Raw genomic sequence first — 55,624 nt, 5'->3', positions numbered from 1 at the left:
CACCTCAGCCTCGGCACGCATCGAGGACAACGAGGCCATGCGTGAGGCCGGAGACGGGGACGCGGACGCCGCCCAGCCGTTGCAGCACGAGGTCGTCGGCATCACGATCGACGGCATCCTGCGGGAGCGACTGGCGGCGTTGGACCGAGCAGACGCCCGACTCGCCGCTGGAACGTACGGGTTCTCGGTGCAGAGCGGGGTCGCGATTCCCGACGCGCGTCTTGTGGCCGACCCCGCGGCAGAGCTCACCGTCGAGGAGTCCGCTCGGACCCGACGCGGCCACTGACGACGATCGCAGACGAGCACGCGTCCTGCTCGCGCCACCGACGCGGAGCGCTGGGACATGGCAAGGTCGGCCCGAGCGCGCCGGCACCGGACGGCCGCGACCCGCGTCCGTCCACACCACGTCCTCGGCCGTGGCACGCGGCTCGTCCTTCGTGAGGTCGAAGTGCTGGCTCCACGCGGCATTGGATGCGGTCGCTTCATCTGGTGCCGGCCCAGCCACCTGCCGGAGGCGGATCTCGGCACCCAGCGACCCCGCCGCGTCGGCCACCCGGTGTGCCATGGTGTGCAGCGCGCCGGTGGCTGAGTAGTAGAGCACCGAAAGTCTCGTCGGCCTCACCGGCCACGGCCCTTTGGAGCAGGTGGGGCCGGATGGGCCGGGCATCGCGGCCCTCCGGTGCTGGAGTCGATCGTCACATGACCGACCGATAAGAACTCGGCTGCGGCGGTCACCAGCAGTCGAGCAGCCACTGACCCGTTTGCGCGCAGCCCTGCACCAACGCCATCAAGGTGGTGCCCCCGGTGCATGGCCCGCGACCCGCGGTGACCACGCCCTCGCAGGCTGCACAGCCAAGAAGGTGAACCATGCCCGATCCGCTCGAACGAAGCACCGATGCCACCGCACCCATCGAGATACTCGACAACCCGGTCAACCAGCAGTACGAGGCCGTTCGCTCCGGCACGGTCATCGGCCTGCTGTCCTACAGGTGGACCTCCGTCGGCCACGTCGAGCTCGAGCACACGTACGTCACGCCCCGACTACGCGGACACGACGTCGGGGCGCTGCTCGTGGAGCACGCGATCGGCATCGTCCGGTCCAGAGGCGCGCGTCTTGCGCCGACGTGCTCCTACGTGTCGGAGTACATCCAGAGGCACCCCGAGCACGCCGAGCTGCTCGCGCCCCCCGTCCCGCGACGGCACCGTACCGGCCAAGCGCGTCTCGACGCTGCCGGACCGGAGGCGTTCGTGCACGACCGGCACGAGGACCCGCACGACGTCCGCCTCGAGCTGTTGCAGATCCGGACGCCGCGGATCGTGCTGCGCGCCTGGGACCTCGATGACACCGACGTCGCCTACGACCTGTTCGCGCACCCGTCCGTGACCCGGTGGATGCATCCAGTCGTGCCGCAGATCGCCAGCCCGGACGCGGCACGCCGGCTGCTGGACCGCTGGATCGTCGAGTCCAACCGCGCCCCGGTGCCGCAGGGCCGATGGGCCATCGAACGACAGGACACCGGCAAGGTCATCGGCAGCGCCCACCTGACGACGCCGACCAGTGGGCCGCCCCTGCTGACGTTGTGGTGGCACGTCGCGCCGGAGGCGGCACGGCAGGGGTTTGCGTCCGAGGCCGCCCACGCAGTGGCCCACCACGCGTTCAGCGTCGAGGCCATCGACCGCCTCTACGCGCTCATCGACCCGGCCAACGACCGGGCGATCGGGACCGCCATTCACATCGGTATGAGACCCGACGGCTCGACCAGTGAGTACTACGGGATGACCCTGAACCGGTACCGCCTGGACCGGCCCGACCTGGAGGAACCCCAAGAACGACGCAGCCTCTCCTTGACGGACTAGCGGCGTTCCCGCACGCCGGACGTGAGACCTTCGGCCACTGCCGAGGGCACCGTCACACCGAGACCGCCGGGGCACGGCTTCCCTGTGGCCGTGCCCCGGTGCAGTGCCGGCCACTGTGAGAGGTCGCGCAGTGAAAGACCCTTGCCCACGAAGACATCTCGCCGCCGTTGGCACCGGGTACGGGCGAACACTGGGCGGCTTGGGGTGCAGAGATGGGGCGCGGCGAATGTGAGGTTCGTTCATGAGCGGGGGAGGGACCCTGATGCGCGCGACTCGGTGACGGCACCAACCCGGGGCCGGCGTCCCGCCCTGGGTGACGTGACCCAGTGGATGGCACGTGAAGGGCTCCCATCGGCCGGCTCGTTCCTGCGGACCGAGTCGGGCAGTGCCGGTGTCCTGGCGCTCGCCATCGTCGCGGCCGTGCGCTGGGCCAACGCCGGCTCGAGCTACGCCACCGTCTGGGTCACGCACGTATCGGTGCTCGTCGGTGAGCACGGTGTGACCCTCACCCTGCGCGAGTGGGTCAGCAGCGGCCTCATGGCGGTCCTCCTCATGGTCGTCGGTCTGGAGACGCGCCGCGAGTTCGACCTGGGGGAGCTGCGAGACCGTCGCCGGCTTGAGTGTTCGGTGCCACGCAGATCTCACAGCCGCCCAGCGGTGTGGACCCACCCTCCGGCAGATGCCGCACCTCGCGCTCACCCAGCGGATCGAGCAGTGCGCGCGCACGCCGACAGGGCAGCAACCCGTCCACCCGCCGCCGCTAAGAGACGTCGCGTGAACAGCACTGAGACCTGAGCGCGGCCATGCCGAGAACCATGGTCGCGTCCCCCCGGACAAAGTCCGATGACGGCTGCACCCGACCCCGGAGACACACGTAAAGGAGCTCAGACACCGCAATGATCGACTTCTGCGAGATCGACGGACGAGTCATCCGCACCCCGAAGGTGGTGCTGCGTCCGTGGGCCGGCCGGGACGTGACCGAGGCATTGAGCATCTACGGCAGCTGTGCCGTGGCGCACTGGCTCGAACCCGAGATGTCACTCGTGCCCGACACCGGAACCATGGCCGGCATCCTGGACCGCTGGATCAGCGAGAACGAGCACGCGGTGCCACCGGTTGGTCGGTGGGCGATAGCGCTAGCGGGGACCTGCGCGGGTCGAGAGGTCGTAGGTGGGGCCGCGCTGCTGCCGTTCGGGCCTGGCGGCGAGGACCTGCAGATCGCATGGCAGCTGCAGCCGACATGGTGGGGGAAGGGGTTGGCCACCGAGGCGGGTCACGCGCTGGCTCACTATGCGTTCGCCAACGGGGCCGCGGAGATCTTCGCGGTGGTCCGTCCCCACAACCGGCGCGCCGCGGCCTTGGCGGGACGGGTCGGGATGGAGTGGGTCGGGGAGACCGACAAGTACTACGACCGGGAGCTGTCGGTCTACCGGCTGCTGCACGCCGACCTGGACCTTCCCGTCGGAGGAGTGCGGATCGACCGACCGGACGGCACCGCCCAGTCGGAGTAGCGCCCCGCATCACTGGGACGCCTGCTTGGTGGTGGCGTCCAAGAGCGCATCGGTCAGGACGACGGAACCCCGTACATGAAGCCTCGTTGGGTGAGCTGACGCCGCAGGTTCCGCCGAGCATGGAACATCAGCTGGTAGACGGCGTTTCGGTTCGAGCCGAGCTGTGCTGCCAGCTGCTCGATCGTTGCCCCGTGCACCACAAGGCCCACGAACACCGCTCGTTGCCGAGCGGTCAGGGCGGTCGTCATCGCTGACACCACGGCCTGTTTGAGCTCGAACGCCTCAACGTCGGCGTCTGGGCCATGAGGCCCCAAGGGCGTGATGCGGTCCCAGTCCTCGCCGACCAGCAGGTGAGGGCCGGTGCGGCGGTGGTGCTGGCGGATCTTCACTCGAACCTCGAAGGTGACGAAGCTACGGGCCCAGGTCGTGAACTTGCTCTCGCCACGGAAGTCACGGATTCGTCTGATGACCGAGACCAACGCGTCCGCAGCGGACTGATGGGCCAGGTCATCACGCTCGGGGCCGGAAAGGCGCGATGTGCTCGACCGGTGGGCCAGCTCGCTGCGAGCGGCGCGCAACAGGTACGCGTACAAGGCGTCGGCTGCCGCTTCGCGGGCCGGCCCTGGGCCGGTCAACGCGCTGGTCCAGCGTGAGTTCTCCTCGGCACGCCCGGGTTCGTCATCTGTCGCCGACGGCGCATGGTCCGTATCGCTCGGAGTCGGTTCCCGAGTCTCCTCCAGCGGTGTGCCTGGAGGCTCGTCGGTGACCAGCGACCCCGATGGCCGGCCAGAAAAGGGACTGACAGGTCCACTGAGAGGAGTCTCATTGTCGCGGCGCCGCCGCTCCAGGGGCTCGGCAGTCATGGGCGTGTTCTCCGGAGTTGTTTGTCTCTGAATACATTGGGATGCAAGTGAAGTAGGGTCTTCGACGGCCTTCCCTGCCGGTGGCGGGAGAAATGGTGTACCCGCTCGGCCTGAGGGCTACGAAGTGGACTATCGGGTTCAGTCTAGCCTTTCGTGGATGACGTGGCGAGTCGTGGCCGTCCACGGGCTGGGTCGGCGCGCCGAGGCGGCGAATCGCGGGGCGGGGTGCGGCGCAGCGGTGCCGCGTCACCGGTCGCCCGCGAGGCCGCGGTGACGGGGGGCGCGACGGGCACGGATGCATGAGGGCAAGGCGCACGGAGGCCTCGACGAGACGCAGACGGTGTGCAGGGGAGGCGGCCCGCCGGGGAGGTTCGTCCGCGGCCAGGACTGTCGCGACGCCTGCCCGGCCGGTGAGAAGGCGCGTTGACCCGACTCAGGGCCGTGCGGCGCGCGTGAGTATTGGGTCGGTCGTCCCGCGCAGGCGCCCGGGCCCCCGAGGTCGGGGGCCCGGGGGCCTGCTCAGTCGAGCAGTCCGACCTGGGCGCGTGCTGTCCGGCTGCGCGCCGCCGTTGTGGCGGTCCTCGTGGCAGGGCGGGGTTGGGAGATGAGGCCTACGGCGACGAGGGACAGGACCGCAACTCCGGTCAGGTACGCGGCGACGACGTTGCTCGTCCCGAACTCGGCGTACAGTGCGGTCGCGATGAGGGGAGCGAACGCGCCCCCGGCAACGGCGCCGAGCTGGTAGCCGAGGGAGACTCCGGAGTAGCGGACCTTGCGGCCGAACATCTCCGAGAACAGGGCTGGCGCCGGCCCGTAGGTGAAGCTGAAGAAGACTTGGGCGACGACCAACGCGATGGTCGCCAGGGTCACGCTGCCGGTGTTGATGAGCCAGAACATCGGGAACACCCAGATGCCGAGCGCAACGGCACCGATGGCATATGTCTTGCGTCGGCCGATCCGGTCGGACAGGTGAGCCGCGGCCGGGATCGTGGCGATCGAGACGACCGCCGCGATGATGACCGCCGTGAGAATGGCGCTCTTGGGCAGGCCCAGGCCGGTGGTGAAGTAGGCCAGGACGTACACGGTCAGGACGTAGTAGGCGGCCGCGTTCAGCAGGGTGGCTCCGGCGGCCTGAAGCGTCTCCTTCCAGTGCTCGCGCAGCAGCTCCACCAGCGGCAGCCGGTTCGGCTGGTCCTCCTGCGCAGAGTCCACGCCCTCGAGGCGGGACTGGGCGTAGATACCGACGCCGACCAGAAGAACGCTCAGGAAGAAGGGGATTCGCCATCCCCACTGGAGGAACGCGGCTTCACTGGTGGTCGCGGACAAGGTCACGAAGATGACGTTGGACAGGATGAGGGCCAGGGGGACGCCGATCTGGGCGAAGCTGCCGTAGAAGCCGCGGCGATGCGCTGGCGCGCTCTCGCAGACGATGAGAACCGCGCCGCCCCACTGGCCGCCCAGGGCAAGGCCTTGGATGAGGCGCAGCGCCACGAGGAGGACCGGGGCCAGCGTTCCAGCCGACCCATATGTCGGAAGGAACCCGATCGCCGTGGTCGCGGCGCCCATGAGCATCATGGCGGTCACCAGCGTGGGCTTGCGCCCGAACCGGTCACCGAAGTGACCGAACAGCGCAGCGCCGAAGGGCCGCACGAGGAAGCCGACCGCGAATGTCGACAGTGACAGCAGCAGGCCGGCCGAGCTACTGAACGACGGGAAGAACAGCTTGTTGAGAACCAGCGCGGAGGCGGTGGCGTAGATGAAGAAGTCGTACCACTCGATCGCCGAGCCGGCGACCGCCACGATGACCTTCTTGCGCATGCCGAGGGCTGGGCCCTGAGTCGTGTCTGTTGTCGTTGCCATGGGAGTCCTCGTTCGGATAGTGCTGGAGGTGAGCCGAGCGGCGGCTGCACTTGTGAGTGCCGCCGAGCCGTCGTGTCTTTGTTCAGTCGATCGGTGCGCGCGAGCCACGCCCGATCAAGGCGTGCAGCTGTTCGAGGACCAGGCGCAGGACCTCGGCTGTCGGTGAGTTCAAGCCCTCGCCCTCTTCATGGAGCTGCGTGTGTGCGGTGCCGAGAATGAACTCCGGCTGCCGTACGACCGCGGCGTCGAGCTTGTGGAGAATCTGGCGAAGGCTGAGCTGGGCGCGGACGGTCCCGAGTGGGCTCATGGATGCGCCGAGGATCGCGACCGGCTTGCCCTTCAGCGGTGGTGCGACACCGTCCACGGGACGGGAGAGCCAGTCGAGCGCGTTCTTCAGCACGCCGGGGATCGAGGCGTTGTACTCGGGCGTCGCGATCAGCAGGCCGTCTGCGTCGCGGACCTGGCGCCGAAGGTCGTCGACCTGGCTCGGGGCAGGGGTTTCCTGGTCCTCGTTGAAGTGCGGCAGGCTACCCAGCTGTTCGTACACGTCGACGTGAAGGAGCTCGGGGGCCAGCTTGGCAGCCTCGTCCAAGAGTCTGGTGTTGAAGGAGGCGCGGCGCAGGCTGCCCGAGATGCCGACGATCGTGAACGGCGAGGGCATCCTCACTCACCGCCCGTTCGGGTCGCCCACAGCTCCGGGAACGGCAGCACTGTCAGGGTCGGGGTGAGCCAGGCGACGCCGCTGACGCCGAAGTGTGCGGGCCGCGCGCCGAGGGTGCGGTTGGTCGCGAGGTAGTGCAGGTACCTGTACTCGGCCAAACCTTCGGCCACGCCGATGAGGGCGCGCGCGAAGGCCCGGAAGTCCGACAGGTCAGGGTCGGCAGAGAGGAGCACCGAGGTCCAGAAGCCGACGACGGCCGGCTCGAGGCGTTGCTCGGCGTCGGGCGCCTCGGGTGCGTCCGACGTGTCGGGTGCGTCGGACGTGTCGGCGGTGGGCAGCTCGTGGCCTCGCCGGCGGGCCAGGGCCAAGGCCTCCTCGTACACGCTTGGCGTAGCGAGAGCCTCGCGCAGCTGCGCGTACTGGGCCGGCATGGCGGCCACCTCCTCGGCGAGGCTGGCGTCCTTGAGGCCGAGACGGAACAGCATCTCGCGGTAGGTCCACGACTGCAGGGACGTGGACCTGCCGTGGACTGCGGTCATGCCTTGCTTGATGGCGGCGAAGTCCGCCGGCAGCATCCACTCCAGCGACCGCCAGGTGGCGTTGAGGCCCGCAAAGTGCGAACCAGCGCGCTGCACGGACGACGTCGCCGCAGACAGTGCGTCCCCGCGCAGGTGGTGCGACGCGGCGCCGATGTCGTGCGAGATCAGCGCGAAGTAGAGCTCCTGGACTTGGCACACCACCAGGAAGGAGCGCTCGCCCTCGTCCTGTGTCACCGGAACCTGGAGCGAGTGCAGGGTGTCGGCCTGCAGATAGGTGTTGTAGGCGGTGCCAGACATGGGGTCCTCCACTAGGCGGCGGTGTCTGTGGTCTGTGGACCTATCGTGAGCGCCCTCGTTATGCTCGGCAAATATCAAATCGCATGTGCGGTATTGCTGAACTGGTATGAGGATGAGCCATGAAGAAGCCGAACCTGCTCGACGGGCGGCTCAAGTTCCGCCACCTTCTGTTGGCCGATGCCATCGCCCGACTGGGCACCTTGAGCGCCGCCGCCGAGGAGCTGGGCATCACCCAGCCCGCAGCGACCCGGACGCTTCGCGAGCTCGAGCTGCTCCTGGGCGTGCCGCTGTTCGAGCGCACGTCCCGCGGCCTGTCCTCGACCCCGGTCAGCGAGGCATTCACCATCCACGCGAGGGCGATCATCTCCCAGGTGCGCCAGGCCGAACGGCACGTCCAGGAGCTGCTGGATGCCGACCGGGGCACCGTGGTGGTCGGCGTGCACCTGACGGGCTCGAATGCGTTGGTGCCGCGCGCCGTCGCGAGCTTGAAGGCGCGCCATCCGATGCTCACCGTGGAGCTGTACGAGGCGCTCCCGCAACGCCTGCTCATCGAGCTGGAAGCCGGCCGCCTCGACCTGGTCGTCGGCCGGCTCACCCGACCGACGGACGAACACTTCATCCGGCGACGCCTGCACGACGAGGCGGTCTCTTTGGCCGTGCGCGCCGACCATCCATTGGCGCGGAGGGGGACGTTCCCTGTCTCCGAGCTGTCGAACTACCCCTGGATCATGCCCAGCTCGGAGGCTCGGCTGCGGGGCGAGCTGGAGGTGTTCTTCGGTGAGCAGGGCATCGAGCTGCCCGTGAACCGGGTCGAGACAACCTCCTTCCTGGCCCTGCGGCACCTGCTGCTGACCACGGACTCCATCGCTGCCGTGTCGACCTCGATCCTGAACACGATCGACGGAGCTGTCTCACTGGGCCCCTCGCTCGATCTCGTGAGCCACAGTGTCGGCATCACCCTGTCCGCCTCGCGCCCGCTGACACCGGCTGCGGCGAAGATGATCGAGGTCCTTCAGGAGCTCGTCGACCAGGGTGCGCCCATGACCAAGTAGGTATGCCTTCCGCGTAAACGCGCATTGGCGTGGCATGACCCGGGTCGCGCACGATGATCTCTCCAGCAAAGCCGAAGGCCGCTGTTGGCCTGGCGACGAGGAGTGATTCAGGTGACCACACCCACCAGTACGTTCGTTCCCAACGGGCCTGAGGCACTGGCGTTCAGGCACGCCCTGCGGCACTTTCCCACGGGCGTCAGCATCGTCACCATCAGCGACGGCACCGGCGTCCACGGGATGACGGCCAGCTCGTTCTCACCGGTCTCGCTGGACCCACGACTGTGCGGGGTCAGCGTCAACAAGCCGGGCCGGATGCACGAGCTGCTCATGGCCACCGATGGTTACTACGGGCTGAGCATCCTGAGCAACAAGCAGGGCGCCATCGCAGACTGGTATGCCCGCAGCCCGTGGGCGGTCTCGCCCGACGTGCAGATGGACGTCCAGCACGGTTGCCCCGTCATCCAGGACTGTCTGGCCTGGTTCCTGTGCCGCAAGTGGGGCACCTACGACGGGGGTGACCACTCGATCTTCGTGGGCGAGGTCATCGAGCACGGTTCGAAGGAAGAGGGGGACGTCGCGCCCCTGATCTTCCACCACTCCAAGTACTTCAACCTCGGAGACAACATCCCGCGGGGTGACGCGACCGTCTGTTGACGGGCCTCCCCGGAGGTGCGAAGCAGTGCCCGAAGGCCGCCGGACCGTCCCGGCCGCCTGGGCGAATGTGCGGACCCTTCCCGCGCATCAGGGTGAGTCCGATGCAGTGACCTGTGCCCGGCAGGCCGCACCCTGACCTGCGACCCGCTCCAGCGCCAGCGGTCCCTGCTAGGTCGCATCGCCCCCTCGTGCGGGATCCGCGAGCAGGGAACTGATGTACCGCCATTCGTCGACCTGACGTGCGCGTCTCCTCCTGGAAGCGGTCGTGCGAGCCCCCAGGTCATGGACAGGTGGTCGAGCCGGGCCACGGGCGGGGGTGCCGGCGGTTGGGCCGCAGTCTCGTTCGAGCTTGTGGTCCATCTGCGCAACCTTGGCGGAGGGCGGTGGAACGTTCCGCCGGACCGACGCTCGCCTGCCAGCGAACCCGTTCCGTCGTCACAGCCGGCTCGAGCGCTCGGTAGACCCTGCACGTGATCAGGCATACCAGAAAGCGCATGACTGGACCGCCAAAGAGCATTAGTCAGGCATCGCCTCTGCTTCCTAGCCTGCATCTATGGCTATTCCCAACGGCACGTCCCACCAGATCCGCAACTTCATCGGCGGGCGGTTCGTCGATGGCGTCGCGACCTTCGACAAGTGCAGCCCGGTCGACGGCTCAGTCGTCAGCACCGTGCACGAGGCCGGCCGGCAGCACGTGGACGCCGCTGTTGCCGCGGCCCGAGACGCCCTCGACGCGGGCTGGGCGCAGACCAGTGTGCAGAACCGGGTGGGCATGCTGCGCCGCGTCGCCGACATCATCGAGCGCCGCAGCGAGGACTTCGTCTCCGCTGAGTCGGCCGACACCGGCAAGCCCCTGAGCCTCGTGCGGGAGCTCGACGTCGCCCGCGCCGCCACGAACTTCCGGGCCTTCGCCGACACGGTCGCCGCCGCCGGCCTCGACTCTTACCTGACGGAGCTGTCCGACGGACGCACCGCGTTGAACTACGCCGTGCGCAAACCGCTGGGCGTCGTGGCCATCATCGTTCCCTGGAACCTTCCGCTGCTGCTGCTCACCTGGAAGGTCGCCCCCGCGCTCGCCTGCGGCAACACCGTCGTGGTCAAGCCTTCGGAGGAGACCCCGGCCACCGCGACCCTGCTCGCCGAGGTGATGACGGAAGCCGGCGTCCCGGCCGGGGTGTACAACGTCGTGCACGGCTTCGGGCCCGACTCGGCCGGACAGTTCCTCACCACGCACGCGGACATCGACGGCGTCACCTTCACCGGCGAGTCCTCGACGGGGTCGACGATCATGCGTGCCGTCGCACCCAGCGTGAAGCCCGTCTCGTTCGAGCTCGGTGGCAAGAACGCGGCTGTCGTCTTCGCCGACGCAGACCTCGACAAGGCAGCCGACGGCCTGGCCCGGTCCATCTTCCTCAACACCGGCCAGGTGTGCCTGTGCACCGAGCGGGTCTACGTGCAGCGGCCGATCTTCGAACAGGTCGCGGCCGAGCTGGCCGAGCGGGCCAAGGCGCTGCGACTGGGGCGCCCCGAAGACCCGGACACGACAACCGGTCCGCTGATCTCCCTGGGTCACCGCGAGAAGGTCCTGTCGTACCTGAAGCTGGCCCAGAACGAAGGAGCGAGCGTGCTCGCCGGTGGCGGCGTCCCATCGCTGGGAGGCGACCTGGATGCCGGCGCGTGGATCGAACCGACGCTGTGGACCGGCCTGGACAACAGCCACCGCACCGTACGCGAGGAGGTCTTCGGACCCGTCGCCGCGCTCATCCCGTTCGACACCGAAGTCGAGGCCGTGCGCCTGGCCAACGACACCCGGTACGGGCTGGCCGCGGTGACGTGGACCTCGGACCTGGAACGCGGCCACCGCGTTGCGCAGCAGATGCGGGTCGGGATGTCCTGGGTCAACGCGTGGTACCTGCGTGACCTGCGCAGCCCGTTCGGAGGAGTGGGACTTTCGGGCATCGGGCGCGAAGGCGGCCAGCACTCGCTGCACTTCTACACCGAACCGACGAATGTGTGCGTGCAGCTGTGAGCGCCATCGACACCCTGCACGTGACCGCAGCCCAGCGGGCGGCGGCCGACCGCCTCTGGGACGCCCACACCTCCGGGGAGCCCTGCACGCCTGTCCGGGATCTCATCGGGGACACCGACAACGACAGTGCCTACCTCGTCCAGTCACTCAACATCGGACGCCGACTCAAGGACGGACGCAGCATCGTCGGGCGCAAGATCGGCCTGACATCCGCAGCAGTCCAGACACAGTTCGGTGTCACAACCCCCGACTACGGCTCCCTGCTCGACGACATGGTGTTCGCCGACCGTGAGCGGCTGGACCTGTCCACGTTCCTGCAACCGCGCGTGGAGGCCGAGGTCGCGTTCGTCCTCGGTTCCGACCTGGACGCGCCGACGGCGAACGTCGCCGACGTCCTGCGAGCGACCCAGTTCGTCCTGCCAGCCATCGAGGTCGTCGACTCACGCATCAGCGGATGGGACATCCGCATCACCGACACCATCGCCGACAACGCCTCCAGCGGCGCCGTCGTCCTCGGCACGACCCCGCGAGGCCTCGACGGGCTGAACCTGACCGGCCTCGGCATGACCCTCGAGCACGACGGCGACGTGGTCTCCACCGGTACCGGAGCCGCATGCCTGGGCAGCCCCGTGATCTCGGTGGCGTGGCTCGCCCGGCAGATGGCCCGCAGAGGTCGCTCGTTGCGCGCCGGGGAGATCGTCCTGTCCGGCGCCCTCGGACCCATGGTCGGCGTCGACCACTCCGGCACGTACACCGCGCGCCTCGATGGCCTCGGCGAGGTCCGCGCCACGTTCAGCACCCCCCGCCCCACTCACGAAGGAGACCCGGCATGACCGTCGGAGTAGCCATCATCGGCTCAGGCAACATCGGCACCGACCTCATGTTCAAGGTCAAACGCCTGTCCACCACCTTGCACGTCGAAGCCATGGTCGGGATCGATCCCGAGTCGGACGGGCTCGCGCGAGCCCGGCGCATCGGCGTCGCCACGACTCACCAGGGTGTCGAAGGACTGCTGCGCATGCCGGAGTTCGACCAGGTCGAGCTCGTCTTCGACGCAACCTCCGCGAAAGCACACCTCAACAACGACAAACTCGTTCGCACGCACGGCAAGCTCATGGTCGACCTCACACCCGCGGCCGTCGGTCCTTACGTCATCCCGCCGGTCAACCTCGGACAGCATCTGGGCACCACCAACGTCAACATGGTCACGTGCGGTGGCCAGGCGACCGTCCCGATGGTCGCCGCTGTGGCCCGTATCGCCGACGTGGCCTACGCCGAGATCGTCGCGTCCATCGCGTCCAAGTCCGCGGGCCCGGGCACACGAGCCAACATCGACGAGTTCACCGAGACGACAGCCCGCGCCATCGAAGCGGTCGGGGGAGCGCAGCGGGGCAAGGCCGTCATCATCCTCAACCCGGCCGACCCGCCGCTGGTCATGCGCGACACCGTGTTCTGCCTCGTCGAGGGTCCGGTCGACCAGGCCGCCGTCCGCGCCTCAGTGCACGCCATGGCGGAACAGGTCCGCAGCTACGTCCCGGGTTACCGCCTCAAGCAGGACGTCCAGTTCGACACCGTCGACGAGCCATTCGTCCCCGCGCTGGGGCGCCCCTTCCGCGGCACCAGGGTCTCGGTCTTCCTCGAGGTCGTCGGTGCCGGTCACTACCTGCCGGAGTACGCCGGAAACCTCGACATCATGACCTCGGCCGCCCTGCGCACCGCCGAGCGTCTCGTCTCACAGCGACTGGGAGCCACAGCATGAACACCGCGCAGCCAAACCTGCCCGACACCAGCACATCTCACGCGGGCGGCCCGCGGCTCTACGTCCAGGACGTGACCCTTCGCGACGGGGCGCACGCCCTGGGCCACCAGTACACGCCCGAGCAGGTCCGCACCGTCGCCGCCACCCTCGAGGCGGCCGGAGTCGACGCGATCGAGGTGGCCCACGGCGACGGGCTCGGCGGGTCCAGCGTCACCTACGGGCATGGCGCCGCCACCGACCTGGACTGGATCGCGGCGGCCGCCGACGTCGTCACCCGCGCCACCCTCACCACTTTGATCCTGCCCGGCATCGGGACGATCGAAGACCTCAGAGCGGCTCGTGACCTGGGGGTCAGAAGCGTTCGCGTCGCCACCCACTGCACCGAAGCCGACGTCGCAGCCCAACACATCGCGTGGGCCCGCGAGCACGACATGGACGTCTCCGGGTTCCTCATGATGAGCCACCTCAACGACCCCGCAGGCCTGGCCGAGCAGGCCAGGCTGATGGAGTCCTACGGAGCGCACTGCGTCTACGTCACCGACTCCGCGGGCCGGCTCACCACCCGTGAGGTCGCCCAACGCGTCGAGGCCTTCCGACAGCGGTTGAACCCCGAGACCCAGATCGGCATCCACGCACACGAGAACCTGTCGCTCAGCGTCGCCAACAGCGTGACCGCAGTCGAGCACGGCGCCTACCGAGTCGACGCGTCCCTGGCCGGGCAGGGCGCCGGCGCCGGGAACACCGCACTCGAGGCGTTCATCGCCGTGGCCAACCTCATGGGCTGGCAGCACGGCTGCGACCTCTTCACGCTGCAGGACGCCGCCGACGACATCATCCGACCCCTGCAGACCCGACCGGTGCGCGTCGACCGCGAGACCCTGTCGCTGGGCTACGCCGGCGTGTACTCCAGCTTCCTGCTGCACGCCGAGCGCGCCGCCGCCCGGTACGGACTCGACGCCCGGGACATCCTGCTCGAGCTGGGGCGCCGCAAGATGGTCGGCGGCCAGGAGGACATGATCGTCGACGTCGCCCTGGACCTGCTCAAGGCCGAGTCCACCGAGGCGGTGACGGCATGACCATCGCCGCGCCGGACACGCTGGCCGTCCTGGCAGCGACCCTCGACGACGCCCAGACCTCGGCCACCGCCGTCCAACAGGTGACCACCACGGCACACCTCACCCTCAACGACGCGTACGCCGTCCAGCACCTGCTGGTCGAGCGCAGAACGGCGCGCGGCGACCGGATCTCGGGCGTGAAGCTCGGCTTCACGAGCCGCGCCAAGGCCCAGCAGATGGGCGTCGACGACGTCATCATCGGCTCGATCACCGCCGGAATGCAGGTTCCCGACGGGGGACAGGCAGACCCCGCCCGGTACATCCACCCGCGCATCGAACCAGAGGTCGCCTGGCTGCTCGGCCGCGACGTCGAGGCCGACGACGACTCGCCCGAGACCGGCTCGGCCGTCGACGCGGTCGCGCCGGCACTGGAGATCATCGACTCGCGCTACCGCGACTTCAGGTTCACTCTCGAGGACGTCGTCGCCGACAACACCTCCGCTGCCGGCTACGTCATCGGGCCATGGCAGCAGCTCAGCGCCGCCGGCGACCTCGGCAACCGGGGCGTGGCCCTGGAGGTCGACGGCCAGGTCTCCCAGACCGGGTCGACCGCCGCAATCCTCGGACACCCCTACCGGGCCGTCGCGGCCGCCCGCCGGATGGCCAGGGCGTACGGGTTCACACTGCGAGCCGGCATGGTGCTGATGGCTGGTGCGGCCACCGCGGCCGTACCGCTCCACGCCGGTTCGCACGTCCAGTCGACCGTCACCGGCCTGGGCCGGGTCAGTGTCCGCCTCGGGTCGGCAGGTGCCCGCCATGAATGAGACGACGGCGATCACCGTGACGGGAAGAGCGACTCCGCGCGGACGGTTCCCGCACGTGAAGAAGTCCGGAGACCTCGTGTTCGTCTCGGGAACGAGCAGCCGCCGTCCGGACAACACCATCGAGGGGGCAGCGGCAGACGAGTTCGGAGTGACCTCGCTGGACATCCGCGTCCAGACCCGAGCGGTCATCGAGAACATCCGCGCCGTCCTCGAGGCGGCCGGCGCCACCCTGACCGACCTGGTCCAAGCCACCACCTACCTGGTCAGCATGAACGACTTCGCCGGTTACAACGAGGTCTGGGCCGACTACTTCGACGAGCACGGGCCGACGCGCACCACGGTGGCCGTGCACCAGCTGCCCCACCCGCACCTGCTCATCGAGATCCAGGCGATCGCCCGGGTCGAGGGTGCGACCAACCCCAAGGAGGACTCATGAGCACCATCCCGCCCGTCATCAACTTCCCCGAGTGGCTCAAGGACAACGAGCACCTGCTCAAGCCGCCGGTGAACAACCGGCAGGCGCTGACGCCGATGGACGACTTCATCGTGCAGGTCGTCGGCGGACCCAACCAGCGCACCGACTACCACTTCGACCCGTTCGAGGAGTGGTTCTACCAGGTCAAGGGCAGCATGCACGTGAACCTCATGACCGACGACGGGCCTCGGCGCGTCGACATCCACGAGGGTGACATGTGGATGCTGCCGCGCAACACCTACCACTCGCCCCAACGGCCGGAGCCCGGCTCGATCGGCATCGTCATCGAGCGAATCCGCGACGAAGGGCAGCTGGAGAAGTTCGCCTGGTTCTGCCCGCAATGCAGCACCAAGGTCCATGAAGTCGAGCTCCAGGTGCGCGACATCGTCCAAGACCTGCCGCCGGTGTTCCAGGACTTCTACACCAGCGAGCAGGGGCGCACCTGCCCCAGCTGCGGCACCGTGCATCCCGGCAAGGGATGACACCGGTGAGCACGATCGACGTGCACAGCCACTACGTCCCACGCGGCTGGCCGGACCTGTCCGAGGTCGTCTCACCACGTCGGGACTGGCCTTGGCTGCGCATCGACTCCGAGCGGCAGGCCTGCATCATGCTCGGGGACAAGGAGTTTCGCCCGGTCGGCGAGGACTGCTGGAACGCCGAGGTACGACTGAAAGCCATGGACGCCGACGGCGTCGCGGCCCAAGTGGTCTCGCCCACGCCGGTGTTCTTCTCCTACGACGCCCCAAGCGATGAGGCCACCAAGATCGCCCGCATCTTCAACGACCTCGCCCTCGAGGTCTGTGCCCCGGCCCCACAGCGGCTCCTGCCGTTCGCGCAGGTCCCGTTGCAGGACCCGGACGCCGCATGCGAGGAGGTGGACCGATGCCTCGCGAACGGACACCGGGGGGTCGAGATCGGCAACCACGTCGGCGGCCGGGACCTGGACGACGAAGGAGTCGTGACCTTCCTGCAGCACTGCGCCGACCGAGGAGTCCCCGTCTTCGTCCACCCGTGGGACATGCCGACCTCGCCGCGGCTCGAGCGATGGATGGCTCGATGGATCACCGGCATGCCGGCGGAGACCCACCTGTCGATCATCGCCATGATCCTGGGAGGCGTGTTCGACCGGGTCCCCTCGTCGCTGCGGATCTGCTTTGCCCACGGTGGCGGCTCGTTCGCCTTCTGGCTCGGTCGCCTCGAGAACGCCTGGCGCCGGCGACCCGACCTCATCGCCACGTCACAGCTGCCGCCTTCGCACTACGTCGGGCGCTTCAGCGTCGACTCGGTCGTGTTCGACCCGGCCGCGCTGCGGATGCTGGTCGACACCTTGGGCCCGGGAAGTGTCATGGTCGGCAGCGACTACCCGTACCCGCTGGGGGAGCGTCCCGCCGGCCACGTGGTCCATCACGCCGACTTCCTCGATGAGAGCACCCGGGCCGCCCTGCTCCGCGGCAACGCGGAGCGGTTCCTGGGCCTGGACCCCGGCCAACCAGCCGGTGCCGGCGGGTACGTCAGCCAACGCGCGTGAGCTCGAGATCACGGCGCGGGACGCGGTGGCACCTGGCCGGTGTGGCCCGTGAAGCCGGGGTGACCGGGCCTCACAAGCACCACGTGACCGAATCCACGCACGACGAGACGTGAGACATGTGCCGGAACCTGCACTGCCCATGGGTAGCAGACCCCTGGGCGTGAGGAGCCTCGCTTGGAACCCAAGACCATCGACCGACTCAGCTGGGCCTTGGTCAACGTGCGGCCGAAGCTGAGCAGCGTCACGTCGCCGGACCGGCTTCACGCGTGGGCCGACGCAGCCGTCGAGCTGGTGGCCGCGGGAGCGGTACTGGACGGACCTCGCCCGTGCCCGGAAGGAGGCACCGCCAGTGACCCTGCGGCGCCCAGCTCGGCCGAAGCCTTCGGCCTCCGCTACTGGGAAGAGGCTCTCTCGAAAGCGCTGGCGCGGCTCCAGGCGCATGGCAACCTGCGACCCGAGGCGGACGTCACCGCACTCGGTTCGGCGTTCGCCGCAATGCTGTACGGAGGGCTGCTGCTGAGCCTGACGACGGGCACCGCCGTGCCCCTTCAGGCAGCCCTGGACATGGCTCTTGGACAGATCGGTGCGTTCGGTGCTGGGTGACGACCCGCGGCGGCTCACACCCCCCACGGGCTCGGCGAGGATTCGTGCTGCGGAGTCGCCGCTAGTGGGCGTCGGCCGCTGCCGTCATGGAACGGTGGCGGGAGACGAACGCCTGCACGTCGACCGGACCAAGACGCCCTATCGCTCCGGAGGAGTACACGGCGAGCATGACGGTGCCGTCGGGGCCAAGGACGAACCCCGTGGACTGGAAGAACGTGCCGGCTGGGTCGGTGTAGCACTCGAGTGCCGGCGCGACGTCGCGAACGGACACGTCGCACCCCACGGGGAAGGGAATGCCCAGCTCGGTGACGGTCTGCCGAGCCACAGCCTCCGGGTCGGCGGACAGGGCAACGGTGGTGATGCCCTCGTCGATGAGTGACTGGTGCCGGCCGACGAAGGAGCGCAGCTGTCCCGCGCAGTAGCGACACCACGAGCCGCGGTAGACGAGGACGACGGCGTAGCTGCCCTCGGTGGCTGATGGAAGCCGAATCTCCCCACCGGCGGCGGTGCGCATGGACAGTCGGGGAAAGCGTGAACCGTTGAGCAGCATGTGTGACCTCTCGTTCTGTGCGTGGCGCCGTCGTGGCCCGCGCCCGCGCTCGACGGCGTCGACCGGGCCCTGATCGGCGCATACTGATGTGACCTTGGTGCCACGTGCACGCGAAGCCTTAGGTCATGTGCCCGTCCGCGGGCCGGCACTTGGGTCCGCGCGAGAGATCGGGACCGCCGCACACACGAACCAGTCGCACGACGGCCGCGACGCGACCATGCCGGCTCAGGGCACCAGACGGTGCCCAGACGAGGCCGAAGCACGGGCACTCTCGTGGGCTACGAGTCCCGGTGGCGGCGCGTCGTCGCGACCACTGGGACGACGAAACAGACCACTGATCAAGGAGCTGCAGATGGATGTGACCGTTGTCGACAACGCGTCGATGCATCGGTACGAGGCACGCATCGGGGACGAGGTGGCCGGCTACACCGTGTACCAGAACGCCGCCTCCATCGTCATCATCGAGCACACGGAGGTCGACCCCTCCTACGAAGGTCGGGGGATCGGCAGCATCCTGGTCCAGCAGGCCTTGGATGACATCCGAGCCAAGGGTGAGCGGAAGGTGCTGGCCGTGTGCCCGTTCGTGCGCAGCTGGCTGGGCAAGCACCATGACTACCGGGACCTGGTCTACGGGGCCACTCCCAGCCGCGTCACCGACTGAGCGGACGCTGCGACCACGGCTGGAATTCGTACGGAAGGAGCGACTCGATGAAGGTGGCAGTGATCGGCGCCGGCGGCGTCGGGGGGTACTTCGGCGCGAAGCTGCAGCTGGCTGGCAACGACGTGCAGTTCGTCGCGCGCGGTGCTCATCTTCGCGCGCTGCGCACGGCTGGACTGACGTTGGTGACGCAGGGGTCGACCCGGCATGTTCCGGCCGTGGCCGCTACCGACGACCTGCGCGAGCTGACCGACCCCGAACTGGTCCTGGTGACCGTGAAGTCCTGGGACACCGAGGCGGTGGCAGCCCAGCTCGCCCCAGTGATCTCGCCTGACACCGTGGTGCTCTCGCTGCAGAACGGCGTCCTCGCCCGGAGCGTGCTGTCCCAGCACGTTCCCGAACGACAGCTCATGGGAGGCGCCGCCTACATCTCGGCCTTCATCACCGAGCCTGGAACGATCACCCATCACGGCGCGCTTCAGCGCATCGTGTTCGGCGAGTTCGACGGCACCGACAGCGAGCGGCTGCGCCTCATCCGGTCCACCCTAGCCGGCGCGGGTGTCGACACGGTCGCCTCGAGTGCCATCACCGAGCTGCTCTGGGAGAAGCTCACCTTCCTCGTCGGCCTGTCGGCCACGACCGCGGTCACGAGGGCCCCCATCGGGGTGGTGCGCAGCCACACCGAGTCGCGGGCGCTCCTGCTGGAGCTCATGACCGAGACAACGACCCTGGGTCAGCGCCTCGGGGTGGACCTGCCCAGCTCGCTGCCTGCGGAACGGCTCGAGTTCTGTGACGGTCTCCCGTTCGACATGACCTCGTCGATGGCCAACGACCTGATGGGCGGTCGACGGCTGGAGCTCGACTGGCTCAGTGGGTACGTGAGCCGGCAGTCCGCGCAGGTGTACCTCGACGCGCCGGCCAACCGGGTGATGACAGCTGTGCTGTCACCGTTCAAGGACGGGTCGAGCGCGCCGGGCGTCGGTGACCAGGCGTGAACCCTCGTTGAGCTCGGAGACGAGGGCCCCGCTGGCCGGCTGTTCCGGGTGGTGCAGGTCGAAGGCCGGCCGTTCGGACCGGATGCGGGGCAGTGACGTGAAGTTGTGCCGGGGCGGTGGGCACGAGGTGGCCCACTCGAGGGAGGCGCCGTAGCCCCACGGGTCGTCGGACTCGACGAGCGGCGCCTTCTTCCACGTCCTCCAGACGTTGTACAGGAAGGGGATCATCGAGGCGCCGAGCAGGAAGGACCCGAGGCTCGAGACGATGTTCGCGGCCTGGAAGCCCTCTTCGGGCAGGTAGTCGGCGTAGCGGCGGGCCATGCCCTCGATGCCGAGCCAGTGCTGGATGAGGAAGGTCGTGTGGAAGCCGATGAACAGCGTCCAGAAGTGCAGCTTGCCGAGGCGCTCGTCGAGCATGCGGCCGGTCAGCTTCGGCCACCAGAAGTAGAAGCCCGCGAACATCGCGAACACCACGGTGCCGAAGACGACGTAGTGGATGTGCGCGACGACGAAGTAGCTGTCGGTGATGTGGAAGTCCAGCGCGGGACTGGACATGACGACGCCGGTCAGGCCGCCGAAGAGGAAGGTGACGAGGAAGCCCATCGCCCACAGCATCGGCGTGGCCATGACGACCTTGCCGCCCCACATCGTGCCGATCCAGTTGAAGAACTTCACGCCGGTCGGGACGGCGATGAGCATCGTCATGACCGAGAAGAACGGCAGGAGCACCTGGCCCGTGGCGTACATGTGGTGGGCCCAGACGCTCGTCGACAGGGCGGCGATGGCGATGGTCGCGAAGACGAGGGTCTTGTAGCCGAAGATCGGTTTGCGGGAGAAGACCGGCAGGACCTCGCTGATGATGCCGAAGAACGGCAGCGCGATGATGTAGACCTCGGGGTGGCCGAAGAACCAGAAGAGGTGCTCCCACAGCATCGCGCCACCGTTCGCGGGGTCGAAGATGTGCATCCCGAAGCGCCGGTCACCTCCCAGGGCGAACAGCGCGGCTGCGAGCATCGGGAAGACCAGGATGGCCAGCAGCGAGGTGACCAGCAACGTCCACGTGAAGATCGGCATCCGGAACATCGTCATGCCGGGAGCCCGCAGGCACACGATCGTCGTGATGACGTTGACCGCGCCGAGGATGGTGCCGACACCACCGAGCGCGAGGCCGAAGACCCACAGGTCACCACCGAGCCCCGGGGTGTAGGCGGCATCCGACAGTGGCGCGTAGCTGGTCCAGCCCGCGGCTGCTGGACCACCCGGAGTGAGAAACCCTGCCAGGACGATGACGGCACCGAACAGGTACAGCCAGTACGCGAGCATGTTCAGCCGCGGGAACGCGACATCGGGCGCGCCGATCTGCAGCGGCATCAGGGCGTTGGCGAACCCGGCGAACAGCGGCGTCGCAAAGAGCAACAGCATCACGGTGCCGTGCATCGTGAACAGCTGGTTGAACTCCTGTGGGTTGTCGACGACCTGCAGGCCGGGCGCGAACAGCTCGGCGCGAATCATCAAGGCCAGCACCCCGCCGAACAGGAAGAACACGAACGAGGTGATCAGGTAGAGGTCGCCGATGACCTTGTGGTCGGTGGTGGTCAGCCACCGGACCACGCCAGTGCGCGCGGCCAGTCGCTCAGAGCGCAACGTCGGTGCGGGTACCTGTTGAGGCTTCTGGGTCGTGGTGGAGCTCATCGTGGTCTCTCTGTGGTGCTGCCGGGTCGCCTGTTGACGGGCTCTTGGTTGCGCCCCGCGCTCGCGTCTTAGGGGCGGATGCATGTTGTGCCCATGAGCGCGTTGCCCCGGTCAGTCCGGACGAGAGGACCTGCCGGGTCATAAGATCGAAGGACGTCTCGACACCTGGTTTGACGAGCGCACGTCAGGGCTTGCCCCCGCAGTCGCACCGACCCGGCCCACCTGTCGGCAGGGTCGTGCTTCGAGCGGTCGCTGGTCGTCTTCGCGTGCAGCGCGGCAACCGGACAGAAAGAGGAGACCGATGAAAGCCATCGTGGTGACGGACCAGAGCGCGGGAACGGCCGGGGCGAGGCTCACCGACCACCCCGACCCCTCCCCGGCGATCAACGACGTCGTCGTCGAGGTGCACGCCTCGGGGTACGTCCCGACCGAAGTGGACTGGCCTTCCACGTGGACCACGAGAGCGAGCAAGGACCGTTCGCCCTCGGTCCTCGGTCATGAGGTGGCCGGTGTCGTCACCGCGCTCGGGTACGGCACGACGGGCGTGTCGCTCGGCCAGCGCGTCTTGGGGATCTCCGACTGGCACCGCGACGGAACCCTGGCGGAGTACGTCGCGATCGAGTCGCGCAACCTCGCGCCGCTTCCCGGCGATGTCGACTTCACTGTGGGCGCGAGCCTGCCCATCTCCGGGCTGACGGCCTGGCAGGGCCTCTTCGTTCACGGCCGGTTCGAGGCTGGCCAGAGCGTCCTCGCGCACGGTGCGGCGGGCGCCGTCGGGACCATGGTCAGCCAGCTTGCCCGTGAAGCCGGGGCGTACGTCATCGGCACCGGGCGCGGAGGCGACCGCGCCAAGGCCCTCGACTACGGCGCGCACGAGTTCGTCGACCTCGAGAACGACTCGCTGGAGGACGTCGGGGGTGTCGACCTCGTCTTCGACGTCATCGGTGGCGACATCCAGAAGCGGTCCGCCGCGCTCGTCCGTGCCGGTGGGACGCTGGTGTCCGTCACCGGACCCGTGGAGGCTCGTCCCGCCGAGGGGCTGGCCGTCGACTTCGTCGTCGAGGCAGACCGCGCACAGCTGACGGAGATCGTCCAGCGAGTGCGGGACGGCCGCCTCCGGACGAACATCGGAGACGTCGCATCGCTCGACGACGCCGTCGCGGCCCTCAACCCGACTCGGCGACGCCAGGGCAAGACCGTCATCCGTGTCAGGCCTTGACGTAACTGGACTCAATCGTCCACTTCGGTGATGCTGGGCCCCCTCCGACCCCAGGGCAGATGAGCTCTTCGGCGCGGGGTGAGACGCCTCCAGGCCTGCGACAGCGACACGTCGTCGTTGAACCAGGCTGCTGTACAGACCCGATCTTCGGGACCCACAGGAAGGCTTGACGTGACGCACACCGTCGCTGAGTCCCTGACGCCCGCGCCACGGGCCGCCTCGCTCCGGCTCGGATTCGTCTCAGGCGTGCTGGCGCTCATGTCGGCGTTCGCCGCCGCGGGCTCCACCATCCCGCTGTTCAACATCTACCGGGCCGAGGACGGCTTCACGAACGCCGGCATCTCATTGACCGTTGTCGCCTACTCGGCCGCGACCCTGGGTGCGCTGCTGGTTCTGGGACGCCTGTCGGGCTACGTCGGCCGTCGCCCCGTGGCCATCGCCAGTCTCGGGCTCATCGTCCTTGGCTGCGTGCTGCTGCTGAGCGTCCACGACATCGGAATGCTGGTCGCGGGTCGGCTTCTGATGGGGCTCGGCGGCGGCCTCGCCAGTAGCAGCCTGCCGCCGTACATCGTCGACACGGCGCCGGCCAAGCCGCAGTGGCTGGCCTCCGTCGCCTCCAGCCAGACCATCATGCTCGGGCTGGCGCTCGGCGCGGTCGCCTCTGGTGCCCTGGTGCAGTTCGGCCCGTGGCCACGCGACCTCATCTACGTGGTGGTCATCGTCTTGCTGCTGGTCTCCGCTGCCCTCATCGCCGTCAGCCCCGAGACAGTCACTCGCTGCCCGGGCGCCTGGGCGTCGCTGCGGCCCAGTGTCCGGGTGCCGGCGCGGGTGCGGAGACTCCTGCCCGTCTCAGCCGCGGTCTTTCTCGGCACGTGGGCGACCGGTGCCTTCTACCAGGCCTTCGTACCCGGCCTGGTCCAGGACCAGCTCGGCACGCACAGTCCGCTGATCCTCGGCCTCGTCTTCGCCGCCTACATGGGTCCCAGCGCCTTGGGTTCGCCGCTGGGTGGGCTGTTCGCCCCGGCGACGGCGCAACGGATCGGGATGACGGCCTTCGTCGTCGGGTGGGCCGGTCTCGTGACGTCGACGACTGTCGGAGCGCTGCCGGTGTTCATCGCGGCAACGATCGTCGCGGGTGCCGCGCAAGGCGTCGCGATCAGTTCCGCAGTCCGCGGCCTGATCTACGGCAGCTGCCCGGCTGACCGGGCGCCGATCTTCGCCGTGGTCTATCTGCTCAGCTACAGCGCGGCGACGTTCCCGAGCCTGATCTCCGGCGAGCTGTCCCACACCGTGCCGCTGCCAGAGATCGTGATGGGGTACGGCGTGTTGGCGCTCCTGACTGCACTCATCACCCTCGTGGCGGTTCGCGACCCGCACGACGAAACCGGCTAGCCCGCGTGCGCACTTCGTGAACTCTCCTACGGCCGAAGGGAACCGCGTTGCACTTCACCGGCGACGCCATGGCATGACGTGACGCCTTCTGCTGCGCAAGCCAATGTGAGGGTCTTCGCGCGGAGCCGGTGGCAGGTCCAACCCCCAGGCATCTCAACGAGCGTTGTCGAGGTTCTTCTCGGCGCGGTCGCGGATGCCCTGGAGCATGCGTCGCATCATCGGGTAGTCGGCGAGCTCCATGAGCGCCAACGTGACCGGCGCCAACGGGCGGTGCCACTCGTACAGCGTCCGAAGCCGCGCGACCACCCGTGTCCGCCCCGGCCCGAGCTCCTCCAAGCGCCAGGCGAAGGTGCGGTTCGGGGTGCGCCACAGCAGCCACGACGGCTCAACGAAGCCGTCGACCACGAAGGCAGTCCGCTCGGAGGGGTAGGGCACCATGGGCAGCCACTGACCCACGTGGAGGTCTTGGAGCTGGGGGACCACTTCACGGAGGCTGGGGCGCCCGAAGTTGTCCAGCAGGTCGGCGGCGTACCACCCGGCCCGGCGGTAGCCGACCTGCACGAGCCAGGGCCACACCTGCTCGCGCGCGGCCTCGATGGTGATCGCCCGGGTGGTGCAGTACTGGGCCCGGGGAAGCAGGTCGTCCCCCGGCATGTCCGATGCCACCTCGACCTCGGTTGCTCCCCACGTGAGGTGTCGGCGCCGGTGCGCCGGAGCGGTCAGGATGCGCGGCAGGTCCTCGAGTGCGTCCCTGAGCTGTCCGCGCAGCCCGGCACCGATGCGTGGAGGTTCCCACGAAGCCGGCCCGTCAGGGCCGCCGGAGCCGACGGCGACGACAGGCACGGCCCCGCTCCGGCTCTGCGGGGACACTGCCTTGCCTGCATGCTCCATGACGAAGCCCTCCCGGTCGAGGTGGATGCCTGGTCGGTGCTACGCACCGCGCGGCAACCTCCACCTCCCCGACCACCTGGGGAAGCCGGGTGTGACAACTGGCGACGCTGCCTTCAGACCGTGCCCGGTCCCGGCATGCGGTCAGCCGGGGCCGCAGGCAGGCGCGTCACCCGTTCCCCGGGCCTCCAGACGAGGTGGTAGTCCGTCTGCGCACCCGAGGGGCCGTCCGCCCGCTCGTGCCAGCCCGCCGACTCGCGGCGCGCCAACGCGCACTCCAGCGTCGCTCGGGCCGCGAGCGTCGCTGCCCGAAGATCGAAGGCGACCGCCGCCCCGGCGGCGGGCGCGGGCCCCGGACGCCGGCCGGGGCGCGTCGCCCGCTCCTCAACCTCGAAGACCACTGTCAGCGCAGACAGGAGCCCGTCGCGGTCCCGTCGCGGTCCGGCATGCTCGGTCATGACGGCGCGCACCCGCGAGAGCAGGGCCGGTCCGTCCTGGCTGCCGACCGACCGAGCGGCAGCGTCCACGCCGCGCTCGGCCACCTGCACGGCTGCGCGCTCGGCTGCACGCGACCGCTTCGCGCTGGTGAAGCCGGCGCTGGACACCGCGGCCGAGAGAGCAGCCAGATCGAGCCCTCCACGCTCCGACGCGGTGCCGTGGCCCTCCGGGCAGCGGGCGCCGCCCACGCCTGCTGCCAGCTCTCCTGCCACGAAGAGGCCGGCGACGTCCGTCGCGCCGTCCCGGGAGCGCACGCGCACGCCGCCGAGGGTGCGGCTGGTGGCCGGTGCGACCTCGAACGGGTCCTCGGTGATGTCCCGCGACTGGTGCCGCGAGACGGCGGCCGCAAGCGCGGGGAGCGCCGAACGGACGGTGCTGCTCGGCAGGTGCGAGAGGTCCATCCAGACGCCTCGGTCGGTCGAGCCGCGGCCGTGCCTGATCTCGTCCCAGGCCGCGCAGGCGAGGCGCTGGTGCGGTGCGTGCTCGAGGAGAACCGGCTCGTGGCGGCTCATGAACCGTTCGCCGCGGTTGTTGAGCAGCCGCGCGCCGAGGACCGTTGCGTCATCGGCCACCACGCCCACCACCGTGCCGCCTTCGTCGAGCAGGCCGAACGGGTGGAACTCGACCATCTCAGCGTCCTGCACCGCGGCCCCCGCGCCCACGGCCAGGGCCAACCCGTGGCCGTCGTGGCCCGGCTCGCGCGGCGTCGACCTGCTCCAGACCCGGGAGTGGCCGCCGGTGGCGAGGATGACGGCGTCCGAGCGGACGCGGTAGCGAGAGCCGTCCGCGAGGCTGAAGCCGTACGCGCCGAACACCGCACTGTCGTCGACGAGCAGCGCGGTGACGTGCACGCCCGGCAGCGTGGCGACGCGCAGCCGTCGCGGCTGCTGTGCCGACACCGCATCCATCCGCGTGCCGCCGGGCTCGTCGACCAGAAGCGAGGAGATGCCGCGATCGGACAGACCGACCGCCGCTCGACGTGCAGCGGCCCCGGAACCGATGACCAGCACGGATGTTCTGATCTGGTGCTCGACTGGCACACGGACTCCCGGGTCGTCACTGGGCTACCTGCTGCCCGACCGGGGGAGTGTCCCTGTTGTGACAGGACCGGTAGCCTCGGCGCGTAGACGCCAGATGCAGGAGCCGACCCACGCATGAGCGCCACCCCTCTGCCACGCATCCTCGGACGCCGCCGGGAGCGTCGAGTGCTCGACACCCTCCTGGGCCGGCTGCGCGCAGGGCACTCGAGCGTGCTCGTGCTTCGCGGCGAGGCCGGCGTGGGCAAGTCGCTCCTTCTCGAGCACCTCGTCGCGCAGTCCTCGGGGCTGGCCGTCACACGTACGCAGGGCGTCGAAGCCGACATGGAGATGACCTTCGCGGCACTGCAGCAGGTCTGTGCGCCCTTCTTCGACGAGCTGCCCCGCCTGCCTGTCCCGCAGCGCGATGCCCTGACTGTCGCCTTCGGAATGGCGCTCGGCCCGCCCCCCGACCGCTTCCTCGTCGGGCTGGCCGTGCTCTCCCTGCTGACCCGGGCATCGGAGTCGCGACCGGTCCTCGTCGTGGTCGACGACGCCCACTGGCTCGACCAGAGCTCCCTGAGGACTCTGGAGTTCGTATCTCGGCGGCTGCTCGCCGAGGCGGTCGCGGTCGTCTTCTCGGTGCGGACGCACGAGGGTCGGGACCTGCTCGTCGGGCTGCCCGAGCTGGCCGTGGAGGGCCTGCCCGAGGAGGACGCCGGCCGGCTGCTGGACGGTGCGATCGAGGGACCGTTGGACCCGGCCGTGCGCTCCCGGCTGGTCGCCGAGACGCACGGCAACCCGCTCGCGATCCTGGAGCTGTCCCGTGGCCGTACTGCGGGCGAGCTGTCCTACGGCCTGGACCTCGAGAGCCACGAGGGGCCGTATGCCGGCAGGTCGGCCCCCGACGTGGCCGCAGGACGCTGGTGGGCTCCGACGAGCGCCTCGGCCCGGCACTCGCGGTTGTCCTCGATGGTGACCGAGGACTTCCGGCAACGTGTCGAGGCGCTGCCCGACGACACGCGAACCCTCCTCCTGCTCGCAGCGGCCGAGCCGGTCGGCGACCTGAGGCTGCTGGTCCGGGCGGCCGAGCTGATGGGCGTGCCCGTGGATGCCGGCCCGGCGAAGACCGCCGGGCTGATCAAGTTCGGCAGGCCCGTGCAGTTCCGGCACCCGCTGGCCCGTTCGGCGGCCTATCTCGCCGCTGACCCCTCCGAGCGCCGGCGCGCCCACCGGGCTCTTGCCGATGCGACGGACAGCCGCGACGACCCCGACCGCCGCGCCTGGCACTCCGCCATGGCCGTCGACGGAGTGGACGAGTCGGTGGCTGCCGACCTCGAGGCTGCTGCCGAACGTGCCCGGCAGCGTGGTGGTCTGACAGCCGAGGCGGTCCTGCTGGAGCGTGCTGCCGAGCTCACGCCCGACCCATGGGTGCGTGGCCGCCGCGCCCTCTCGGCGGCCGAGGCGCACTTCTCGGCCGCCTCGGGGGAACGAGCCGGCGAGCTGGCCTCCCTGGCCGACGTCTGTCCGCTCACGCCGCTGGACCGCGCGCGCCTCACTCGCCTGCGGTCGCGAGTCCTCTTCAGCCGCAGCCGCACCGACCAGGCGGTACCGCTCATGCTCGAGGCCGCTTCGGCCTTCTCCGACGCCGGCTCCCCGCTGGCACGGGAGACCTATCTCGAGGCGATCAGTGCCTGCGTCTTCTCGGGTCGGGTCGAAGGGGATACCGGAAGCTCGGGCGGCCGCGGTGGCGGCACGCGGCTCGGGCGCACCGGCGTCCGCGTCCGAGGCCTCCGACCTGCTGCTGGACGGGGTCGTGGCGGTGCTCGTGGACGGTGTGGAGAGCGGCCTGCCCCTCCTCTACCGCTCGCTGGACCCGCTGCTGCACGAGGAGCTTCTCGAGTCGAGAGGCCGTCATGCGCTGGCTGCTGTCGGTGCCTCTCGCCCTCGAGAGCTTCATCCACCATGCCTGGGACCTGCCCGCCTGGGAGGCGCTGTCGTTCCGCGCGGTCCGGCTCGCGCGGGACATCGGCGCCCTCAGCGTCCTGCCCGCCGCGCTCATCTACGCCGCCGGCGTCCACATCCACCGCGGTGACCTCGAGCTCGCCGCCGGCATGATCGAGGAGGCCGACGGCATCACCGCCGCCACCGGCAACGCCCCGCACGCCTACGCGAGCCTGGTGCTCTCTGCCTGGCGAGGCGACGAGGCGCAGGCGACGCGAGCGGTCCAGGCGGCCCAGCAGTCGGCGGTCCAGCGCGGCGAGCGGTCGTTGATCGGTGCCGCCGGGTTCGTGCGCTCGGTGCTCGACAACGGCCTGGGCAGGCACGACGAGGCCCTGGCCGCGGCGCGGGCGGCGGCCGACCGGGACGCCTACAACTTCGTCGGCCTGTCACTGGTGGAGCTGGCCGAGGCCGCCGTCCACCTGGGCGAGACCACCGTGGCGCGCGAGGCGCTCGCCCGGCTGCAGGCTCGAGTGCGCGGCACCGTCGCCGGCTGGGCCGGTGGGGCGCTGGCACGCACCACAGCCCTCGTCGACGGCGGAGCATCTCCCGGGCCGCTCTACCAGCTGGCCATCGAGGAGTTCGCCCGCGACGGGGTCACCGTCGAGGTGGCCCGCACCCACCTGCTCCTCGGCGAGCACCTGCGGCGCCGGTCGCAACGCAAGGCGGCTCGCGAGCACCTGCGTACCGCGTTCGAGATGTTCGAGCAGATGGGCGCCCTCGCCTTCACCGAGCGCGCCCGCCGCGAGCTGCAGGCGACCGGCGAGCACATCAGCGTCAGGACGACCGGACCCGTGCAGACCCTGACGCCGCAGGAGAGCCGCATCGCCGACCTCGCCGCCGCGGGCCTCACCAACCCCCAGATCGGCGCAGAGCTGTTCCTGAGCCCGCACACCGTCGAGTGGCACCTCCGCAACGTCTACACGAAGCTCGACATCGGTTCCCGGCGCGAGCTCCACGGCAGGCTCGCCGCCCGGCGGCCGTCGCCGACGGCCCCCTAGCCAGGCGGGGCCCCGGCCGGCCCGCACCCGTGGGCCCGTAGCCACTGGGCCCGTAGCCACTGGGCCCGATTCCCGTGGCCCCGTGGTGGCGGGAGACCACGCAGTGTCCCCCGGGGTCGGCCACGGGGTTCAGGGGCGCGACGTCCCCACGCCCGGGCGGACGGTGAAGGCACGGCCGAACGGCCGTGCCGCCGCCTGAAGGAGCCGAGCCCATGCCCCCCTCGAGAACCACCCCCGTGCCGCCGGTCCCGACCCTTCCCGTCGAGCCGGACGGGGAAGAGATGGCTCTGGCGCTGCAGGTGTTCCTCGACGAGCGGCCCCGGCTGCTCACGATCGCCCGCCGCGTCACCGGCCACGCCCACACGGCGGAGGACATCGTCCAGGACGCCTGGCTCAGGTGGCAGCGCGCGGACCGGTCGTCCGTGCAGAACCCCGCCGCCTTCCTGACCACCGTCACCACCCACCTGGCGGTCAACCACGTGGTCTCCGCGCCCCGGCGGCGCGAGCGGCCCTGCGAGCTCCCCGGTCGGGAGCCCGGCACGCCCGGCGTCTCGTCCGAGAACCAGGCCCACGAGCTCGTGGAGCGCACCGAAGAGCTCGAGACCGCTCTCGACGCGTTGCTCGCCTCCCTGTCGCCGACGGAGCTGTCCGCATACGTGCTCCGGAAGGGCTTCGACTACTCCTACGAGTCGATCGCGCAGCTGCTGCGCACCAGCGCGCCGAACTGTCGCCAGCTCGTGCGCCGGGCGCAACCACGGATCGGGGCGGCCACGCAGCGCCCCGTGGACCCGGCCGTGCGCCGGCGGCTGACCTCCGGGTTCCTGCACGCGGCACGGACGGGGGAGACCTCGCCCCTGGAGGCCGTGCTACGGGACGTGGTCGGCGCCGCACCGGCTCAGCGGGCACGGGAGCGGGCTGCCTGAACGCCGTATCATGACGGCAGCATGAGCAGCTGCATCTTCGCCGGACATGCACGCGCGCCGTCGCCGGGAACCGGGCACGTGCTCAGCGTGCTGCCGTGGCCCCGTCGGTGAGCGGCCCTTACCGGCGCCAGGGGCGGCTGCTGGGGCGGACGGTGGAGTGCGCGGAGCTCGACCGTCGCCTGACGGGGCTCCGCGCCGGAGGTAGCGGCGCTCTCGTCCTGCAGGGTGAGCCGGGGATCGGCAAGACAGCCCTGCTCGAGCACCTCTCACGGCGGGCCGTCGGGTGTCGTGTGGTCCGCATCGCCGGCAACGAGGCCGAGGCGGAGCTGGCGTTCGCGTCCCTCCATCAGGCCTGCGCACCCTTCCTCGACCGGCTCGACCGGCTCGCGGAGCCGCAGCGGCTCGCCCTCGAGGGCGCGTTCGGGATGCGTGCCGGACCTCCGGCGGAGCGGTTCCTCGTCGGCCTCGCCGTGCTCGCGCTGCTGACCGATGCGGCCCGTGAAGCGCCGCTGCTGTGCCTGGTCGACGATGCCCAGTGGCTCGACCAGGTCTCGAGCCAGACGCTGGCCTTCGTGGCGCGCCGCCTGCGGCTCGAGCGGATCCTCTTCGTGTTCGCCGTGCGAGCGACCACCGGGCCGTACCCGTTCGCCGACCTCCCGCACCTGACGGTCGACCGGCTCGGCGACCACGACTCCCGCGAACTGCTCGCGACGGCCACTCCCGCAGGTCTCGACGAGCGGATCCGCGAGCGCCTCCTCGCCGAGGCGAGGGGCAACCCGCTGGCCCTGACGGAGCTGCCCAAGGTGGTCTCGCTTCCCGGGCTGCTGGAGCGCGACGAGGCGCGGTCGTTCGAGTCGACGGCCACCCAGGTCGAGCAGTCGTTCCTGCTGCGCCTGGAGGCGCTGCGCGAGGACACGCAGCGGTTCGTGACGCTGGCCGCCGTGGAGCCCGTCGGTGACCTGGCCCTCCTCGAACGCGCCGCACGGGCGCTCGGCCTGGAGGTGGACCGCGTGGCCGACGAGGCCCAGGCGACCGAGCTGGTGCACGTGCGGCCGATGGTGCGCTTCCTGCACCCGCTCGTTCGGTCAGCCGCCCTGCGCAAGGCCAGCCCGGAAGAGCGACGCGCCGCCCACCGGGCGCTCGCCGACGCGATCGACCCGCGCGAGGACCTCGACCGCCGCATCTGGCACCTCGCCTACGCCACGTCCGAGCCCGACGAGAGCGTCGCCGCCGACCTCGAGGCGGCTGCCGGGCGCGCCCACGCCCAGGGCGCCGTCGCCGCCGAGGCGGCCCTGCTCGAGCAGGCCGTCCTGCTGACGCCCGACCCGGGACGCCGCAGTCGGCGTGCACTGGCGGCCGCGAGCGCCAAGGCGCAGGCCGGCCAGTACGACACGGCCCTGGAGCTGCTCGACACGGCGCAGCTCCTGGTGCTCGACGAGGACGCGCACGCCATGGCGGAGTCGTCCGCGGCCGGGTGCTCTTCGCGTCCAGGAGCGCGAGCGCAGGCCTGCCCGTGCTCGTCGGCGCGGCCAAGGCCCTCGAGGCACGGATGCCCGACCTGGCCCGTGACACCTATCGCGACGCGCTCTACGCCGGGCTCACTGCGGGGCGGCTGGACGACGACAGCGTGCTGCAGCAGGTGGCGCAAGCGGTTCGCTCGATGCCCGAGCCGACGAGGGCATCGCGTGCCGACGCGTTGCTGCGCGGCCTCGCCACGGTCGTCGCCGACGGCTACGGCGCGGGTGTCGGCTCCCTGCGCCACGCGATCCGCGACTACACGAGGCATCCGGTGGACACGAACGAGGCCATCGCGTGGCTGCCGCTCGCCTGCCGGATGGCCCATGACAGCTTCGAGTTCGACGCATGGTCGACTCTCTCGGAGACCCTCGTCGCCGCGTGCGAACGCTCCGGGGCGCTGTCCGTCATGCCGTCCGCGCTGCTGCTACGCCTGTCCAACCGGGTGTACGCCGGCGAGCTGGGCACCGCCGCCGCGCTCGCCGAGCGTGCCGCCGACATCGGCGACGCCTACGGCGGGGCGTTCTTCGCCGGCTACAGCGCCATGGTGATGACGCCGTGGCTCGGCGACGAGGAGGCCACCCTGCGGGTGCTGCGCTCGGTCACCGGCGACCGGGGGCTCGAGGGAGAGGGCAAGGCCACGTCCGCGACCGCCTGGGCGGCCGCCGTCCTCTACAACGGTCTCGGCCGGTTCGAGGAGGCGTTCGCGGCCGGCAGGGCCGGTATCGCGCACCTTGCCGAGATGGGCCTGTCCACCTGGTCGGTCGTCGAGATGGTGGAGGCGGCCTCGAAGCTCGGCATCCGCGACGACGACGTCCGTGGGGCCGTGGACTACCTGCAGGGCCTGGCCGCCGCGGCGCAGACCGACTGGGCGCTGGGGGCCGCCACTCTCGTCACGGCCCAGGTGACAGGCGCCAGCCGGGCGGAGGCGGTGTTCCGGGAGGCCATCTCGCACGCCGAGCGCACGGGCGTGCACATGCTCACTGCGCGAGCCCACCTGCTCCTCGGCGAGTGGCTGCTCGAGCACGGCTCCCGCACCGAGGGACGGCCCCATCTGCGCAGGGCTCACGACATGCTCTCGCGTTTCGGGGCGCACGGGTACGCCGCTCGGGCTGCCCGGGGGCTCGCCTCCAGCGGCGCCCCGGTCGAGTCGCCACGCAAGGCCAGCGGTGTCCCGCTCACCGGCCAGGAGCAGCAGATCGCCGCGCTCGCCGCCGACGGCCTGACCAACCCCCAGATCGCAGCCGCCGTGCACCTCAGCGCACACACCGTCGAATGGCACCTGCGCAAGATCTTCACCAAGCTCGGCGTGCGATCGCGCCGCGAGATCGCCGGGGCGCTCGGGGCGCTCGGGAGCTCCGGCGTGCCTGGCGAGGCCGACGGCCGGCGCGGGGAGCACCTCCGGGCCGGCCGGCCCCCGGTGGACTAGCCCGGTCGGCGAGGGGCCCGAAGGGACGCTCGCGCACCTCCCGGCCGCTCGGGCCACTGGCCTCACGACCCGTCCACTGTCACAGGTGCGGCACGTGTCCGGTCGACCTCGGAGCGGGGCCTCTGGCCCCGACCGTCACGAGGAAGGAACGACCATGGACGAGCTGGAGAACCTCGAGGTGCAGGTGGACGCGGAGCTGGCGCTCGTCGAGGCAAGTGTGGACCCCGTCGGGGAGGACGAGCCGGAGGCGGCCCCCTACGCGGCCCGTCTGCACTCGCTGCACGCAGCCGTCATCTCGCTCGAGTCCGGTCAGCGACCCACTCCCTGAGCCCCGCGCACCGCAGCCCCGGAGCAAGACCCTGTGTGCCTCCCGCGGTCCCGCGCCTTCGGGCGTGTGGCCCCGCGGGAGGCGCAGCACGTTCGCCGATGCGTCACTGGTCGCTCACGCCGCCGGCCCGGACCGCGCCTCGGCTGGGCCCGCGCCGGCGAGCCAGTCCCTGAACGACGTCCGGCTCTGGCGCCATCGGGGCAGCAGCGCCTCCGAGTCCGGATCCAGGACGGCGTCGAGGTAGCGGGCGTTGCCGTCCGCCACGACGGGGCGGCGGTCGCTGCCCGCTTCGAGGACCTGGCGGGCCAGCTCGTCGAGGAAGTGGATCTCCGGACCCGCGATCTCGAAGGCGCCGTTGATCGGAGCGTCGAGTGCGAGTCGGCACAGCCGCGAGACGACGTCCGTCGCGGCCACCGGCTGGACGCGTACGGGTGGCAGGTGGACCGCGTGCGTCGTCGACGCGCGCTCGACGAGCAGGGGGAGCGTCTCGTGCAGGACCGTCGTCCGCAGGACGCTGTGCGGTGTGGTCGCCGCGAGGACGAGGCGCTCCTGGGCCGCCTTGCTGCGGAAGTACGGGCTGTCGATGCGGTGCGCGCCCAGCGCCGAGAGCATGACGTGGTGGGCCACGCCGAACCGCTGCCCGGCCCACAGGATGTTCGTCGTGCACGTCTCGAAGAAGGCAGCCGTCGGCTCGTCGTCGTACGGCGACCATGACACGTTGGTGACGTCGATGACGACGTCCGCGCCGTTCACCGCCTCGGCGAGTCCCTGCCCGGTGTACGCGTTCACCCCGGTTCGCCGGGTCGCCACGCGCACCTCGGCGCCGTGGTCACGCAGCCGCGCCACGAGCTTGGAGCCGACGAGGCCGGTGCCACCGACCACCACGGCGATCATGACGCGCCCCGGCTCGCAGTGCGGATGTCGCGGCCGCGGCAGCGGTCGCGCCTCGGCTCCGGGCCTTCGACGCCCTGGTGGTGGTGAGCGGCTCCTTCGGCCGGAAGTGCGGGTCCCATCTCTGCTCCTCGAGGTAGTTCGGGTGGCTTCCCGGGTCTCGACCGTGCGAGCGGGCCGGGCGTGACGCCCTTCCTCCGGTGGCTCACCTGTCACGCGGTGGCGACCTCCCCGGTCAGAGGCACGCACGGAGGCAGGTCGAGTCGCAGGTAAGGACGGGACGAACCGGGTTTCACCGGGGCGGCGCAGCCGCCAGTCCGGAAGCAGAGAGCGACTGGTCCCACTCGTCACCCTCCTCTGTCACATCCGCGGGCTCGCCGCGGTCACACCAACGCAGACATCAACATCCAGAGAGGTGAACCCCCATGAAGATCGTCGTCATCGGCGGAACGGGCCTGATCGGCTCGAAGGTCGTGCGGACGCTCGACGAGCACGGGCACGAGGCGGTCGCGGCCTCCCCGCAGACCGGCTGCAACACCATCACCAACGAGGGGGTCGAGGAGGCGCTCGCCGGGGCCGACGTCCTCGTCGACGTGACGAACTCCCCGTCCTTCGCCGACCAGGACGTGCTGGACTTCTTCACGACCTCGACGACCAACCTCGTGGCAGCCGCGCGTGAGGCCGGGATCGGGCACTACGTCGCCCTGTCGGTCGTCGGCTGCGACCGCCTGCCCGAGAGCGGGTACCTGCGAGCGAAGGTGGCCCAGGAGAGGCTCATCGCGGACTCCGGGATCCCGTACTGCATCGTGCGCGCCACGCAGTTCTTCGAGTTCAGCAAGGCGATCGCCGACTCCGCGACGGTCGACGGACAGGTGCACCTGCCGACGGGGGAGTACCAGCCCATGGCCTCCGACGACGTGGCTGCCGCCGTGGTCCGTCAGGTCGAGGCCGAGCCGGTCAAGGGAGTCGTCGAGACCGGTGGGCCCACGAGGTACCGGATGAGCGACTTCATCGCCATGAACCTGAAGCGGCTCGGTGATTCGCGCGTCGTCGTGGGTGACCGCCACGCGCAGTACTTCGGCACCCAGATCGACGACGAGAGCCTCGTGCCCGGGCCCGACGCCGTGCTCGGCGAGATCACCTACGAGCAGTGGGCTGCGTCGAACGCCGGCTGACTCCCTCTCGGCCCGCTCCGACGTCTCGGTCCGCCGTGACGTCGGGGCGGGCTCGTCTCGTTCGGCGACACAGTGATCCGCAAGGAGTGGAGGCAGTCAGGTGACCGTGCAAGCACGCCCGCGGCGTCGACCCATGCAGGCACGGCGCCTGGACGAGGCCCACCGCACCGCCACGCCGCTCGAGCTGCTCTTCGACCTCACGTTCGTGGCGGCGGTGTCGCAGGCCGCAGATCGGCTCGCCCATGCCACCCTCGCGGGGAACGCTGCGAGCGCCGTCGGGCCGTTCCTCATGGTCTTCTTCGCCATCTGGTGGGCGTGGATGAACCTCACGTGGTTCGCCTCGGCCTATGACACCGACGACGTCGCCTACCGCCTTGCCGTCTTCGTCCAGATGGCCGGCGTGCTCGTGCTCGCAGCCGGCGTGGGCGCAGCCTTCGACGGCGACTTCGCGGCCGTCACGGCGGGCTACCTCATCATGCGGCTCAGCCTCTTCAGCCTCTGGGTCCGTGCCGCTCGCCAGCACCCGGCGGGGCGGGGCACCTGCTCCCGGTACGCGGTGGGCATCGCCGTGGCCGAGGTGCTGTGGCTGGCGCGGCTCGCCACTCACGGCGCCGGCGGGACGATGTCGTTCGCGGCGCTGGCAGCCCTCGAGCTCCTCGTGCCCGTCTGGGCCGAGCGACGGGGACCGACGAGCTGGCACCCGCACCACATCGCCGAGCGCTACTCGCTGTTCACCCTGATCCTCCTGGGCGAGAGCATCCTCGCCGGGACGACTGCCGTCGCGGCCGTCGTCGAGCTCGCTTGGAGCTTAGGCCTCGTCGCCGTCTCGGCCGCTAGTCTCGTCCTCGTCGCGGCCCTCTGGTGGCTGCACTTCGCCGTTCCGGCAGGTGCGGGCCTCGAGGCCCGGCGCAGCTGGTCGTTCGTCTGGGGCTACGGCCACTTCTTCACGTTCGCAGCTCTCGCCGCGCTCGGTGCCGGCCTCGAGGTCGTGGTCACCAGCAGCGTGCGTTCGGGCTCGTCGGTCGCCCCCGTCGCACCGCAGCTCGCGGTGGGGTCCGTCGCCCTTCCCGCGGCGGTGTGCCTCGTGGCCGTGCAGCTCCTCCGCGTACCGGACGTCGAGGGACACTCCCGTCGCGGCCTGCGGCGCAGAATGGCTCCCGCCGCGACGGCCACCGTCGCGCTCGCTGTCGCCACAGGCTGCGCAGACCGGCTCGACCCGACCGTCGGGATCGCCGCCGTCGCCACCGTCGTCGCCGCCGTCGCGGTGGCAGACGAGATCACCCGGCTGAAGAGGAAGTACTGACATCGCACACATCATGAGCGCGCAAGGCGGATCCACCCGTCGTCTCGTCATCCAGATGACGGGGCGTCCGTCCGGCGCCGACACTCCGGGGAGCCAGTCATGCCAAAGCAGCCCGACCCCTCGGCCTCGAGATCCACATCGAGACCACCCGTGGACGGTCGCGGCCGTCAGCCGCGATCTGCGGGCGCGACGTACTCGAAGGTCAGACCGGCGGTGGACTGCTCGTCCTCGGTCGGAAGCTGCATGAGCGCCAAGGCCTGCGCCTTGAGTCCGTACATCTCGCCGACAGCCGCACCGAGCAGCGCCGGGCTGCCGTTGAAGGCCCGCTCGAGGTGGCCGAGGAGTGCGCAGTAGGAGACGTTGAAACGCTCTTGCGCGACGCGCACCTCGCTGCCCGGCTCGTGGTCGGCCGTTCGCGGGTTCGGTCGCATCGGCCACACGCCGTCCCAGTCCACGGTCACCGGCTCACCGCTCGGCCCGGACGACGGCGTGTCGCCGCGCTGGAAACGCCGGCCCAGCTTGAGCTCGAGCACCCGAAAGTAGTGCCCGACCTCGTCCCTGTCGGGGTGGAACATGTCGTGGTCCCCGTCCCACACATCGCGGTGATCGGCGCCTTCGCCCTGCTCGACGATCTCGCCGAGCGCCAGGAGTGCTGAGTCGAGTCCGTCGACCGCGATGATGCGGCCCGCCCCGCCGTAGGGAGCTGTCGGCGTCGCCTGCCGAGCCGGGTCGCCGCTGAACACGGCTCCCTCGCCGAGCTCCGCGCACAGGTCGACCAGACCCGCGCGGATCGCCGCGTAGAACTGGCCGATCGTCTCGTAGCCCTCGCTCTCGGGCGCCGCCTCTCGCACCGAGGGCCGCTCGATCCGCAGCAGCAGCTCGATCGCCTGTGGGCCGAACGGGAGGAGCTCCACGTCGAAGGACCGGTCGGCGTGCGGCAGTGTCGTGGGGTAGGCGGGCAGGAGCCGGGGGGAGTCGAGGACCGGACGGCCGCCCACCGCGTTGAGCAGGTTGGCGGCGAGGGTGAGGTGCAGCATCTCCTCGATGACGATGCTCTCGACGACCTCGGCGGCGGCCTTGTTGCGCTGCGGATCCAGCGAGTAGAGGGCGCACAGGTAGGGCGGCAGCGTGGCGTGCTCGAGCTTCGATCGCCCACTGCAGGTGCTCGCGCAGGCTCTCGATGCTGTCGATCCGAGCCGGCGACAGGGGGGCGCGGGATGTCATCTGGTTCATGTTCTCTCCGACCGACCACGAGCCACGAACGTGACGAGTCACCGGCCTCCGACACCCCCGGTCATACGTGGCGACGACGCACGAACCACGAGCAACCATGAACGATCCTCAACGACCCACGCGGACCGAAGAGCGTGGTTGGACTGTCCTCGTGACCGTTGGTCTGCCCAGCTCCGCCGCGCCCAAAGCGAATCGGCCCTGAGTCGGTCGACGGTTGATGGTGTCGCGATCGGTGCGCCACAGCGGCAGACATGGCAGGTGCTTTTGCTGTCAAACGGCGGGGTGCCGGTCTTCAGACGGCCGCGCAGGATGCGGATCCACCGGTTCGCGAGCTGTCGTGGCGCAGCGTGGTGGCTCATGCCGCGGGTGCGGACTCTGCTGGTAGTAGGCCTTGGCGCCGGGTGAGCCTCGCGTCGAAGAGATCGCCCACTGCTGCGCGGCGTCGGCGAGGTGTGTTGCGCGCGTGCCGCGACAGGACGACCTTCTTCCTGCCGGCGGCTTCAGTGATCCGGTCAGGTTGCGCGACCAGCGATAACCCGTCAGCTGCCGCCGAACGACAGCGCCGTCCATGACAGCGACATGAACGTGAGCAGCAGGAGAGCGCCATCAGGAACAGCCAGACCAGCGCGACTCCCGCGGAGACGAGCACCCGGGTCCGCAGTCTCATCGGGACAACCGCGCTCCGCGTCGGGCAAGGTGTCGAGCCAAGAGCCGCTGCCACTGATCACGGCAAGGAGACGAATGATGACGAAGGACCACGTCGATGCTGGGATGACCGCAGAACCGCCGCCGCCCACCCAGGAGGACGTGCTCGGGTACTTCGACAGCCTGTCGAACTGGGGACGGTGGGGCGAGGACGACGAGCTCGGCACGCTGAACCACATCAGCGACGAGGTCCGGCTGGCGGCGGCGCGGGCCGCGCGTCACGGCAGGAGCGTGTCGTGCGGATGGGAGGTGGCCGTCCCGGAAGAGATGGAGCGGTCGACGACGACGTGCCCGTGCTTCGCGGACCTGCCGGGTGCTGAGACGATGTCGCTGCCCGGGTTCCGCAACGACCGGCGCTGGGGCTATTCGAACGAACGGCTCGGCATCCTCTTCCACGGCAACACGATCACCCACCTCGACTCGCCCTGCCACATCTTCTGGGACGGCCTGATGTACAACGGACGACCGCACTCGCTGGTCGACGCCGCGACGGGATCGGCGTGGGCCGCCGTCACGGCCGCCGCGAACGGGATCGTCACGCGGGGTGTCCTGCTGGACATCGCGAAGGTCCGCGAGGTGCCGTGGCTGGAACCGGGTGAGGGAGTGTTTCCGGACGATCTCGAGAGGGCCGAGCGTCGCCAGGGTGTGCGCGTGCGACCCGGCGATGCGGTCCTCCTGCGAACCGGTTACGGCCGCCTCCGGCACGAGGCGGGAGCATCGGGCGGCGTCACGCAGCCTGGCTGGCACGCGTCCTGCCTGCCGTGGCTGCACGACCGGCAGGTCGCGCTGATCGGTGCCGACACCCCTCAGGACGTCCAGCCGTCGGGGTACGACGACCTGGCGATGCCCGTTCACACCGTGGGCCTCGTCGCGATGGGTCTGTGGCTGCTGGACAACTGCGACCTGGAGGACTGCGCGACGACCGCTGCCGAGCTCGGTCAGTGGGACTTCCAGCTCGCCGTCGCTCCGGTCCGCTTCGCCGGTACCTCCGGCAGCCCGGTCAACCCCATCGCGACCTTCTGACCGCGCCACTGTCACCCGGCCTACCCCGGTGGGCCTCGCGCCTGCTACGTGAACGCTGAGGCAGCTCAGCCCTCCCGAGACGTGGGCGTAGCCGGTGCCAGACGGATGGCGGACCAGGACACCGGGGGCAGGGTCGCGGTCAGGGTCGAGCCGGCGACGAGGGCGGCCGTGGTCAACGCCTCCGGGCGGACTCGCTCGGGGTCGTCGGCCGTGTTCCTGGCGTACGGGTCGTCCCCGCCGACGGTCCAGGCCTCGACCACCTCGAGGGCACCGAGACCGGCGAGAGCGACGGTGAGGTCCAGCGACCCGTTGACGTCGCGGTTCACCGCGAAGATCGTGACCTCCCCGGTCTGCGTGTCATGGGTCGCCACCGCGTCGAGGACGGGCACCGCGCCGAAGCGCTGGGTCTCGTACGTGGGGCCCTGGGGCTCGACGCGCAGCACCGTGCCCTGCGCGAGCCGGGAGGTGAGCGCGAACGGGTGGAAGATCGTCTGGCGCCAGGCCCGGCCCCCGGGTTCGGTCATGATCGGGGCGATGACGTTGACGAGCTGGGCCTGGCAGGCCGCGGTGACGCGGTCGCTGTGGCGCAGCAGCGAGATCAGCAGGTTGCCGACGACGACGGCATCCGCGGCGTTGTAGTGGTCCTCGATGACGGGCTGCGCCACCTCCCACGAGGTCGGCTTCTCGGCGTTCTCGAACCGGCTGAGGTACCACACGTTCCACTCGTCGAACGAGATGTTGATGCGCTTGCGGCTCTTGAGCCGGGCTCCGACGCTGTCGGCGGTGGCGACGACGCTGTCGACGAAGTGGTCCATGTCGACGGCGGACGCGAGGAAGCTGCCGAGGTCGCCGTCGTGCTCCTCGTAGTAGGCGTGCGCCGAGATCGCGTCCACCTGGTCGTAGGCCAGCTCGAGCACCGTGGCCTCCCACGAGCCGAACGTCGGCATGCCGGAGCTGGAGCTGCCGCAGGCCACGAGCTCGAGGCCGGCCTCGGCCGAGCGCAGGGCACGGGCGACCTCCGCGGCGAGGCGGCCGTACTCGTGCGCGGTCTTGTGGCCGGTCTGCCACGGGCCGTCCATCTCGTTGCCGAGGCAGAACATCCGGATGCCGTGCGGTTCCTTGGCGCCGTTGCTACGGCGCAGCTCCGCGAAGTGGGTGCCCTCGGGCTGGTTGAGGTACTCGTGCACGTCGAGGGCCTCCTGGACGCCGCGGGTGCCGAGGTTGAGGGCGTACATGATCTCGACGCCGGCCTTGTCCGCCCAGCGGGCGAACTCGTCGATGCCGACCTCGTTGGTCTCGAGGCCGTGCCAGGCGAGGTCGCGTCGCACCGGTCGCTGGGCCACGGGACCGATGCCGTCCTCCCAGCGGTAGCCCGAGACGAAGTTGCCGCCGGGGTACCGCACGATGCTGACGCCCAGCTCGCGCGTCAGGGCGAGGACGTCCTCGCGGAACCCGTCGGCATCGGCGGTGGGGTGGTCCGGCTCGTAGATGCCGGTGTACACGCACCGGCCCATGTGCTCGACGAACGACCCGAAGGTGCGTCGGTTGACGGGGGCGATCGTGAAGCTCGGGTCGAGGCGGAAGGAGGCGGAGGTCATCGGAGTCCTTGGAAGGTGTGGGGAGTGCGGGTGTGGAGTCGACACCCGGCGAGCATGGGACTGCGGGCTACTTGAGCGCGCCGCTGCTGACGCCGCTGCGCCAGAACCGCTGCAGGAAGACGAAGGCGACCACGAGCGGGATGATGGCAAGGAGCGCGCCGGTGGTGACGAGGTTGAAGAGCACGCGGGTCCCCGCCTCCTGCTGCGCCGTGTTGAACCAGGTCGTGAGCCCGACGGTCAGCGGGTAGAGCTTCGCGTCACTGAGCATCACGAGCGGCAGGAAGTAGTTGTTCCACGTCGCGACGAGGGTGATGAGGAAGACGGTGACGATCGCCGGCCGCATCATCGGCAGGACGACCTGCCAGAAGATGCGGAACTCGCCGGCGCGGTCGATCCGGGCTGCGTCGAGCAGCTCCTGCGGCACGCTCTCGGCGACGAAGACCCGGATGAGGTAGGTGCCGAAGGGGCTCAGCAGCGAGGGCAGGATGACGGCCCAGATGGTGTTCACCAGCTCGAGCCGCGACAGCAGGAGGTACGTCGGCAGCACGAGGGCGGTGGCCGGGACCATGACCATCCCGAGCAGCCCCGACTCGATCAGTCGCTTGCCGGGGAAGCTGAACCGTGCCAGCCCGTAGCCGGCCAGGGCGCACAGGGACGTCGCCCCCAGCGCGCTCGCCCCCGAGTAGAGCGCGGTGTTGACGAGCCAGCGCCCGTAGACGCCGCCGTCCTCGGTGAACAGCTGGCGGAGGTTGGCGACGAGGTCGAACCCGTGGCCGAACCACAGTGCGGGCGTGGAGAGCAGGTCGGGTTGGCTCTTGGTGGCGGCGAAGAGGATCCAGATGAGCGGGATCGTGAAGTAGACGATCCCCAGTGTCATGAGGCTGTGCGCCAGGCGGGTCCTCGGTTCGCCGAAGCGGCCGCCCCGCGGGCGCGTGGCCGTGTGCGGCGCTCGCCGGCCGGCCTCGATCCGTGTGGTCAGCGTCATGCGCGTGCTGCCCTTCTGCGAGAGACGAAGACGAAGAGGTACGACAGGACGAAGACGCTCAGCCCGAGGGTGAACGAGATCGCCGCGGAGTAGCTGAAGGCGGAGAACCGGAACGCCTGGCTGTAGGCGTAGAGGTTCGGCGTGTAGCCGGCGTCGATGTCCGGGGCGAAGCGCGCGAGGATCGCCGGTTCGTTGAAGAACTGCATCGTGCCGATGACGGTGAAGATGGCGGCGAGGGAGAGCGCCGGCTTGATCGCCGGGACCTTGACCCGCAGCGCGATCTGCACCGGTGAGGCGCCGTCGATGACCGCGGCCTCGTACATCTCCCGGGGCACGCCCTGCAGGGCGGAGTAGAGGACGATCATGTTGTAGCCGGTCCAGGCCCAGGTGACGACGTTGCCGAGGGAGACGAGCAGCAGGGAGCCGCCGAAGAAGTTGACCGGCGCGTCCCCCCAGAGTCCCGAGATCCCGGCGAACGGCCCGAAGGTCTTGCTGTAGAGGAAGCCCCACATGAGGGCGCCGATCACGGCCGGGACGGCATACGGCATGAAGGCGACGAGCCGGAAGACCTTGGCGACCCGGCTGTTGATGGCATCCAGCGCCAGAGCGCCGGCGAGGGCGATCCCGAGCATGATCGGGATCTGGATGACACCGAAGACGATGACGCGGCGCAGCCCGGTGAGGAACTGCGGGTCCGTGAACGCCTGCTTGTACTGCTCCAGCCCGCTGAAGTGGGGGCCGAGGACGAGGCTCTCGCTGTGGAGGCTCAGCCAGAACGCGTAGCCGAGGGGGAGGGCGAGGAAGAGCAGGACGATGAGGAGGAACGGTAGGACGAACAGTGCGCCGGCGACCGCCTGACGCGCCTGGTGGGAAAGGCCTTGGCGGGCGGCCCGCGTCGTCGGTGGGACGACGGTCGCCGGAGAAGCGGTGACGGGGCGGTCGGCCGGAAGGAGCTGGCTCATGGGGACCTCCGGGTCCGGTGGGGGCCGGGTCGGCAGGTGGCGGAGGTGGACCACCTGCCGACCCGGCGGCGAGTGGGACGGGCTACTCGCTGACCTTGAAGCCCTGCTGCTGGGCGTAGGCGACGACCTTCTTCTGGGTGTCGTCGAGGACCGTGCTCCACGGGCGCTTGCCGTCCAGGGCCTCGGCGCTCAGGTCGTTCATCGTCGCGAACACGTAGTCCTGGAACGGGGTGTACTGGAACTCGCCGAGGCTGTTGGAGACCGGGACGAAGATCTGGTTCACCTTCTGGCCGCCGAAGAAGTCGTACGCCTTGTCGGTGAACGACGTGTTGGCGGCGACGTCCTTGACCAGCGGATAGAGGAAGGCCTTGTTGAGGCCGATGTCCCACGCGGCCTTGGAGGACCCGAACAGCTCGCGGGCGACGATCGTGGCCTCCTTCGGGTGCTGGCTCTGGGTGGTGACCGTGAAGGTGGAGCCGCCCCAGTCTCCCTGGTCGTTGGCGCCTTCGGTCCACTGCGGCATCGGGGCGACGGCCCACTTGCCGGAGGTCTTCTTCAGCGACCCGGCGAGGTAGCCGGGGGTCCAGCCCGCGGCCGCCCAGGTCCAGTACTTGCCGTTGTCCAGCGCCGCGGTGGCGTCGGCGGTGAAGAACGGGTCCTTGGCCATGAGCCCCTTGTCGACGAGGTTGCCGTAGAAGTCGACGACCTTCTTGCACTCGGGTGACGTCAGGCGGATGCCGACCGCGTCCTTGGCCTGTGCCTGGGAGTAGCTGTACGGCTTGCAGCCGGCCTGCCACATGAGCCCGTTGAGCCAGCCACCGTCCTTGCCGAAGCTGGCGATGTACGCCTTCGGGTCGGCGGCCTTGATCTTCTCGGCTGCGGCCGCGTAGTCGTCCCACGTCTTCGGGACGGCGATCTTGTACTTGTCGAAGAGGTCCTTGCGGTACATGAGGGCCATCGGGCCACCGTCGACGGGGATGGCGTAGACCTTGTTGCCGTCGGTCGACTGCTTCCACGCCCAGTCGGCATAGAGCGACTTGTCGTCGTTGGCGCCGTACTGGCCCATGTCGACGAGCTTGTCGAGGATGACGAAGCTCGGGATCTCCTGGAACTCCACCATGGCGACGTCGGGGGCGCCGCTGCCGGCCTTGAAGGCGGTCTTGAGCTTGGCGTACTGGTCGGGCCCGGTGCCCACGTTGCTCCAGTCGACCTGGATGTCCTTGTGCGAGGCGTTGAAGGCGTCGACGACGCCCTTGAACTCGGGGTACCAGGCCCACACCTTGATGTGCACAGGGCCCGCGGCGCTCCCGCCCTGGCCCGTGCCGCCGTCGGCGGCGGACGAGCCACCGGCGCAGCTGGCAAGGAGGGTGGCGACGGTCAGGGCGCCGGCAACGATGCTCCCGGCGCGGGTGAGCGGGGTGAAGCGACGGTGCTTCATCGGGTTCTCCATCTTGGGAAATCAGCACCCACGTGTGTGAGCGTTAACATGCCTACCCGAAGAAAGAGGGTGCTGCGTCCGGTCGGACGCGCACCCACGGTTCGTCGGGTGGGCGTAGGGCAGGGTCCGGGCCAGTGGACCGTCGGCCGTGTGCACCATTTTGCGGCGCTGCAAAAGGAGTATGCCGGGAGCTTTGCAGCGTGGCAATAGGTGTGGTCAGATTGGTCTCGCCGCCCAGCCCGGGCGCATCGACGTGCCTCTTCCCGAGACAGGAGCACCCCGTGCCGGACGCGACCCTGCGTGACGTTGCCCTGCTCGCCGGCGTGTCGCCGCGGACCGTGTCCAACGTGGTGGGCGGGTACGCCCAGGTGACACCGGCGACGCGGGCCAAGGTGGAGGAGGCCATCAGGGCGCTCGACTACCGGCCGAACCTGCTTGCCAGGAACCTGGCCAACGGCCGGTCCGGCCAGATCGCCGTCGTCGTCCCCTACCTGGACACGCCCTACTTCTCCGAGCTGCTGCAGGCGATCATCCCCCGCGCACGAGAGCGCGGCTTCAACGTGCTCATCGACCAGACGGACGGCGACCCGGAGCACGAGGCCGAGCTCATCAAGCGCCGCGCTCGGGGGTTCGCCTACGACGGCATGATCTTCAGCCCGCTGGGTCTGTCCCAGGCTGAGCTCGCGGTCCGGGATCCGGACCTGCCCCTCATCGTGCTCGGCGAGCGTGAGTCGGACGGCCACTTCGACCACGTCGGCATCGACGACGTCGCGGCGTCGCGGGACGCCGTCGCGCACCTCATCGACCTCGGGCATCGGCGCATCGCCGCCATCGGCGACCAGCCCTACCGCACCGGAGAGGCCGCTCAACGGCGCACGCGCGGCTACCGCCTGGCCCACGAGGAGGCCGGGCTGCCGGTGGACCACACCCTCGTCATCTCCACGCCGCGGTTCAACAGGTCCGACGGTGCGACCGCGATGGCCGCGCTGCTCGAGCGCGAGGACCGACCGACGGCCGTCTTCGCCTACAGCGACCTCGTTGCCCTCGGCGCCGTGCGAACGGTGCTCCAGCGTGGCCTGCGCGTGCCCGAGGACGTCGCGATCATCGGCTACGACGACATCGAGGACGGCCGTTACTCCACGCCCACCATCAGCACCATCGCGCCCGACAAGGCGCGCATCGCGGCCGAAGCCGTCGATCGGCTGCTCCACCGCATCGAGGCGCGCACACCGGTGCCGGGCGAGGACGTCCACGCCGGCCACACGCTGATCGCCCGGGAGAGCACGCTCGGCGTCACCTCCGGCTGACGGTGCGCGGTGCCGCACACGTGGCTGGCTGCCACTCGCGTCTGATCAGCCCGAAGACCCATGAGTCCGAGACGTCGCCGTTGACGACGCAGTCTTCCCGCAGCGTCCCCTCACGCACGAACCCGAGCTTCTCGAGCACCCGGGCAGACGCCACATTGCGAGTGTCGGTCTCGGCCTGGACGCGGTTCAGGTCCAGCGTCTCGAACGCCCACCGCAGCACCACACCGGCGGCCTCCGTCGCGTAGCCGTGGCCCCACGCTGGAGCATCGAAGCAGTAGCCCAGCGACGCGCTCCGGTAGTCCGGGTTCCACCGGTCCAGCGTGCACCAGCCGATGAACGCCCCGTCGGCGACGCGATCCACGGCCAGCCGCGTGCCGGTGCCCTCCTCTGCCATCTGTCGGCAACGCGCGATGAACCGCTCCGCGCGCTCGCGTTCGCTCCACGGCGCAGAGTCCCAGTAGCGCAACACGTGGGCATTGCTCTGCAGGGCGAAGATGTCGTCGGCATCCGTGTCGTCGAAGGGACGCAGTCGGAGTCGAGCGGTGTGCAGCGTCGGGGTGGCCAGCGCCATTCGCGTCACGTCCCTCTCGAGTCGGGTGTTCTGTCACACCCGACATCCTGTGCTGCCGACGCGCAAGGGGTTTTCTCGACGGCCGGCAGCACGGACACGGCGAGACGCGGACGCGTCGGACGAGCGGTCGAGCGCCTTGCGCCCCGGTGGTGTCATCCGGCCTTCCGCCTCGAGGCGGTCGGCGATGGTGAGGTTGCGTTGGGACGTCGTTCCTCGCGTGCGCCGGGGCGTGAACTTCTGGACGTACGAGGTGCGGTCGTGGGCGCGGCATGTGCTCTCGCTCCATCCGTACGCGATGCCGGCCTCCAACAGGTCGTGGAAGCTGATCGACGGATGCAGGCTGTTGGTCTTTTGCAGCCGGACCCAGACGCCAGGGTGAGTGTCGTGGTGCTGCGCCAACCATGACCACAGCTCGTCCGCCGCTGCAAAGGCAATGATCTCGAGGTCGTCGGCCACGTCGAGGACGCTAGCCGCCAGCACCGACAGCTGCCCGACAGCGGCGCCCACGGGCGAGTCTGCACTGCAGGGATAATGGAGGGCAAAGCGCGACGGGCGTGGCGTATCGAGGCCGGTGACATGGCACGGGAATCTGTGGTGACAGCCTGTTGCTTGGCCGTGGCGGTCCTCGCAGCGGGGTGTTCCGAGCACGCCCCGACCGCCGGTCCTGGTGCGCCGGGCGCATCGGTGACCACCACGGCGTCGTCGGGCTTCGGCACCAGACACGTGTCGCTCGGCTGCGCGGACTCGCTCGGCGTGCAGCCCGGGGACGCGGTCGACGCGATCCCGTTCGAAGGGTTGACGAGGATGTCTGCGAGGGAAGAGCCGCCGCGGGCGCGCGACGTGGGATTGCGTCTCCCGTCCGGGATGAACTGGTTCTTTCGCAAGAACCCCTTGGTGATGCGCCAGGGCGCCGCCGACTTCACGTTGACGGCCTCGGGCCCCTCACAGGCGTTCGCATGGGTGCCGGCCGGAGCCTGGACGACAGGAGACATCGACCTGAGCCGTTGGTCGGCCTCCTCGGTGACCCTGCACAGCTGCCCGGACCGCGCCGCCCAGTTCTTGGGCGGCATCCTGGCCGGTGACCTTCACACGTGCCTGCGGATGACGATGCGGCAGGCCGGCGAGCCCGACCGAACGGTTCGTCAACACCTGGATGGATCGCCCTGTAGCGCCGGGTGAAGCTCGTCGCCGCAGGGCCCCGCCGCTCCCTGCTCGTCCGGTGGTTGCGCGCCCTTGCCTGTCCGCGCTGATCCCGGTGGATGCGTGCACTGGCCGCCAACGCGCCAGGGCAGGTCCCCTCACGCCGTTCTTCGCGTGGGCCGGTATCGCAAGCCGATGGTCCCCGACCGGAACGCATGGCGATCCACGAGCTCGAGCCGGATGCGTTCGCGCAGACCGGCGAGCAACGTCGGGCCGTGTCCGGCAAGGACCGGTTGCACGAGGAACACGTACTCGTCGATCAGTCCCAGGTCCGCCAACGCCAGGGGCAGCGTCACGCCACCCACGAACAGGCCCTCGCCGGGCTCCTGCTTGAGCCGCTGCACCGCTTGCCCCACGTCGCCTCGCACCAGCTCGGCGTTCCAGTCGACCTCGCGCAGCGTGCTCGACACGACGTACTTCTTCGTCGTGTCGATGGCCTCGGCGAACGGGACCTGCGACTCATCCATCCAGTCGGGCCACGGGCCCGTAGTCGGCCGCCGCCACGCGGACTCCATCATCTCGTAGGTCACCCGGCCGAAGAGCAGGGCATCGGCTCGTTCCATCTCGGCGGTCCAGTAGCGCATCGACTCCTCGTCGGGGGGCAGTCCTGCCTCGTGATGGCAGCAGCCGTCGAGCGTGACGTTGATCGAGTATCGAAGCGGTCTCATCTCGTGGCTCTCCCTTGGTCCGCGCGCGAGCTAGGAGGCGAACGCCTCGGCTTCGAAGAGCTGGCCGATGATCCCTCCGAGGAGACGCCAGTGCTCCGCGGACAGGCGTGCGGCCTCCTCCGCTTCGCCTGCGGCGCAGTGCGCAAGGAGCCGCTCGTGGTGGTCGATGGTGTTCTGGCCGCCGAGCAGCGTGGAGAACTTGCGGTAGAGGATGCGGTGCACCACGGGGTGCGTCTGGTCCGTGAGCCGTCGCAGGACCGGGTTGTTCGCGGCGTCCTGGATGACGCCATGGAACTCGTCATCGGCCTGCAGCGCGGCCATGACGTCCTCACTCTGGGCAGCCTGGATGAAACGGTCCTGAGCCTGACGCATCGCGGCCAGCTGCTCGGTGGTCAACCGAGGAACGGCGGTCGAGACGGCGAGCTCGTCGAGCTGCCGCAGGACGGCCAAGGTGTCCTCCACCTCGGCACGGTCCAGCCTGCTGATGCGGGTGTGCACTCCCGGCCTCGCCTCGATGAGACCGGCGTTGGCCAGACGCATGAGGGCCTCGCGAACGGGGGTGCGGCTCAACCCCAACCGGGCCGACAGGTCCGCGTCGCGAACGCGCTCACCCGGGGCCAGCTCGCCCGTGATGATCGCCGTCCGGATGCGCTCGAAGGCGACGTCGGACAGGCGCTGACGCTCTACAGGCTCATCCAACATATTGCATACCGTACACGCCCTTGACGCCGATGGCCGGAACCTGCACGCTGAGCAACGCACACCGTATCCGATATATTGGAGCCATCATGCCGAAGGGCATCACCGTCGCTGCTGCCGACACGCCGTCACGCACGCACGACGTCAGGACGGACGCCAGAGAGCCATCACACCGGCCCAAGCGCCGCGTCAAGCTGCCCCCGATCGGGGTCCTGTCGCTGATCGCGGTGGCAGTCGGGGCCGGCATCGGGCTGCTGGCCCCAGCCGTCGGGGAGCAGCTCAAGCTGTTCGGCGACCTGTTCCTCAACGGCGTCAAGATGGTCGTCGTCCCGTTGGTCTTCCCGCTCATCGTGCTCGGTATCGCTCGCATGGAGTCGGCCAAGAAGATCGGGCGGATGGCCGGCAAGGCGATCCTCTACTTCGAGGTCGTCACCACGGTCATCTTGTTCCTGGCGGTCTTCCTGGCCAAGGGCTTCGACCTCGGCCTGGGCGCCACGATCAGGGGAGCCGACCCCGGCTCGGTCGCCGGGCTCGCGCACGGGGTGGACTTCCACGAGCTGATCCTGCACATCGTGCCGGCCAACCTGCTCGGCGCGATGGTCGACGGGAACCTGCTCGGCGTCATCTTCTTCGCGGTGCTGCTCGGCATCGCCGTCTCCGCCGTCGGTGAGCCGGCCAAGCCCTTGGTGACCGTGTTGGACGCCGTCGCCACGGCGATGTTCCGCGTCGTCGGCTACGTCATCCGGTTCGCGCCCCTGGGGGTGCTCGGCTTCATCGCCTACGACGTGGCCAAGTACGGCGTCGGCAACCTCGGCAGCCTCTTCGCGTTCGTCGGCGTCGTCTACCTCGGCCTGGTCCTCGTCCTCGGGGTCGTCTTCCCGATCATCGCCCGCATCTACCGGATCCCCTACCTGACGATGCTACGCACCATCGCCGATCTCGTCGGTCTCGCCTTCGTCACCCGCAGCAGCGAGGCCGTGCTCGCACCGTTGCTCGGCCGCCTCGAGTCCCTCGGCGTCGGCCGGGAGACCTCCTCGTTCGTCGTGCCGCTGGGCTACTCCTTCAACACCGACGGATCCGTGCTCTACCAGGCGATCGCCCTGGTCTTCCTCGCCAACGCCTACGGCACGGGCACCTCGATCCCGCACCTGCTGGTGATGGTCGCCATCCTCGTCATCATGTCCAAGGGCATGGCCGGGGTCGCCTCGGCCTCCATCGTCGTGCTGATCGGCGCGGCCGGAACCATCGGCATCCCCGCCGAAGGCATCGCCATCCTGCTGGGTGTGGACTTCCTGGTCGACATGGCTCGTACTGCCGTCAACGTCATCGGCAACACGCTGGCCGCCTGTGTCATCGACAGCTCGGAGAAGCGGCGCCCCGCACGTCCCACCGCCGCGGAACTCCAGCCGGAGGACGCGGCCGCGGGTCGAGAGCCGGCCGCAGTGGCAGGGACACCTACCCCGCTCCAGCCCGACCAGCAGCAGGGCCATGACTGAGGTCATCGGCATCCTGGGTGGCATGGGGCCGGCCGCCACCGCCGACTTCTACACGAAGCTGGTGCAGATGACCGTCGCGAACCGGGACCAGGACCACCCCCGCGTCGTCATCTGGGCCGACCCCACCGTCCCGGACCGGACGGAGGCGCTGCTGGGCCGCGGCCCAGACCCAACCGAAGCCCTCATCGCGGGCGCCCGCGCACTCGCCGCCAGCGGCGCGACGCTGCTGGCAGTCCCCTGTAACACCGCTCACGCCTTCGCGCCCGCGGCCGCCGCGGCGGCGGGGCTGCCCCTGGTCCACATGGTCGACGAGGTCGCCGACCACCTGCGCCGTGCCCACCCGCGCGTCAGCGCCGTGGGCCTGCTCGCGACGACGGGGACCATCACGGCCGGGCTCTACCAGCACGCTCTGCGCCAGGCCGGGATCACCACGATCGTCCCGGACCCTCAGGTCCAGGACCACGAGGTCATGGGCGCCATCCGCGACATCAAGGCCGGGGCCCGGCCGGCCGAGGCTGCGGCGTCGTTCGAACGCGCCGCCGACACTCTCGTAGACAGAGGCGCGCAGGCACTCCTCGCCGGATGCACCGAAGTCCCCCTGGCGCTCGATGGCACCGGCTGCCCGGCGCCACTGGTCGATCCGGCCCTGGTGCTAGCCGCCGCGGTTCTCCGCCGCTGCGGCAACGGCATGCGGGCCTGGGGTCGTGACCCGGCCGCGTGAGCATGCACCGCCCGACGCTCGCTCGGCCCCAGCAGCACATCGGCTGACGACGGCCGGGCCGCGAAGATGCCCGCGACCGTCCCCGCTCCACGGCCACGCCACCCAGACAGACCAGCGAAGGAACCGCCATGACACCGGCACCGGCACACACGCAGAACAGCGCCCCACCACGGCACGAGGCGGCTGCTGCCCCTGACCAGCCGGCCGGCCCAAGCGTCGGCACCCGCACCGAACACGACCTCCTCGGCAGCCGGGAGGTGCCCCAGGACGCCTACTGGGGCGTGCACACCCTGCGCGCCGTGGAGAACTTCCCCGTCACCGGAACGGTTGTCGGGGACTACCCCGACCTCGTCCGCGCGCTGGCCTGCGTCAAGCAAGCAGCGGCGCAGGCCAACCGCGACCTCGGCACGCTGGAGGCGACGAAAGCCGACGCGATCGTCCACGCATGCGAACAGCTGGGAGCGGGCCGGTACGCCGACCCGTTCGTCGTGGACATGATCCAAGGCGGGGCCGGCACCTCCACCAACATGAACGCCAACGAGGTGATCGCCAACCTGGCCCTGGAGCATCTCGGCCACGTCAAGGGCAGCTACCAGCTCGTGCACCCCAACGAGGACGTCAACCAGAGCCAGTCCACCAACGACGTCTATCCGACCGCGCTGAAGCTCGCCACCATCTTCGCGTTCAGACGCCCGGAGGTCGGTGCCTGCCCGTTGGTGCTCGGTGACAACGCCCCTGCGCAAAGTCCCGGATCGAACGCGCCTCGTCGCGCCGGCGGGCAGGCGACGAGCGCTCAGGTGACGGCGCTGTCAGACGGCCACGGCTAGGTGGCGCCGCTCCCCGGAGCCTCTGCCGCGGATGGCCCACCGAGTCCAGGCAGCCACCTGGCCGCCTCGTCGCGCAGTGGTATCCGTGCGCCGAGCAGGCACAGGACCCCGGTGGTTCCGGCCATGACGCGCTGCACGAGCAGGTTCCGTACCGGGACGTGCAGCTTGCGCTGTGCGCGGGAGGCGGTCGAGCTGGGGTCGGACATCCGGGCCGTCTGGCCCCGCAGCCATGGGCGGTCGAAGCGGAACGCCTTGTGCCGCAAGGGCTCGAGCAGTGGATCGACCAGCTCGAGCAGGGCCTCCGGCGTGACCTCCGCGCTGCGGACCAACCCGGTGCGCGTTGCGACGTCGAACAGCTCCGCCTCGTCACGGTCCCGTCCCGCACGCACGAGCGCAACCAGACGCGGTGACCAACCGTCAGGCATCGGCAGGCTCGAGCCGAAGTCGACCACGGCGAGCCGGCCGTCGTCGAGGAGCCGGAAGTTGCCGGGATGCGGGTCGCCGTGCAGCCGCCCCACGCGTGGGGGGCTCGAGAGCATCATCCGAGCCAGGAGCAGCCCGACGCGGTCGCGCTGCTGCTCGGAGCCGCGGCGGGCGATCTGCGCCACCGGCGTGCCGTCGACCCACTCCGAGACCAGCACCCCGTCGGCCACCTCGACCACTTGGGGGACGCAGAAGTCCGGGTCGTCACGCAGGACCCGCGCGAACTCGCTCTGCGCCGCAGCCTCCTGCCGGTAGTCGACTTCCGCCATCACCCGAGCACGAAGCTCGGCGAACAGCCCCCGGGCATCCAGGCCCGGCGCGACGGCGCGCAACACCGGGCCGAGGCGGTCCAGCTGCCGCAGGTCAGCCGCTAGGGCCTGCCCGGCGCGTGGGTACTGCACCTTGACCGCAACCGGGCGTCCGTCAGCCCAGACGGCGCGGTGCACCTGTCCGATGCTCGCGGCAGCAGCCGGCTCGTCCTCGAACTCGACGAACCGCCGGCGCCAGCCCCTGCCGAACGACTCGGTGAGCACGTCGTGAACCATGCTGGTCGGCATCGCCGGGGCGGCCTCCTGCAGGCGGGTCAGCGCCTCGCCGTAGGCGCCGGCCAGCCGGTCGGGCAACGCGGCCTCCATCGCCGACATCCACTGCGCGCCCTTCATCGCGCCGCCCTTGAGCTCGCCGAGGACCGCGAACAGCTGCTCGGCGGTTCGGGCCTGCACCTCGGCGGCGATCACCTCGGCCGGCAGACCCCCCACACGCCGGGCCAGCCCCAGGGCCCGGCGGCCGACGTAGGCCGTCGGGACCAAGGACAACCGTGCGCCGCGAACCAGGGCCCGCGTCGGCAGGTCACGCATACCTGCATCCTGTCACCCGCCGTCGGCCAGTCTTCCCTCCTCGTCCCGGGCCGCTCTGACTGGGCCACGAGGCCTAGGGGCGGAAGCGGTAACCCATCCCGGGTTCGGTCAGCAGGTGCCGGGGGCGCGATGGCTCGGGTTCGAGCTTGCGTCGTAGCTGGGTCATGTAGAGGCGCAAGTTGGCCGACTGCGTCGCGTAGGCCGGCCCCCAGACCTGGGTCAGCAGGAGACGTTGTGACATGAGCTTGCCCGGGGCGCGGACCAGTGCTTCGAGCAGGTTCCACTCCGTCGGAGTCAGGTGCACGTCCTGCACGGTGCCGTCGGCTCGGTGCCGGGTCACGAGCTTGTCGGCCAGGTCGACCGTGATGTCGGCGAACTCGACGCAGGGTGGGTCGGCCCCGTCGGCCGGTCCGACCCGACGGACGACAGCCCGGATGCGCGCGAGCAGCTCGTCCATGCCGAACGGCTTGGTGACGTAGTCGTCGGCTCCGGCGTCCAGGGCCGACACCTTGTCGGGGCCGCTGCCGCGACCCGACAGGACGATGATCGGGACGTCGCTCCAGCCCCGCAGACCATGGATCACCTCGATGCCGTCCAGGTCCGGCAGCCCGAGGTCGAGCACGACGAGGTCAGGGTCCACCGTCGCCGCCATCTGCAGCGCAACCGCGCCCCCGGTGGCCACGTGCACCTCGTGGTCTCGCGCTCGCAGGTTGATCCGCAACGCGCGGGCCAGCTGCGCGTCGTCGTCGACGACGAGAATCCGCGTCATGGTCGGCCCTCGTCCGGCGGGGCGGTTCCGTCAGTGCCGTCAGTGCCGTCAGCGCCGTCAGCACCGTCAGCACCGTCAGCACCGTCGGCGTGGTCGGCGCGGGGCAGGGAAAGGACCATCGTGAGGCCCCCGCCCGGTGTCGGCTGCGGGGTGATCGTGCCGGCCATCGCCTCGATGAGGCCTCGGGACAGAGCCAGACCGATGCCCAGACCGGTCGTGTTGTCGGTGTCCCCAAGTCGTTGGAACGGTCGGAACATCCGCTCCTGCTCCTGCGCTTCCACGCCCGGGCCGTGGTCGATGACGAGCAGCTCCACGCGGTCACGATTGCGCTCGCCGTCGCGGTCGACGCCGTGGTCGGCGACCCGGCCGGTCACGACCGGCGGTGCGGCCTCGCTGCTGCCGTGGTGCAAGGCGTTCCCGAGAACGTTGACCAGCACCCGCATCAACAGGCCGGCGTCTGCGACGACCGGAGGAAGGGCGTCCGGGAGGTCGACGACGACGTCCGAGGCGTTCGTGCCGAGCTCATCGAGGGCCGGCGCCAGCAGCTCGTCGAGCCAGAGCGTCTGCCGTGACACGTTCAACACCCCCGCGCGCAGACGCGACAGGTCGAGCAGGTCCGAGACGAGGGACCCGAGGCGGGCCAAGGACTCTTCGGCGGTCGCGAGAAGCTCTTCCCGTTCCGGCTCGGTCCACGTGACGTCGCTGCTGCGCAGACTGGTGACGGCGGCCGTGGCCGCGGCCAGCGGGGTCCGAAGGTCGTGACCGAGCGCGGCCAGCAAGGCGTCGCGAAGCTTCTCCGACGCCTCGAGCCTGGCGGCCTGGGCTGCGCTGCGGGCCAGGTCGTCACGCTCCAGCAGCGCCTGCACCTGCGCTGCGAACGCCTCGAGGATCGCGCGGTCGGAAGCACCCAGCGACCGTCCTGACAGGGTCAGCACCAGACCCTGGCCCGCCGGCATCTGGATGTCGGCCTCGGCGGGGGACTGCGGTGCGTCGGGACCTCGTGCCACGACGACGGCCCAGCCGGGCATCAAGTCCGAG

General features: G+C 70.1%; 52 protein-coding genes and 3 pseudogenes (2 of these 55 cut by a window edge). 33 read left to right on the top strand and 22 right to left on the bottom strand.

What is annotated here, in order from left to right:
• From AC1VM9_RS03630 to AC1VM9_RS03615, 4 genes are all read left to right on the top strand, one after another.
• Positions 1-286 carry the 3' portion of a TraR/DksA family transcriptional regulator gene (locus tag AC1VM9_RS03630; protein ID WP_483121224.1) on the top strand. It extends 65 nt beyond the left edge of the window, so the window shows 286 of its 351 coding nt (coding positions 66-351); its start codon lies off the left edge, out of view; the stop codon is at positions 284-286.
• 581 nt (positions 287-867) lie between these two features.
• Positions 868-1,857 (top strand): GNAT family N-acetyltransferase, encoded by a 990-nt coding sequence (locus AC1VM9_RS03625; protein ID WP_483121222.1) that lies wholly within the window; start codon positions 868-870, stop codon positions 1,855-1,857.
• Between the two features lie 330 nt (positions 1,858-2,187).
• Positions 2,188-2,652: a Na+/H+ antiporter NhaA gene (locus AC1VM9_RS03620; RefSeq protein ID WP_483121220.1), complete on the top strand. Its 465-nt coding sequence runs from the start codon at positions 2,188-2,190 to the stop codon at positions 2,650-2,652.
• 101 nt (positions 2,653-2,753) lie between these two features.
• Positions 2,754-3,368 carry a GNAT family N-acetyltransferase gene (locus AC1VM9_RS03615; protein WP_483121218.1) on the top strand — a complete coding sequence of 205 codons (615 nt, stop codon included), beginning with the start codon at positions 2,754-2,756 and terminating at the stop codon, positions 3,366-3,368.
• 53 nt (positions 3,369-3,421) lie between these two features.
• On the opposite strand, the gene AC1VM9_RS03610 is transcribed toward AC1VM9_RS03615, so the two are convergent.
• The 4 genes from AC1VM9_RS03610 to AC1VM9_RS03595 all read right to left on the bottom strand — a co-directional run bounded on the left by AC1VM9_RS03610 (position 3,422) and on the right by AC1VM9_RS03595 (position 7,588).
• Positions 3,422-4,231 (bottom strand): RNA polymerase sigma factor, encoded by an 810-nt coding sequence (locus AC1VM9_RS03610; RefSeq protein WP_483121216.1) that lies wholly within the window; start codon positions 4,229-4,231, stop codon positions 3,422-3,424.
• A gap of 519 nt (positions 4,232-4,750) precedes the next feature.
• Positions 4,751-6,091, bottom strand: coding sequence for an MFS transporter (locus AC1VM9_RS03605; protein ID WP_483121214.1), 1,341 nt, complete (start codon positions 6,089-6,091; stop codon positions 4,751-4,753).
• Between the two features lie 82 nt (positions 6,092-6,173).
• Positions 6,174-6,752: an NADPH-dependent FMN reductase gene (locus AC1VM9_RS03600; protein WP_481346833.1), complete on the bottom strand. Its 579-nt coding sequence runs from the start codon at positions 6,750-6,752 to the stop codon at positions 6,174-6,176.
• A 2-nt stretch (positions 6,753-6,754) separates the two neighbouring features.
• Entirely contained in the window at positions 6,755-7,588 is an 834-nt protein-coding gene (locus AC1VM9_RS03595) for a tryptophan 2,3-dioxygenase family protein (RefSeq protein ID WP_483121212.1), read from the bottom strand.
• Positions 7,589-7,707: 119 nt separating this feature from the next.
• On the opposite strand from AC1VM9_RS03595, the gene AC1VM9_RS03590 reads away from it, so the two are divergent.
• The 11 genes from AC1VM9_RS03590 to AC1VM9_RS03540 all read left to right on the top strand — a co-directional run bounded on the left by AC1VM9_RS03590 (position 7,708) and on the right by AC1VM9_RS03540 (position 17,570).
• Positions 7,708-8,640, top strand: a complete 933-nt coding sequence (locus AC1VM9_RS03590; RefSeq protein ID WP_481342857.1) for a LysR substrate-binding domain-containing protein — start codon at positions 7,708-7,710, stop codon at positions 8,638-8,640.
• Positions 8,641-8,751: 111 nt separating this feature from the next.
• Positions 8,752-9,294: a flavin reductase family protein gene (locus tag AC1VM9_RS03585; RefSeq protein WP_483121210.1), complete on the top strand. Its 543-nt coding sequence runs from the start codon at positions 8,752-8,754 to the stop codon at positions 9,292-9,294.
• A gap of 553 nt (positions 9,295-9,847) precedes the next feature.
• Positions 9,848-11,323: a 2-hydroxymuconic semialdehyde dehydrogenase gene (locus tag AC1VM9_RS03580; RefSeq protein ID WP_483121209.1), complete on the top strand. Its 1,476-nt coding sequence runs from the start codon at positions 9,848-9,850 to the stop codon at positions 11,321-11,323.
• A complete protein-coding gene (locus tag AC1VM9_RS03575; protein WP_483121207.1) occupies positions 11,320-12,156 on the top strand; it encodes a 2-keto-4-pentenoate hydratase in 837 nt (278 codons plus the stop codon). The genes AC1VM9_RS03580 and AC1VM9_RS03575 overlap by 4 nt, the downstream gene beginning before the upstream one ends.
• Positions 12,153-13,082 (top strand): acetaldehyde dehydrogenase (acetylating), encoded by a 930-nt coding sequence (locus tag AC1VM9_RS03570; protein ID WP_483121205.1) that lies wholly within the window; start codon positions 12,153-12,155, stop codon positions 13,080-13,082. The genes AC1VM9_RS03575 and AC1VM9_RS03570 overlap by 4 nt, the downstream gene beginning before the upstream one ends.
• Positions 13,079-14,158, top strand: a complete 1,080-nt coding sequence (dmpG, locus tag AC1VM9_RS03565) for a 4-hydroxy-2-oxovalerate aldolase (RefSeq protein ID WP_483121203.1) — start codon at positions 13,079-13,081, stop codon at positions 14,156-14,158. The genes AC1VM9_RS03570 and dmpG overlap by 4 nt, the downstream gene beginning before the upstream one ends.
• The gene (locus tag AC1VM9_RS03560; RefSeq protein WP_481346936.1) at positions 14,155-14,961 is read left to right on the top strand and encodes a 2-keto-4-pentenoate hydratase; all 807 of its coding nucleotides are present in this window, start codon (positions 14,155-14,157) and stop codon (positions 14,959-14,961) included. The genes dmpG and AC1VM9_RS03560 overlap by 4 nt, the downstream gene beginning before the upstream one ends.
• Entirely contained in the window at positions 14,954-15,397 is a 444-nt protein-coding gene (locus AC1VM9_RS03555) for a RidA family protein (protein ID WP_481346937.1), read from the top strand. The genes AC1VM9_RS03560 and AC1VM9_RS03555 overlap by 8 nt, the downstream gene beginning before the upstream one ends.
• A complete protein-coding gene (locus AC1VM9_RS03550) occupies positions 15,394-15,918 on the top strand; it encodes a 3-hydroxyanthranilate 3,4-dioxygenase (RefSeq protein WP_481346938.1) in 525 nt (174 codons plus the stop codon). The genes AC1VM9_RS03555 and AC1VM9_RS03550 overlap by 4 nt, the downstream gene beginning before the upstream one ends.
• Before the next feature lie 5 nt (positions 15,919-15,923).
• Positions 15,924-16,967 (top strand): amidohydrolase family protein, encoded by a 1,044-nt coding sequence (locus AC1VM9_RS03545; RefSeq protein WP_481343766.1) that lies wholly within the window; start codon positions 15,924-15,926, stop codon positions 16,965-16,967.
• Positions 16,968-17,141: 174 nt separating this feature from the next.
• Positions 17,142-17,570 carry a hypothetical protein gene (locus tag AC1VM9_RS03540; protein ID WP_483121200.1) on the top strand — a complete coding sequence of 143 codons (429 nt, stop codon included), beginning with the start codon at positions 17,142-17,144 and terminating at the stop codon, positions 17,568-17,570.
• Between the two features lie 61 nt (positions 17,571-17,631).
• Here AC1VM9_RS03540 and AC1VM9_RS03535 read toward each other — a convergent pair whose 3' ends face one another.
• A complete protein-coding gene (locus AC1VM9_RS03535) occupies positions 17,632-18,120 on the bottom strand; it encodes a redoxin domain-containing protein (RefSeq protein ID WP_483121199.1) in 489 nt (162 codons plus the stop codon).
• Positions 18,121-18,472: 352 nt separating this feature from the next.
• Between AC1VM9_RS03535 and AC1VM9_RS03530 the strand changes: the two genes are divergently transcribed.
• Positions 18,473-18,781, top strand: coding sequence for a GNAT family N-acetyltransferase (locus AC1VM9_RS03530; RefSeq protein WP_481346940.1), 309 nt, complete (start codon positions 18,473-18,475; stop codon positions 18,779-18,781).
• Positions 18,782-18,828: 47 nt separating this feature from the next.
• Positions 18,829-19,773: a ketopantoate reductase family protein gene (locus tag AC1VM9_RS03525; RefSeq protein WP_483121196.1), complete on the top strand. Its 945-nt coding sequence runs from the start codon at positions 18,829-18,831 to the stop codon at positions 19,771-19,773.
• On the opposite strand, the gene ctaD is transcribed toward AC1VM9_RS03525, so the two are convergent.
• Positions 19,723-21,465 carry an aa3-type cytochrome oxidase subunit I gene (gene ctaD / locus AC1VM9_RS03520; RefSeq protein WP_483121195.1) on the bottom strand — a complete coding sequence of 581 codons (1,743 nt, stop codon included), beginning with the start codon at positions 21,463-21,465 and terminating at the stop codon, positions 19,723-19,725. The two genes, AC1VM9_RS03525 and ctaD, sit on opposite strands and share 51 nt — an antisense overlap.
• Positions 21,466-21,766: 301 nt before the next feature.
• On the opposite strand from ctaD, the gene AC1VM9_RS03515 reads away from it, so the two are divergent.
• Positions 21,767-22,684 carry an NADP-dependent oxidoreductase gene (locus tag AC1VM9_RS03515; protein WP_483121193.1) on the top strand — a complete coding sequence of 306 codons (918 nt, stop codon included), beginning with the start codon at positions 21,767-21,769 and terminating at the stop codon, positions 22,682-22,684.
• A gap of 171 nt (positions 22,685-22,855) precedes the next feature.
• Entirely contained in the window at positions 22,856-24,076 is a 1,221-nt protein-coding gene (locus AC1VM9_RS03510; RefSeq protein WP_481342467.1) for an MFS transporter, read from the top strand.
• A gap of 153 nt (positions 24,077-24,229) precedes the next feature.
• Here the strand turns inward: AC1VM9_RS03510 and AC1VM9_RS03505 are convergent, their stop codons facing one another.
• Both AC1VM9_RS03505 and AC1VM9_RS03500 read right to left on the bottom strand, forming a co-directional pair.
• Complete coding sequence (locus AC1VM9_RS03505; RefSeq protein WP_481342468.1) at positions 24,230-24,919, bottom strand: SRPBCC family protein; 690 nt, start codon at positions 24,917-24,919, stop codon at positions 24,230-24,232.
• A gap of 161 nt (positions 24,920-25,080) precedes the next feature.
• Positions 25,081-26,472, bottom strand: coding sequence for an FAD-binding protein (locus AC1VM9_RS03500; RefSeq protein ID WP_483121191.1), 1,392 nt, complete (start codon positions 26,470-26,472; stop codon positions 25,081-25,083).
• A 144-nt stretch (positions 26,473-26,616) separates the two neighbouring features.
• Here AC1VM9_RS03500 and AC1VM9_RS03495 point away from each other — a divergent pair, with 144 nt between their 5' ends.
• The 4 genes and pseudogenes from AC1VM9_RS03495 to AC1VM9_RS03480 all read left to right on the top strand — a co-directional run.
• Complete coding sequence (locus tag AC1VM9_RS03495; RefSeq protein ID WP_483121189.1) at positions 26,617-28,596, top strand: AAA family ATPase; 1,980 nt, start codon at positions 26,617-26,619, stop codon at positions 28,594-28,596.
• A complete protein-coding gene (locus AC1VM9_RS03490) occupies positions 28,593-29,480 on the top strand; it encodes a helix-turn-helix transcriptional regulator (RefSeq protein ID WP_483123963.1) in 888 nt (295 codons plus the stop codon). The genes AC1VM9_RS03495 and AC1VM9_RS03490 overlap by 4 nt, the downstream gene beginning before the upstream one ends.
• A gap of 212 nt (positions 29,481-29,692) precedes the next feature.
• A complete protein-coding gene (locus AC1VM9_RS03485) occupies positions 29,693-30,403 on the top strand; it encodes a sigma-70 family RNA polymerase sigma factor (RefSeq protein ID WP_481342471.1) in 711 nt (236 codons plus the stop codon).
• 95 nt (positions 30,404-30,498) lie between these two features.
• Positions 30,499-30,954, top strand: a pseudogene (locus tag AC1VM9_RS03480) (ATP-binding protein); the annotation flags it as partial.
• 534 nt (positions 30,955-31,488) lie between these two features.
• On the opposite strand, the gene AC1VM9_RS03475 reads toward AC1VM9_RS03480, so the two are convergent.
• Positions 31,489-31,851 carry a hypothetical protein gene (locus AC1VM9_RS03475; RefSeq protein ID WP_483121187.1) on the bottom strand — a complete coding sequence of 121 codons (363 nt, stop codon included), beginning with the start codon at positions 31,849-31,851 and terminating at the stop codon, positions 31,489-31,491.
• A 26-nt stretch (positions 31,852-31,877) separates the two neighbouring features.
• Between AC1VM9_RS03475 and AC1VM9_RS03470 the strand changes: the two genes are divergently transcribed.
• Entirely contained in the window at positions 31,878-33,347 is a 1,470-nt protein-coding gene (locus AC1VM9_RS03470; protein ID WP_483121185.1) for a helix-turn-helix transcriptional regulator, read from the top strand.
• Between the two features lie 154 nt (positions 33,348-33,501).
• Entirely contained in the window at positions 33,502-33,675 is a 174-nt protein-coding gene (locus tag AC1VM9_RS03465; protein ID WP_481342473.1) for a hypothetical protein, read from the top strand.
• Positions 33,676-33,789: 114 nt separating this feature from the next.
• Here the strand turns inward: AC1VM9_RS03465 and AC1VM9_RS03460 are convergent, their stop codons facing one another.
• The gene (locus AC1VM9_RS03460) at positions 33,790-34,569 is read right to left on the bottom strand and encodes an SDR family oxidoreductase (RefSeq protein WP_483121183.1); all 780 of its coding nucleotides are present in this window, start codon (positions 34,567-34,569) and stop codon (positions 33,790-33,792) included.
• A 422-nt stretch (positions 34,570-34,991) separates the two neighbouring features.
• On the opposite strand from AC1VM9_RS03460, the gene AC1VM9_RS03455 reads away from it, so the two are divergent.
• Both AC1VM9_RS03455 and AC1VM9_RS03450 read left to right on the top strand, forming a co-directional pair.
• The gene (locus AC1VM9_RS03455) at positions 34,992-35,741 is read left to right on the top strand and encodes an SDR family oxidoreductase (protein WP_481346760.1); all 750 of its coding nucleotides are present in this window, start codon (positions 34,992-34,994) and stop codon (positions 35,739-35,741) included.
• Positions 35,742-35,874: 133 nt separating this feature from the next.
• On the top strand, positions 35,875-37,044 hold the full coding sequence (locus AC1VM9_RS03450) for a low temperature requirement protein A (protein WP_483121181.1): 1,170 nt from the start codon (positions 35,875-35,877) through the stop codon (positions 37,042-37,044).
• A gap of 167 nt (positions 37,045-37,211) precedes the next feature.
• Here the strand turns inward: AC1VM9_RS03450 and AC1VM9_RS03445 are convergent.
• Positions 37,212-38,177, bottom strand: a pseudogene (locus AC1VM9_RS03445) (ferritin-like domain-containing protein); the annotation flags it as partial.
• Between the two features lie 844 nt (positions 38,178-39,021).
• On the opposite strand from AC1VM9_RS03445, the gene AC1VM9_RS03440 reads away from it, so the two are divergent.
• Positions 39,022-40,005 (top strand): cyclase family protein, encoded by a 984-nt coding sequence (locus AC1VM9_RS03440; RefSeq protein WP_483121179.1) that lies wholly within the window; start codon positions 39,022-39,024, stop codon positions 40,003-40,005.
• A gap of 65 nt (positions 40,006-40,070) precedes the next feature.
• Here the strand turns inward: AC1VM9_RS03440 and arfA are convergent, their stop codons facing one another.
• The 4 genes from arfA to AC1VM9_RS03420 all read right to left on the bottom strand — a co-directional run bounded on the left by arfA (position 40,071) and on the right by AC1VM9_RS03420 (position 44,988).
• The gene (arfA, locus tag AC1VM9_RS03435; RefSeq protein ID WP_481343838.1) at positions 40,071-41,603 is read right to left on the bottom strand and encodes an arabinosylfuranosidase ArfA; all 1,533 of its coding nucleotides are present in this window, start codon (positions 41,601-41,603) and stop codon (positions 40,071-40,073) included.
• A 67-nt stretch (positions 41,604-41,670) separates the two neighbouring features.
• Positions 41,671-42,588 (bottom strand): carbohydrate ABC transporter permease, encoded by a 918-nt coding sequence (locus AC1VM9_RS03430; RefSeq protein ID WP_481343839.1) that lies wholly within the window; start codon positions 42,586-42,588, stop codon positions 41,671-41,673.
• Entirely contained in the window at positions 42,585-43,550 is a 966-nt protein-coding gene (locus tag AC1VM9_RS03425; protein WP_481343840.1) for a carbohydrate ABC transporter permease, read from the bottom strand. Before AC1VM9_RS03425 ends, AC1VM9_RS03430 begins: the two co-directional genes overlap by 4 nt.
• Positions 43,551-43,632: 82 nt before the next feature.
• Entirely contained in the window at positions 43,633-44,988 is a 1,356-nt protein-coding gene (locus tag AC1VM9_RS03420; RefSeq protein WP_483121176.1) for an ABC transporter substrate-binding protein, read from the bottom strand.
• A 281-nt stretch (positions 44,989-45,269) separates the two neighbouring features.
• Here AC1VM9_RS03420 and AC1VM9_RS03415 point away from each other — a divergent pair, with 281 nt between their 5' ends.
• Positions 45,270-46,295 carry a LacI family DNA-binding transcriptional regulator gene (locus AC1VM9_RS03415; protein WP_481341134.1) on the top strand — a complete coding sequence of 342 codons (1,026 nt, stop codon included), beginning with the start codon at positions 45,270-45,272 and terminating at the stop codon, positions 46,293-46,295.
• Here AC1VM9_RS03415 and AC1VM9_RS03410 read toward each other — a convergent pair.
• Positions 46,282-46,866 (bottom strand): GNAT family N-acetyltransferase, encoded by a 585-nt coding sequence (locus tag AC1VM9_RS03410; protein ID WP_483121172.1) that lies wholly within the window; start codon positions 46,864-46,866, stop codon positions 46,282-46,284. The genes AC1VM9_RS03415 and AC1VM9_RS03410 overlap by 14 nt on opposite strands.
• Before the next feature lie 33 nt (positions 46,867-46,899).
• Positions 46,900-47,322: a YdeI/OmpD-associated family protein gene (locus AC1VM9_RS03405; protein WP_483121170.1), complete on the bottom strand. Its 423-nt coding sequence runs from the start codon at positions 47,320-47,322 to the stop codon at positions 46,900-46,902.
• A gap of 228 nt (positions 47,323-47,550) precedes the next feature.
• Here AC1VM9_RS03405 and AC1VM9_RS03400 point away from each other — a divergent pair, with 228 nt between their 5' ends.
• A complete protein-coding gene (locus tag AC1VM9_RS03400) occupies positions 47,551-48,045 on the top strand; it encodes a hypothetical protein (protein WP_481341137.1) in 495 nt (164 codons plus the stop codon).
• A 119-nt stretch (positions 48,046-48,164) separates the two neighbouring features.
• On the opposite strand, the gene AC1VM9_RS03395 is transcribed toward AC1VM9_RS03400, so the two are convergent.
• Both AC1VM9_RS03395 and AC1VM9_RS03390 read right to left on the bottom strand, forming a co-directional pair.
• Positions 48,165-48,734, bottom strand: a complete 570-nt coding sequence (locus tag AC1VM9_RS03395; protein WP_481341138.1) for a dihydrofolate reductase family protein — start codon at positions 48,732-48,734, stop codon at positions 48,165-48,167.
• A 30-nt stretch (positions 48,735-48,764) separates the two neighbouring features.
• Positions 48,765-49,436: a GntR family transcriptional regulator gene (locus tag AC1VM9_RS03390; RefSeq protein ID WP_483121168.1), complete on the bottom strand. Its 672-nt coding sequence runs from the start codon at positions 49,434-49,436 to the stop codon at positions 48,765-48,767.
• 86 nt (positions 49,437-49,522) lie between these two features.
• Between AC1VM9_RS03390 and AC1VM9_RS03385 the strand changes: the two genes are divergently transcribed.
• The 3 genes and pseudogenes from AC1VM9_RS03385 to AC1VM9_RS03375 form a co-directional block, all read left to right on the top strand.
• Entirely contained in the window at positions 49,523-50,929 is a 1,407-nt protein-coding gene (locus AC1VM9_RS03385; RefSeq protein ID WP_483121166.1) for a dicarboxylate/amino acid:cation symporter, read from the top strand.
• Positions 50,922-51,650, top strand: coding sequence for a cysteate racemase (cuyB, locus tag AC1VM9_RS03380; RefSeq protein ID WP_481341141.1), 729 nt, complete (start codon positions 50,922-50,924; stop codon positions 51,648-51,650). The genes AC1VM9_RS03385 and cuyB overlap by 8 nt, the downstream gene beginning before the upstream one ends.
• A 128-nt stretch (positions 51,651-51,778) precedes the next feature.
• Positions 51,779-52,339, top strand: a pseudogene (locus tag AC1VM9_RS03375) (lyase family protein); the annotation flags it as partial.
• A gap of 134 nt (positions 52,340-52,473) precedes the next feature.
• Here AC1VM9_RS03375 and AC1VM9_RS03370 read toward each other — a convergent pair.
• The 3 genes from AC1VM9_RS03370 to AC1VM9_RS03360 all read right to left on the bottom strand — a co-directional run.
• A complete protein-coding gene (locus AC1VM9_RS03370; RefSeq protein ID WP_483121164.1) occupies positions 52,474-53,817 on the bottom strand; it encodes an ABC1 kinase family protein in 1,344 nt (447 codons plus the stop codon).
• 73 nt (positions 53,818-53,890) lie between these two features.
• Positions 53,891-54,586, bottom strand: coding sequence for a response regulator (locus AC1VM9_RS03365; protein ID WP_481341143.1), 696 nt, complete (start codon positions 54,584-54,586; stop codon positions 53,891-53,893).
• Positions 54,583-55,624, bottom strand: the 3' portion of a protein-coding gene (locus AC1VM9_RS03360; RefSeq protein WP_483121162.1) for a sensor histidine kinase. Its footprint extends 572 nt past the window's final position; only the last 1,042 of its 1,614 coding nucleotides appear in the window; its start codon lies off the right edge, out of view; it ends in the stop codon at positions 54,583-54,585. The genes AC1VM9_RS03365 and AC1VM9_RS03360 overlap by 4 nt, the downstream gene beginning before the upstream one ends.

The organism is Monashia sp. HAY1-11D (assembly GCF_056868035.1).
This window is presented reverse-complemented; position numbering and strand designations above follow the sequence as displayed.

Excerpts from the sequence above, each read along its gene's own strand:
- arfA (WP_481343838.1), bottom strand. The coding sequence starts at position 41,603 with ATGACCTCCGCCTCCTTCCGCCTCGACCCGAGCTTCACGATCGCCCCC.
- AC1VM9_RS03515 (WP_483121193.1), top strand. The coding sequence starts at position 21,767 with ATGAAAGCCATCGTGGTGACGGACCAGAGCGCGGGAACGGCCGGGGCG.
- dmpG (WP_483121203.1), top strand. The coding sequence starts at position 13,079 with ATGAACACCGCGCAGCCAAACCTGCCCGACACCAGCACATCTCACGCG.
- AC1VM9_RS03555 (WP_481346937.1), top strand. The coding sequence starts at position 14,954 with ATGAATGAGACGACGGCGATCACCGTGACGGGAAGAGCGACTCCGCGC.
- AC1VM9_RS03385 (WP_483121166.1), top strand. The coding sequence starts at position 49,523 with ATGCCGAAGGGCATCACCGTCGCTGCTGCCGACACGCCGTCACGCACG.
- AC1VM9_RS03460 (WP_483121183.1), bottom strand. The coding sequence starts at position 34,569 with ATGATCGCCGTGGTGGTCGGTGGCACCGGCCTCGTCGGCTCCAAGCTC.
- AC1VM9_RS03430 (WP_481343839.1), bottom strand. The coding sequence starts at position 42,588 with ATGACGCTGACCACACGGATCGAGGCCGGCCGGCGAGCGCCGCACACG.
- AC1VM9_RS03485 (WP_481342471.1), top strand. The coding sequence starts at position 29,693 with ATGCCCCCCTCGAGAACCACCCCCGTGCCGCCGGTCCCGACCCTTCCC.
- AC1VM9_RS03625 (WP_483121222.1), top strand. The coding sequence starts at position 868 with ATGCCCGATCCGCTCGAACGAAGCACCGATGCCACCGCACCCATCGAG.
- AC1VM9_RS03455 (WP_481346760.1), top strand. The coding sequence starts at position 34,992 with ATGAAGATCGTCGTCATCGGCGGAACGGGCCTGATCGGCTCGAAGGTC.
- AC1VM9_RS03465 (WP_481342473.1), top strand. The coding sequence starts at position 33,502 with ATGGACGAGCTGGAGAACCTCGAGGTGCAGGTGGACGCGGAGCTGGCG.
- cuyB (WP_481341141.1), top strand. The coding sequence starts at position 50,922 with ATGACTGAGGTCATCGGCATCCTGGGTGGCATGGGGCCGGCCGCCACC.
- AC1VM9_RS03495 (WP_483121189.1), top strand. The coding sequence starts at position 26,617 with ATGAGCGCCACCCCTCTGCCACGCATCCTCGGACGCCGCCGGGAGCGT.
- AC1VM9_RS03550 (WP_481346938.1), top strand. The coding sequence starts at position 15,394 with ATGAGCACCATCCCGCCCGTCATCAACTTCCCCGAGTGGCTCAAGGAC.
- AC1VM9_RS03525 (WP_483121196.1), top strand. The coding sequence starts at position 18,829 with ATGAAGGTGGCAGTGATCGGCGCCGGCGGCGTCGGGGGGTACTTCGGC.
- AC1VM9_RS03440 (WP_483121179.1), top strand. The coding sequence starts at position 39,022 with ATGACGAAGGACCACGTCGATGCTGGGATGACCGCAGAACCGCCGCCG.
- AC1VM9_RS03390 (WP_483121168.1), bottom strand. The coding sequence starts at position 49,436 with ATGTTGGATGAGCCTGTAGAGCGTCAGCGCCTGTCCGACGTCGCCTTC.
- AC1VM9_RS03425 (WP_481343840.1), bottom strand. The coding sequence starts at position 43,550 with ATGAGCCAGCTCCTTCCGGCCGACCGCCCCGTCACCGCTTCTCCGGCG.
- AC1VM9_RS03530 (WP_481346940.1), top strand. The coding sequence starts at position 18,473 with ATGGATGTGACCGTTGTCGACAACGCGTCGATGCATCGGTACGAGGCA.
- AC1VM9_RS03450 (WP_483121181.1), top strand. The coding sequence starts at position 35,875 with ATGCAGGCACGGCGCCTGGACGAGGCCCACCGCACCGCCACGCCGCTC.
- AC1VM9_RS03570 (WP_483121205.1), top strand. The coding sequence starts at position 12,153 with ATGACCGTCGGAGTAGCCATCATCGGCTCAGGCAACATCGGCACCGAC.
- AC1VM9_RS03610 (WP_483121216.1), bottom strand. The coding sequence starts at position 4,231 with ATGACTGCCGAGCCCCTGGAGCGGCGGCGCCGCGACAATGAGACTCCT.
- AC1VM9_RS03420 (WP_483121176.1), bottom strand. The coding sequence starts at position 44,988 with ATGAAGCACCGTCGCTTCACCCCGCTCACCCGCGCCGGGAGCATCGTT.
- AC1VM9_RS03490 (WP_483123963.1), top strand. The coding sequence starts at position 28,593 with ATGATCGAGGAGGCCGACGGCATCACCGCCGCCACCGGCAACGCCCCG.
- AC1VM9_RS03410 (WP_483121172.1), bottom strand. The coding sequence starts at position 46,866 with ATGGCGCTGGCCACCCCGACGCTGCACACCGCTCGACTCCGACTGCGT.
- AC1VM9_RS03580 (WP_483121209.1), top strand. The coding sequence starts at position 9,848 with ATGGCTATTCCCAACGGCACGTCCCACCAGATCCGCAACTTCATCGGC.
- AC1VM9_RS03600 (WP_481346833.1), bottom strand. The coding sequence starts at position 6,752 with ATGCCCTCGCCGTTCACGATCGTCGGCATCTCGGGCAGCCTGCGCCGC.
- AC1VM9_RS03535 (WP_483121199.1), bottom strand. The coding sequence starts at position 18,120 with ATGCTGCTCAACGGTTCACGCTTTCCCCGACTGTCCATGCGCACCGCC.
- AC1VM9_RS03590 (WP_481342857.1), top strand. The coding sequence starts at position 7,708 with ATGAAGAAGCCGAACCTGCTCGACGGGCGGCTCAAGTTCCGCCACCTT.
- AC1VM9_RS03615 (WP_483121218.1), top strand. The coding sequence starts at position 2,754 with ATGATCGACTTCTGCGAGATCGACGGACGAGTCATCCGCACCCCGAAG.
- AC1VM9_RS03560 (WP_481346936.1), top strand. The coding sequence starts at position 14,155 with ATGACCATCGCCGCGCCGGACACGCTGGCCGTCCTGGCAGCGACCCTC.
- AC1VM9_RS03395 (WP_481341138.1), bottom strand. The coding sequence starts at position 48,734 with ATGAGACCGCTTCGATACTCGATCAACGTCACGCTCGACGGCTGCTGC.
- AC1VM9_RS03370 (WP_483121164.1), bottom strand. The coding sequence starts at position 53,817 with ATGCGTGACCTGCCGACGCGGGCCCTGGTTCGCGGCGCACGGTTGTCC.
- ctaD (WP_483121195.1), bottom strand. The coding sequence starts at position 21,465 with ATGAGCTCCACCACGACCCAGAAGCCTCAACAGGTACCCGCACCGACG.
- AC1VM9_RS03620 (WP_483121220.1), top strand. The coding sequence starts at position 2,188 with ATGGCACGTGAAGGGCTCCCATCGGCCGGCTCGTTCCTGCGGACCGAG.
- AC1VM9_RS03595 (WP_483121212.1), bottom strand. The coding sequence starts at position 7,588 with ATGTCTGGCACCGCCTACAACACCTATCTGCAGGCCGACACCCTGCAC.
- AC1VM9_RS03365 (WP_481341143.1), bottom strand. The coding sequence starts at position 54,586 with ATGACGCGGATTCTCGTCGTCGACGACGACGCGCAGCTGGCCCGCGCG.
- AC1VM9_RS03605 (WP_483121214.1), bottom strand. The coding sequence starts at position 6,091 with ATGGCAACGACAACAGACACGACTCAGGGCCCAGCCCTCGGCATGCGC.